Here is a 46948-nt window from a genome sequence, read left to right on the forward strand (position 1 = left end):
AAGGTGTCGGGGTTGGAGGTGAAGTTGAGGCGTTCGCCGCCGGAGTCCATGATCCAGTTGGAGACGAGGCCGTCGGCGCCGAGGACTTGGACGAAGACGGTGACGACCAGGACCCAGGAGAAGAAGTGGGGCAGGTAGACCACTGACTGGAATGTGGATCTGACTTTGAGGGAGATGATCGAGTTCATCGCGAGGGCGAGGATGACCGAGAGCGGGAACATGCACAGCAGGTTGAGTGCGGCGAATTTGAGGGTGTTGAGGAGTGCGGGGGTGAAGTAGGGGTCGTTGAACAGCCGCTCGAACCACGCGAAGCCGACGAACGGGTTCTCCCAGAACGGCCGGTAGGGGCTGTAGTCCATGAACGCGATGATGTTCCACAGCGAAGGCCAGTAGTGGAAGACCATCAAATGCGCCACCACAGGCAGCGCGAGGACCAGCAACGGCCAGTCATGACGCAGCCGCTGCGCGACCGTTCGCTTCCTTCGCACGATCGGACGGACGGCCTCACGGTCCGTCTCGGGCGGGGCTTGAATTGCAGTCATCGAAAATCGGGTCCAGTCGTCGTTCCTGTATGGAGGAAAGAGCCGGGCGGCGGCTTGGGAGGCAGCGTTCCGCCCGGCCCGGTTCTTACTCGCCGTGAACGGCCTTGTACGCGTCGGTGTAGTACTGGCGGGCGGCTTCGCCACCGTTGTCCATGAACGTGGCGATCATGTCGGGGATCGAGGAGAGCTCGGCGCGTCCGTAAGCGATGTCGCTCTGCTGGTCCCACAGGGTCTGCGCGGCGGCCTTGAAGTCGGCCGGGCCCTCGATCCGGATGCCCTCGAACGCGTTCGGCGCCGCGTACTGCTGGATCGAGGCGTTGTACTCGAAGCGGGCGGCGACCATGTCCGGGTCCCCGGTGAGGAACGTCTGGACCTGCCCGCACAGCTGCTTGTAATTGATCGGCGCCTGAATGAGCTTGGATCCCAGCTCGGTGTAGACGGGATTCCCGTCCGGGTCCAGGGTGAAGTGCTCGCCTTCGACGCCGTACTGGAGCAGCTGGTACTCGGTGGTGCCGTACGGGGCGGCGCACCAGTTCGCGACGTCCAGGATCTCCTCGACCTGCTCGCGGCTGAGGTTCTTGTTCAGGAAGGTCCAGCCGTCGACGCTGCTGGCCATGTACACGATCGGCTCGCGTCCCTTCGCGGCCAAGGCGGGCAGCGGGTTGATCTCGCCTTCCGCCTCGCCCTTCTTGACCTTGAGCGCGTACTCGTTCCAGCGGCCGATGTTGTCCTGGGTGAACAGCACCTGCCCGGCCTGCTGCATGGCGCCCGCGTCGAGGGTGCCGGTGGGGGCGTCGGGGTGGATGAGCTTCTCGTCCCACAGGAGGCGGCGGAACTCGATCATTTCGGTGAACTCGGGCCGCTCGACGTTGTGGACCATCTTCTTCTGGTCGGGGTCCCAGTTCCAGCCGTCGGTGCCGCCCAGGCCGAACCATTGCGGGACGAACCAGTCCAGCCCGGCGAACGCCCACTTGCCGTTCGCGTCGTCCGACCAGGCGCGGGAGACCTCGAGGAGCTCTTCGACCGTGGTCGGCATCGCCAGGCCCTCGGCCTCCAGGAGGTCGATCCGCACCATCACGGCGTTGCCCTGACCGCCGGTGAAGTTCATGGGAATGCCGTAGATGGCGGCGGTCGTCTCGTCCGCGGGGTCCTTGGACCACACCGACTGCCCCCACGATGAGGAGGGAAGACCGGCGAGCAGCGGCCAGCGCTCGGCGATGTCGCCTTGGAGGATCTCGGTGAGGTCGTAGAAGTTGTTGACCACCGTCTCGGTGAAGCTGCTGTGGGAGCCCAGCATCCAGCCGAAGAGCTGGATCCCGTCGCCGTACTCGTCGGCCTTGAGCCATTGGACCGAGGTCTCGGCGTAGGTGACGCCGTCGGCGTGGCGCAGGTTGACGGCGGTGCCGCCCCAGGCGTCTGTGACGGTCGCGTAGTACGGGTCGTCGTTGGACGGGGTGTCGCCCCAGACCGGCACGGTCAGTTCGTAGGTGCCGCTGCCGGAAGGAAGGTCGGTCACCGCCTGGACCGGCTCGGGGTAGGAGGTGAAGGCGGAAGGGTGGTTCGGGGGCTCGCCGACGAGGTCCGGCTGGACCGGGAGCGGCCATTCCTCGTAGGTGGGCAGGAAGTCGAAGCCTTCGGTGACCTGGGCGGAGCCGCTGCCGGCCTCGATGTCGCCGCAGGAGGCGATGAGCGGCAGTCCGGCGGCGCCGGCCGCGCTGATGCCGGCCGCCTTGAACAGGGACCGTCGCTGGAGGGATGAGGGTCGAGGGGAAGCCACGATGCTCCTTTCGGTCGGTGCGCGGCGCGTGGGAACGCGACGCGGGACACCAATAAATTTGTATATATGTACAAATTAATGTAGCGGAGGAGTGGGTCCGGCCGCAAGAGAAAACGCCCCCAGATGTTTGATGATTTCACGAGTCGCAGCGGCTGCCAAGTGGCCCGCAGGGCCTCATCTGCATTGAGGAGGCCGATTTTTCTCTATAAAACGGTCAAACATCTCAGGTTCCAGAGGGCAATACATCAGTCCTTTGGCTGGTGGGAGGGTGTCCCCGATCTTGCAGGCGAAACGCGACCACAGGCATACTTGCTGCATGTCCCGCTCCGACGGTGTCGTCAACGGCATCAAACGCATGATCATCGACGGCGAGCTCAGTCCGGGTGAACGGCTCCCGCCGGAGAAGCGGATGTGCGAGCTGCTCGATGTCTCGCGGAGCACGCTCCGGGAAGGGATCCGGGCGTTGTCCTCCATGGGGATCCTGCAGACCCGGCAGGGCGACGGCACGTATGTCACCGCCTTGGACGTCACTGATCTTCTAGCGCCGCTGGGCTTCGTCGTCGATCTGCATCGGGAGGGGCGCGACGACCATGTGCACCTCGTCAGGCGGCTGCTCGAGAGCGAGGCGGCGCGGCTCGCCGCGTCGCGCATCTCCGCCGAATCACTCGTTGAGATGAAGGACGTGCTCAACGAGACCGAGCGAGTGCTGGAGAGCGAGCCGGAATCCCTCGACCGGCTGGTCGAGCTCGATATCGCCTTCCATCGGACGATCGCCGTCGGTTCGGGCAATCCGGTGCTCGCCGGCATCGCCGAGGCGCTCGTGAGCCGGAGTGTGCGAGACGAGATCTGGCGCGGCCTCCGTGAGGCGGGCGTCGCCCAGCGAACCCACCAGGAGCACAAGGCGATCTGGCTGGCGCTCGAAGCCCGGGACACCGAGATCGCACGCGTCCGAATGGCCAACCATCTGGCCGGCGAAGAAGAGGCGCTGCGGAGCGTGCGCTCTGCCCCCGACGCCGCCTGACCCGCTACCGGGCTCTTGCCCCCATGGTCGATCGGCGATACCGTGAACCTTCACGAATAGAGGGAGCGCGCCATGCGTCACGGGTCGAAAGTCGGCCATGAGAGCACGATCGTGCTGGATCGACCTGCGGAGATGTTTCAAGAGGCGTTCGTGCTGGGGAACGGGTCGCTCGGCGCGTCCGTGTACGGCGCGGCGGGGGTCGAGACGTTCGACCTGAATCTCGACACCGTATGGTCCGGTGGCCCCCGCCCCGAAGCCGACGTGTCAGAGGCGCCCGGGGTGCTGCTCGCGGAGCTTCGGTCGGCGATCGCCGCGAGCGATCACGACCGGGCCGACCGACTCGCGCGGGCGATCCAGGGCAAGGGCTGGACCGAGTCCTACCAGCCGCTCGGGCGGCTTCGATGGCGCTGGGGCACAAGCGAAGCCGCCGATCAATACCAGAGAAGCCTCGATCTCGCCCACGCCGTCGCACGGGTGGAGACCGCCGCGGGAGCCATGGAGGCATATGCGAGCGCCCCTCACGGCGTCCTCGTGGCCGAGGCCGCGGGGACCGGTGACGTGCCGACCGAACTCGGCTTCGAGTCGCCGCACCCGGGCGTCGAGGCGAGGTCCTGGGAGGAGGACGGCATCACCTGGCTCCTCGCCACGGGGCGGGCGCCGAGCAAGGCGCTGCCGAACTACGTCGAGGCCGAGAACCCCGTCGAATACGACCGGGACGCCCCCGGAGCCGACGGCACGGTCGCGGCCGGAATGGGCTGGGCGGTGGCCGCCGCCCTGGCGGGGAGGCGGCTGATCGTCTCCGCCTCCAGCGGATTCCGCGGCTGCGGCGAACGGCCGAGCGCCGACTTCCCGACCCTGGCGGCGGAGGCGACGGCGCCCGTCCGCGCCGCCCTCGCGGAGAGCTCCGTCGAGCTGCGTCGGCGGCACGTCCAGGACCACCGCGAGCTCTTCGACCGTGTGCGGCTCGACCTCGCTCCGTCCGCCGACCCGCGCGCGACGGCCGCGCAGCGGTACTTCGACTTCGGCCGCTACCTGCTGATCGCCAGCAGCCGAACCGGGACCCAGGCGGCGAACCTCCAGGGCATCTGGAACGTCGACGTCCGGCCGGGTTGGAGCGCCAACTACACCACCAACATCAATGTCGAGATGAACTACTGGGGCGCGGAGGCCGCGGGCCTGCCCGAACTGCACGAGCCGCTGTTCGACCTGGCGCGCGATCTGGCCGAAGCCGGGCGCGCCACCGCGGCGAACGTCTACGGGGCCGCGGGCGCGGCGGTCCACCACAACACCGATCTGTGGCGGTTCACCGAAGCGGTCCACGGCGATCCTCAATGGGCGAACTGGCAGACCGGCCTCGCCTGGATCGCGACGCACCTCGGCGACCATCTCGACCACCGCTGGGACGAGGACTTCGCGAGATCGACAGCGGCACCCGTCGTCCGAGCCGCCGCCGAGTTCCTGCTCGACCAGCTCGACGAGGACCGCGACGGCCATCTCGTCATCAGCCCCTCGACATCTCCGGAGCACCGTTTCCGGGACGGCGAGGGCCTCGGCACCGTCACCGCCGGGGCGACCATCGACCAGGAGCTGACAGCGCAGACCTTCGACCGACTCGTCGCGCTCGCCGACCGACTCGGCGATGATGCAGGCGACCTTCCCGAGCGGTGCCGCGAGGCGCGAGCGCGCCTGCGCCCGCCCGCGATCGACGATTCCGGCCGGCTCTGCGAATGGGCGCCTTCGCTGCAACCCAGCGAACTCGACCACCGCCACCTCTCCCACCTCTACGGGGCCTTCCCCGGATCCAGGATCACGGAGACCGCCACGCCCGCCGAATTCGAGGCGGTCAAGCGGGCTCTGGCGCACCGGCTCGAACACGGCAGCGGCTACACCGGCTGGAGCCAGGCCTGGGTACTGTGCCTGGCCGCCCGGCTTCGCGACGCCGCGCTGGTCGAGCGCTCCATCGGGACCCTCGTCGGCGGGCTCAGCTCGGACTCGCTGCTCGACCTCCATCCTCTTGAAGGCTGGCCGGGCGACGCGATCTTCCAGATCGACGGGAATCTCGGCGCGATCGCGGGGGTGGCGGAGGCGCTGGTCCAGAGTCATGACGGTGCACTGTCGCTGCTCCCGGCGCTGCCTCCATCATGGAGCGCCGGATCGGTCTCGGGTCTTCGCGCCCGAGGCGAACGCACCGTCGACCTCGCATGGAGCGCGGGCGTCCTCGAGCGCGCCCGCATCCGAACAGCGGTGGGTGGCGAGCTCGTGGTCGAATTGGACAAGGGTCTATCGTTCACTGTCGCCGGCGCCTCCGGCGAGCCCGTAGAACCGCGTCGAATGCCGATCGCGCCGCTCGGCCGCGAGCGCCATCGCTGGCCGGTCGAAGCCGGAGAGACGTACGAGATCCGGGTGCAACCCCTCGTGCGCCGGTCGAGAGCATGAGTTCCATCAACGGAAAGGCGGCGCAGTGGCCAAACAGGTGACGATCCTCGACGTGGCGGCGGAGGCGGGCGTGTCACGGCAGACGGTGACGCGCGCGATGAACGACATGGCCGGCATCAGGGAGGACACGCGGCAGAAGGTGCTCGCCGCCGCCGAACGGCTCGGCTACCGCCCCAGCCGGTTCGCCCGCAACCTCGTGACGCGGCACAAGACCCACGCCGTCGGACTCGTCGTGGCCTCGTTCCGCAACCCCTACTACACGGACATCGCCGCAGACATGCTCCAAGCCTTCGGTGAGCGCGGCTGGCAGATCATGATCGCCGCGTCGCAGGGCGAGGCGAGCGATGACCTGGACCTCCTGTCGACGCAAGTCGACGTGGTCATCGGCCACTTCGACGGGAGCGACGCCGACCTGCTGGAAGCCTCACGTGGCCTGCCCGTGATCCGCCTGGAGTCCCGGAGCGACACCCCGGGCGTCCATTCGGTCGAGATCGACATCGAATCCGGGATCATCGAGGCGATCGACGCGCTGCGAGCCCGCGGCGCGAGGCGTTTGGGCATGGTGGACTCCTCGTACTCGGCGCGCCACGGCGGCGCCTACGAGCCGTCGCCTCGACGGGGATGGTTCGAGGAGCACGTCGGCGAACAGCTCAGCGGCGTGGTGGTCGGCGAAGAGTCGATCTCCGGGGGCGGTCGCGCGTTCGCCGAGCTGATGGAGCGGCACCCGGATACCGACGCGGTGCTGATGTTCAACGACCTCATGGCACTCGGGGCGGTCCAGAACGCGCACGCGATCGGCATCGACATTCCCGGCGAAGTCCGCATCGTCGGCGTCGACGGACTGGCGCTCGGCGAAGCGGTCGACCCGCCTCTCACCAGCATCGCGCTCGACCGGGAAGGGTTGGCGGCGAGCGCAATGGACATCGTCGAGGAGCTGGCGAAGACGAACTTCGCCAGGATCGAGCCGATGCACCGCAGCGTGCGATCGAAGATGCTGTGGCGGGCCTCGGCCTGACCTGAGTAAATCCACCGGAGGATCTTGACAGGATCGAGGTCCATCATTATCGTGAACCTTCACGAGAGTTTTCGTGAACCTTCACGAAACCTGTTCGTGAAGGTTCACATTGTTGGGTCGCGAAGGAGCGAGCGTGAGCATCTTGAACGGGGAGTGCCGCCACGCGGTACACCGGACGAAGGGGCGGGAGCGGTGACCGCGTCGCTGGACGCGGGGACCGCCGCCACGCTCCGCGACCGCCGGCGGAGGACCCGCCGACGGAATCTGCGCCGCCACTGGCAGCTCTATGCGCTGCTGGTCCTGCCGGTCGCCTACTTCGTGATCTTCCAGTACATCCCGATGGCGAACAACGTGATCGCGTTCAAGGACTACAACGTGGTCCAGGGGATCTGGGGTTCGCCGTGGGTGGGGCTCGAGCACTTCGAGCGGTTCTTCGCCAACCCGGTCGCGTTCGATCTGATCCGCAACACGCTCATGCTGAGCCTCTACGGCTTCCTGGCGGGGTTCCCGATCCCGATCATCTTGGCCCTGGCCTTGAACGAAGTGCGGATGCGGTTCTTCAAGCGCACCGTCCAGCTGGTCACGTACGCGCCGCACTTCATCTCGACGGTCATCGTGATCTCGATGCTCATTCTGATCTTCTCGCCCCGCATCGGATTCATGGCAGACGTCCTGGGCTTCTTCGGCATGAGCGAGAACCTGCTGGCCGATCCCGACGCCTTCCGGAGCGTCTACGTCTGGAGCGACGTGTGGCAGACCGCGGGCTACTCGGCGATCATCTACATGGCCGCGCTGGCGGGCATCGACCCGAGCCTGTACGAGGCGGCGCGCCTCGACGGAGCCAGCCGGCTCCAGAAGATCTGGCACGTCGACCTGCCGGGGATCGCCCCCACGGTGGTCGTGGTGATGGTCCTGAGCGTCGGGTCCGTCATGGCGATCGGGTTCGAGAAGGCGTTCCTGCTGCAGAACCCGCTCAACCTCTCCACTTCGGAGATCATCGCCACCTACACGTACAAGATCGGCCTGCTCAACGCTGACTTCAGTATGGCGACGGCGGTCGGGCTGTTCAATTCCGTCGTCAATCTCATCCTGCTGCTGGCCGTGAACACCGTCTCCAAGCGCGTGACCGGCAACGGCCTGTGGTGAAGGAGGAAGCCATGACTCGAACCGACCAGACGGCGCCCCCCATCGAGGCCGCGCCGCCGATCGAATCGGAGGCGACGGTCCGCCGGCGCAAGCGCCGACGCCCCAGCCAGGTCCAAGACACCCCGGTCGACCGGCTCTTCATGGCCGGCGTCTACCTCCTCTTGACCACGTTCCTGCTCATCGTCCTCGTGCCGCTGGTCAACATCGTCGCCAGCTCGTTCTCCAGCCCCGCGGCGGTCTCGGGCGGCCGGGTGTTCCTGTGGCCGGTCGACTTCACGCTCATCGGCTACGAGGCGGTGCTGAGCAACGAGGACATCCTCACCGGGTTCGGCAACTCGCTGTTCTACGCCGTGGCGGGGACACTGGTGAGCATCACCCTGACGGTGATGATCGCCTACCCGCTCTCGCGGTCAGAGCTCGTGGGGCGCAAGGCGCTCATCGGGGGCGTCCTGTTCACGATGCTGTTCTCCGGCGGCCTGATCCCGACCTACATGGTCGTGCGGGCCCTCGGGCTCCTGGACACGCGCTGGGCGATGATCATCCCCGCCGCGATCGGCGCGTGGCAGGTGCTCATCGCGATGACGTTCTTCCGCTCCTCGATCCCGGGGGAGTTGTACGAGGCCGCGCAGCTCGACGGCGCCTCGGACCTGCGGTTCCTGTGGTCGGTCGTGCTGCCGCTGTCGAAGCCGCTGCTGGCGGTCATCGCGCTCATGTACGGCATCGGGCAGTGGAACTCCTACTTCTCCGCCCTCATCTACCTGCGCAGCGAGGACCTGTATCCGCTGCAGCTGGTGCTGCGGAACATCTTGGTGCTGAACAACAACAGCGGTGGAACGGATCTGGCGAACCAGATGGAGGCCAAGCAGATCGCCGATCTCATGAAGTTCTCCCTCATCGTCGTGTCCACAGTGCCGGTCATGCTCGTCTACCCGTTCGTGGCCCGGCACTTCACCAAGGGCGTGATGCTCGGCTCCGTGAAGGGCTAGCGCACCGCCTCTCTGATGTCGCCGTGACCGGCTGACGGCGTCCCCCCTCGAACCCATCAACTCCTCAACGAAAGGCAGTCAACGATGACCAGCAGATTCACCCGGGCGGCAGCGGCCGGAGCGGCGCTCGCCGTCTCCGCCGGCGCGTTCGCCGCGTGCTCCTCGGAACCGGAGACCACTCCGGACGACGTGATCACGATCTTCGCGCCCCAGAACCCTGAGATGGACCTCGACGCGAACGCGTTCACCAAGGTGATCGAGGAGAAGTTCGACGTCGACCTCCAGTTCGAGACGACCACCTACGACGGCACGGCGGCCGCCGAGAAGCGGCAGATCTCCCTCGCCAGCGGCGACTACCCCGACGCCTACATGCTCATCCCGTGGGTCGACCAGTTCAACAACGACGAGCTGGTGAAGCTCGGCGGCCAAGGCGTCATCGTCCCGCTCGACGACTTGATCGGCGAGGACACGCCCAACATCACCGCCGCCTTCGAGGACGAGCCCGACTACCAGAGCGCGGCCACGGCGACCGACGGGAAGATCTGGGGCCTGCCCCAGTGGAACGAGTGCTTCCACTGCTCGTACGGCACCAAGCTTTGGATGAACTCCGACTGGCTCGAAGCGCTGGACCTGCAGCAGCCGACCACGCCGGAAGAGCTGCGGAAGGTCCTCGAGGCATTCAAGACGCAGGATCCCAACGGGAACGGGAGGGCCGACGAGGTACCCCTCGCCGGGGCCGTCGGCAACTCGATCCTCCCCTACCTGATGAACCCGTTCGTGTATACGGCGGGCGTCAACGCCGAAGGCACGACTCCGGCATCGCTCGCGGCGGTCGGCGATCAGGTCGTGCTCCAGCCGACCCGCGACGAGTGGCGGACCGCCATCGCGTACGTCAACTCCCTCTACGAGGACGGTCTCATCGACGAGGGCGCGTTCACCCAGAACGGTGAAGCGCTCTGGGGGGAGGGCAACAGCGCCGAAGGTGTGATCCTCGGATCGGTGACCGCGCTGCACCCCGGGGTCTTCGTCGACATCGCCGCCGCCGACGGCCGCGGGACGCAGTACGACGCGGTCCCGCCGCTGACCGGGCCGAACGGAAGCGACACCTCCTGGGCCGGCCCCGCCGGCGCCGGCGGGGCGACGTTCGTGATCACCAACCGCGCCAGCGAGGCCAAGCAGCGCAAGCTCATGCAGATCATGGACTTCATCTACTCGTACGAGGGCCACATCATCGGCGAGTTCGGTGTCGAAGGCGTCAACTGGGCTTCGCCGAAGGAGGGCGACGTGCCGCTCGACGAGACGGTCGAACCGCTCTACGAGCTGCTGCAGGCGCCTGAAGGCGAGGGCATGAACAACGCCTGGGGCGCGATGACGCAGTACTTCAGCGACGAGACGTTCCGCGGCGGCCAGATCGTCGGCACCGACATCTACGACCCGAGCGGCTACGAGCGCCGCCTGTTCGAGGCCACGAAGCTGTACGAGGGCCACGAGTCGGATGACGCGTTCCCCTACTGGGAGGTCTCGGTCACCGGTGACACCGCGTCGGAACTGGCGACCGTCCAGACCAATGTGGAGAGCTTCGTCGTCCAGGCGAGCGCGGAGTTCGTGACCGGCACCCGCGACATCGGCAGCGACGAGGACTGGGACGAGTTCCAGCAGAACCTCACCGACCTCGGCGCCGAACGGTACCTCGAGATCTACCAGCAGGCCTGGGACGAGTCCCAGTAGACCGCCGCATTCCGGGGCGGGCCGTGCTGCGAGGACGGCCCGCCCGTCGACACCCAATGTGCTGAGAGGTTCCGACCGCATGATCCGCGAGCAGCGCTTCATCAACGACGACTGGACGTTCGCCTTCGGCGAGCATCCCGGGGCGGAGGGCGAACCCCCGAGCCCGGACTGGTTCGACATCGGCCTGCCCCACTCCTTCGACCTGCCGGACTTCCGCGAGCAGCGGTTCTACGTCGGCCACGGGTGCTACCGCCGCACGATCGAAGTCCGCCCGGAATGGCTCGGGCAGTGGATGGCCCTGGAGTTCCTCGGGGTCTTCCAGATCGCCGAGGTGTTCGTCAACGGCCGCCTCGTCGGCCGCCACGAAGGCGGTTACACGCCCTTCACCGTCGACATCTCCGACGTGGCGCGCGCCGGTGCGAACGAGGTGTTCGTGCGGGTCGACAACCTCTGGAACCCGCGGCTCGCCCCCCGGGCGGGGGACTACAGCTTCGCGGGCGGCATCTACCGGGATGTCAGCCTCATCGTCGCCGACCGGGTCCGCATCGACTGGTACGGCATCGATGTGACCACGCCCGAGGTGAGCCGCGAGCGAGCGACGGTGGCGGCCGCCGTCGAGGTGGTCAACGACGAACCGCGCCCGGTCGAGGTGTCGGTGGCGGCCGTGGTCGCCGATCCCGCTCGAACGGTCGCCGCGCTCGCGCCGGTGCGGCGGACCATCCCCGCCCGATCGCGCGCGGTGATCGATCTCGAAGGGGCCGTTGACCGGCCGCTGCTGTGGCATCCCGACCATCCTCACCGGTACAAGCTGACGGCCTCGGTGTCGGTGGAGGGGACCGCGCGGGACTCGCAGCGGGCCGAGTTCGGCTTCCGCTGGTTCGAATTCACTGCGGACCAGGGTTTCTTCCTCAACGGCGAGCATCTCGATCTGCACGGCGCCAACGTGCACCAGAACCGCGGCGGCTGGGGCGACGCCGGGACCCGCTCCTCCATTCGCCGCGACATCGCGATGATCAAGGACCTGGGGATGAACATCATCCGCGGCTCCCACTACCCCCACCACCCGTACTTCGCCGAGGAGTGCGACCGGCAGGGGATGCTGTTCTGGTCCGAACTGCACTTCTGGGGCATCGGTGGCGAGGACGTCGAAGGCTACTGGTTCGCCAGCGCCTACCCCGTGGATCCGGCCGATGAGCCGGAGTTCGAGGAGAGCCTGCGTCGGGCGCTGCGGGAGATGATCCGCGTGCACCGCAATCATCCGAGCATCGTCACCTGGAGCATCGGCAACGAGGCGTTCTTCAGCGATGACAGGGTCATCGACAAGGCCAAGGCGCTCACCGCCGAGCTGGTGGCACTCTCGCACGAGCTGGATCCCACGAGGCCCGCGGCGGTGGGCGGGGCGCAGCGGAAGGGCTTCGACGTGCTCGGCGACATCGCCGGGTACAACGGCGACGGCGCGGAGCTCTTCCACGACCCCGGCATGCCCAGCGTCGTCTCCGAATACCACGGTGTTCGCGGGCAGGGGCCGGGGGAGTACGAGGTCGAGTGGGAGCACGGGGTCGAGGTCGACTACCCCTGGCGCTCAGGGAAGATCTTCTGGTGCGCGTTCCACTACAAGTCGATCGCGGACGGCGCCGGCCTCCAGGGCCTGGCCGATTACTGGCGCATGCCCCGCAAGCCCTACTACTGGTACCGCGAGAAGCTGCGCGGCATCGCGCCGCCGGACTTCCCCGAGCCGGGCACGGCGGTCGCGCTGCGGCTGACCGCCGATACCGACACGATGCCGACCGACGGCACCGGAGACGCGCGGCTGACGGTCGAACTCCTCGACGAACACGGTGCGCGGGTGGTCGACGACCGGCCCGTGGTCTTGACGGTGGTCGAAGGCGAGGGCCTGTTCCCTTCGGGACGGAGCATCACGCTCGATCCGGGGAACCACAGTCTGTGGGGCGGCGCGGGGGCGATTGAACTGCGGTCGTATACCCCTGGGCCGCAACGGGTTCGCGCATCGGCGGAAGGCCTTGCCGCTGCCGAGCTCCTGCTGTCCGCGACCGGACCGGCGAAACCGGCGCGAGGCCTGGCGCGGCGGCTCGCGCCGCCCGCGCCGTATGCGACCGAGCCGCCCGCCGGGCGGCGGAGGGCTTCCTTGGCCGCTTATCGGCCGGTGCAGGTGAGCAGTGCTGAGCCGCGGCATGAGGGCGGGAACGCCACGATCTCGGGAAGCGGCACGTTCTGGCGTGCGGCCCGCCGCGATCCGGGCGAATGGATCACCGCCGACCTCGAGTTCCCCTACGAGATCAGCCGGGTCGAGATCGTCTTCGCGGAGACCCCCGCGCATCCCTGGGCGGTCGAGACGAGTGTCGACGGGCGCGCGTTCGAGCCCCTGCACCGCGGCGACCCGGGCGCTGAGGCGCTGTCGGCGTACCTGGAGTTCCCGGCGAGGACCGCCCGTCGGGTGCGGCTGTCCTTCCCGGAGAAGCCGATCGACGTCGAGGAGCTCCGCGTGTACTGAGTTCCCAGCGACCCCGGCCAGGGGCAGGGCGGTCTCGGTCCCTGCCTCTGGCCGGCATGTCCGAAAAAGTTTGACTCTGAAACTTAATATTGAAACATTCGCATTCTTCGTGCTACGTTCAAGCGGAACGCAACACGATACACCGTGAACGTTCACCAGATCGCGGTGGCTTTCCCCCGGCATCGCTCACCGCATGGCGCAAAGGAGCACCATGAGCAACGAACCGCAACACGAACCGCGCCCCCGCGCGAACCTCAACCGACGGCACGTCCTCAAAGGAGCCATCGTCGCGGGCGGCCTCGCCGCCGCCGGAGCCGCAGGTCTCGGCACCGCCTACGCCCAGAACGGCACCCACCCCGGCCTCCTGCACACGCAGGCCGACTTCGACCGCATGCGGCAGCGGGTCTACGCCGCGCAGGACCCCTGGAACTCGGGCTGGAAGAAGCTCATCGAGAACCGCCACTCCTGGCCCGACTGGCAGCCCAACCCGCAGACCGGCATCTACCGGGGGAGCGGCTGGCCCGAGAACTACCACCTCTTCTACAACGACATCCACGCCGCCTACCAGAACGCCGTGCGCTGGCGGATCACCGGCACCACCACCCACCGCGACTGCGCGGTGCGGATCCTCAACGCCTGGTCGGGGACGCTCCGGGAGATCAACGGCTCGGCCGACCGCTGGCTCGCCTCGGGCATCTACGGCTACCAGGCCGCCAACGCCGCCGAGCTCGTCCGCGACGCGCCCGGCTTCGACCGGCCCCGCTTCCAGGCGATGCTGGCGAACATCTTCTACCCGATGTGCGACCACTTCCTCCGCGTCCACAACGGCGCCTGCATCACGAACTACTGGGCGAACTGGGATCTGTGCAACATGGCCGCCATCATGGCGATCGGCGTCTTCAACGACGACAGCGCCAAGTTCGACCAGGCCGTCGACTACTTCTGGAACGGCGGGGGCAACGGCTCGATCACCAACGCCATCCCGTTCATCCACTCCGGCCAGTACGCCCAGTGGCAGGAGTCCGGCCGCGACCAGGCCCACGCCATGATGGGCATCGGACTCATGGGCACGGTCATGGAGATGGCCTGGAATCAAGGCGTCGACCTCTACTCGGCCCGCGACAGCGCCTTCGCGAAGGCCGCCGAGTACGTCGCGCGCTACAACCTCGGCCACGACGACCTGCCGTTCACCAAGTACACGTGGGGCTCGGGCGTCAACTGCAGCTACAACGAGCACACCGTGATGGGCGCGGGCGGCCGCGGCCAGACCCGCCCGGTCTGGGAGCGGGTCTACCACCACTACTCGTCCCGGCGCGGCCGTTCGATGCCCAACGTGCTCGCCATGGCCCAGCGCCAGAGCCCCGAAGGCGGTGGCGGCGACTACGGCACCACCTCCGGCGGCTTCGACGAACTCGGATTCGGCACGCTCACCTACGTGCGCTGAACCCTTCCAAAGCGGCGCTGCCGCGACCGTCAGCGGGGCCGGACCGAACCCGGCCCTGCCTCCCTCCCCTTGCGAACGAATGAGGAACCATGATCGACAACCCTTCCCACTCCAGCCTCTCCCGCAGAACCGTCCTCCAGGCGAGCGGCGCCGCCGTCGTCGCCGGCTACCTGGCGACCGCCGCGGGCCCTGCCTCGGCCCAGGAAGCGCCGGCGAACGCGATCGCCACCTACCCCGTCCCGGACGGCGTCGCGCAGAACGGCAGCTTCGAGGTGCACGTCCGCAACGGCCAAAGCGAATGGCAGCGACTCGGCGTCTACAACACCACGCTCAAGCAGATCAACGCCGAAACCGGCGGCGACCAGCGATTCAACTCCTCAGTGGCCTACTTCGACTTCTCCGGCGAAGTCGAAGTGAAGGTGCGGTACACCAAGGGCGCCATCCAGAAAGCGCGGATCAGGCCGCTCTCCTACGACATCGAGCCGGTCGTGGAGGAGGACACCGTCGAGTTCACGCTCACCGAGCCGCGCAAGATCGTCGTCGAGGTCAACGACGACCTGTACGACTGCCTCCACCTTCTGGCGCACCCGATCGAAGCCGACGCGCCGGACCCCGAGGACCCTGACGTCATCTACTTCGGACCCGGCGTGCACACCGGCGCCGCCGTCGCGGTCGCGAGCGGCCAGACGGTCTACCTCGCCGGCGGCGCGGTCGTCAAGCGCAACATCACCTTCGACAACGTGGAGAACGCGACCCTGCGCGGCCACGGCATGATCTACGGCGTCCAGTGGGGCGCCGCCCCGGTCCGGAACTCGAAGAACATCCTGATCGACGGCGTCACCATCATGAACAACCCCACCGGCAACGCGCTCGACATCGGCGAGTCCGAGCAGGTGACGGTCCGCAACCTCACCTACTTCAGCTCCGGCAAGTGGGGCGACGGCATCAACATCTTCTGCAGCAGCGACGTGCTCCTCGAGCGGCTCTTCATGCGCAGCTCGGACGACTGCGTCACGCTCTACGGCCACCGCAACCAGTACTACGGCGACGTCCGCAACATCACGCTGAGGGACTCGTCGCTCTGGGCCGACGTGGCGCACCCGATCAACATCGGCACGCACGGCAACACCGACGACCCCGAGACGATCGAGAACGTCGTCTTCTCCAACATCGACATCCTCGACCACCGCGAACCGCAGCTCAACTACCAGGGCTGCATCGCCATCAACCCCGGCGACTCGAACCTCGTCCGCAACGTGCGCGTCCAGGACGTGCGCGTCGAGGACTTCCGGTGGGGCCAGATCATCCATATGCGCGTCGCCTACAACAAGTCCTACAACACCTCGGTGGGGCGCGGCATCGAGCAGGTCTTCGTGAAGAACCTCAGCTACGACGGCGGCAACGCCGAGCTCGGGCTCCTGCTGGGCTACGACGCCGAGCACGCCATCAAGGACGTCGTCTTCCAGAACTTCACGGTCAACGGCAAGCTCATCGCCGACAACATGCGCAAGCCCGGCTGGTTCAAGACCACCGACATGGTGCCGATGCACGCCAACGAGCACGTCACCGGGCTGCGCTTCCTGAACGCGGCCACCGCCCCGTCCACGACCGCACCCGCACTGCTCGCCGCCGACACCCTTGCGACCAAGGCCGGCGCGCCCACGGTCTACACGATCAGCGCGACCGGGTTCCCCGAGACGTTCGCCGCCTCGGGCCTGCCCGAGGGCCTCGCCGTCGACACGGCCACCGGTGTCGTCTTCGGCGCGCCCGCGGCCGCGGGCACCTACGAAGCCACCGTCAGCGCCGCCAACGCGAACGGCACCGCCGACCAGACCGTCACGATCACGGTGCAGTGATGAGCCGACTCCACACCACCCGCCGCACCCTCCTTCGGGGCGCGGCGGGCACCCTCATCGCGGTGACCGCCGCGAACGCCCTCCCCGCGAGCGCGGGCCACGCGGCGCCCCCGAACACCGACGCGGCGTTCGCGCACCCTGGCCTGCTGCACAGCGCCGCCGACCTCGAGCGCATGCGCAAGGCCGTCGCCGCCCAGGAAACGCCTGTCTACCAGGGGTTCACGGCGATGGCATCCCACTACCGGTCGTCGTTCGACTACAAGGTCCGCAATACCGGCCAGGTCGCCTCGTGGGGCCGCGGCCCGAACGACCACACCAACGAAGCGGCCGAGGACGCGGGCGCCGCCTACCAGAACGCGCTCATGTGGACGATCACCGGCGACAGGCGGCACGCGGACAAGGCCCGGGACATCCTGAACGCGTGGTCGGCGAGTCTCGGCATGATCACCGGCGCGGACGGCCAGCTCGGTGCCGGACTCCAGGGCTTCAAGCTCGCCAACGCGGCGGAGATCCTGCGGCACAGCGGATACGACGGCTGGACCGACGCGGACATCGCCCGCTGCGAGCAGTCCTTCAAGGACGTCTGGTACCCGTCGGTCTCCGGGTACGCGCTGTTCGCCAACGGGAACTGGGACCTCGCCGCGCTCCAGACGGTCATCGCGATCGCCGTCTTCTGCGACGACCGCGTCATGTTCGAGGACGCCGTGCGATACGCGGTGGCCGGCGCCGGCAACGGCTCGATCACCGGCATCGTCGTCGACGAATCCGGCCAAGGGCAGGAGAGCGGGCGCAGTCAGTCCTACGCCCAGCTCGCGCTCGGCCTGCTCGCCGACGTCGCCGAAGTCGCCTGGAACCAAGGGGTGGACCTGTACGGCCATGCGGGCAACCGCATCCTCGCCGGGTTCGAGTACACCTCGCGGTACAACCTGGGCGGCGAAGTGCCCTTCATCCCCGACTTCGACCGGACCGGCAAGTACCTCAAGACCGCCGTCTCGAGCGGCAACCGCGGGCAGTGGCGCCCGATCTTCGAGATGGCTTTCGGGCACTACGCGGGCCGCCTCGGACTCGCCGCACCCGAAACCGAGCGAGTGGTCTTCCGCCAGACCGGCGGAGGCCGCTTCATCGAGGGGCACAACGACGACCACCCGTCCTGGGGCACGCTCTCCTTCGCTCGTCCCCGGGCCGAGGCGGCGCCGCCGCAGTCCCCGCCTCCCGCCCCGGCCGGACTCACCGCCCACGGCACCGAGGAAGCGGTCGCCGTCGAGTGGGTCGCCTCGGTCGAACCCGCCAGCAGCGCCCCGGCCACCGGTTACACGGTCAAGCGCGCCGCCCTCGACGACGACGAGTTCACGGTCGTGGCCAGGGGCGTCACCTCCCTTTCGTACCGCGACGAGGACATCGAGCCGGGACGGACCTACGTCTACGCCGTCGCCGCTTCGAACGCGGTGGGAACCGGCCCGGACTCGCTCGGCATCGCCGTGACCGCAGGTCTGCCCGCCGCATGGGAATCCGCGGACGTCGGCGAGGCCGCGCCCGCCGGCACCGCCGATTTCGACGGGCAGGCGTTCCGCGTCGAAGCCGGCGGCGAGGACATCGTCGGCGCGCACGACTCGTTCCGTTTCACGTATCTGCCGATGACCGGCGACGGCACGATCACCGCGCGCGTCGCCTACCCCGTCAGCTCGCAATACGCCAAGGTCGGCGTGATGATGCGCGAGTCCCTGGAGCCGGACGCCGCACACGCGTCGATGCTCATCCAGGGACTGCCGCTCCACACCTGGAGCGGCGTGTGGACGACTCGCGCCGAGACCGGAGGCGACACCTCCGGCACCGGCGGCGCACTCGTCCCGCCGACCCAGCGGACCGAGATCACCGCGAACGCCGGGTTCCCCATCTCCGAACTCGGATCGCTCCCCGTCTCCGCGACCCCGCTGCCCGCGCCTTATGCCGAAGGCGCGAGCGACGGCTACCGCTGGCGCCGGCCATACTGGGTGCGGTTGCGGCGCAAGGGATCCAAATTCAGCGGCTGGATATCGCCCGACGGCGGGGCCTGGGAGAAGGTCGGCTCCGCCGAACTGGACCTCGAACAGGACCTGTTCGTCGGCCTCGCCGTCTGCTCATCGCTCGGCGTCGACGCGGACTACGCCGAACGCACCTCGGCGGCCTTCGACAACGTCACCGCTCCCGGATGGTCGGTCGGGGCCCCTGCGGTCGCGGTGGGGGACCTGCACGCCCGGGCGGGCGCGAGTGCCGTCGAACTCTCCTGGTCGGGCGCGGACCTCGCCGCCCGCTACACCGTGAAGCGCGCCCCCGCGAGCGGCCGCTTCACGGTCCTCGCCCGCGACATCGCCCCGGTGGGCTTCGGCGTGCGGGCCCGGTACGCGGATGCGACCGGGAATCCCGGAGACGAGTACCGGTACATCGTCTGCGCCTCGAACGCCGATGGCAACGGCCCGCCTTCGACGGAGGCCCGAGCGGTCATGCCGACGCCGCCGGCACCCGTGATGACGGCGACGAGCACGGCATTCGCCAACGCTGGCAGACCGTTCAGGCACCTCATCCGCGCCACGGGCGATCCGACCGGCTTCACCGCGAGCGCACTGCCCGACGGCCTGCGCTTGGACGCGAAGACCGGCGTCGTCTCGGGAACGCCGACCGCCGCAGGCGAGTCCACCGTCCAGGTGACCGCCTCGAACGCGAGCGGCACCGCCAGCGGGGACCTCGTGCTCAAGGTCGGCGCCGCGCCGCCACCGCCTTGGAACTATCGGGACATCGGCGACGTCGTGCCCGACGAGCGGATGCTCGGATCGCGCAGCGTCGTCGCCGTCCGCACGCCGGGCATCACCGGGTACGACGAGGGGACCGGGACTTTCACGCTCCGCGGCGCCGGCACCGACCTCAACGTCATCAACCAGGGCATGACGGTTCACTACGCCTCCGTCATGTTCACAGGCGACGGCGCGATTACCGCGCGCCTCGTCGACTGGCAAGCCGCAGCGGCGAACGGACGCGTCGGCCTGGTGATGGCCAAGTCGCTCAACCCGTTCGACCAGATGGCCGGGACGGTGCTCGGCAAGAACGGCACCGTCCAGTTCTTCCGCCGCCCGCGAGTGGCCTTCCGTCCCACGACGACCGACGGGCCCGTCAGCACCGGAACCCCGATCTGGCTGCGGCTGCGCAGAGAGGGCGACGCCTTCACCGCCGCGACCTCCGCCGACGGCGAGACGTGGCACCCGATCGGCGAACCGCATCCCATACCCGCCTTCGGCACCGCGCCGTACCACATCGGACTCGCCGTCGTCTCGGGCGATCCGGCGGTCTTGAGCACCGCGGTCTTCGACGAGGTGACGCTGAGCGGTTCGAACGCCGGCTGACGTTCCGCGGCCCCCGGCGGGCCGGGGGCCGCGGAACACGGTCGCAGACCGGCCTTGCTCACTCCTCGAGCACGGTCTGCACCAGGCGCTCGCCGGACGCCCGCAGCCGTTCCTTGATGTCGTCGAGGCCCGAGTGAAGGAGGCGATGGTCGCGCTTGCGCCATCGTCCGGCGATCATGACGGCTTCGACGTTCGCGATGTCGGCGTGCAGCGCGGCCGCGACGGGATCGTGCGCCGGCCACAGATTGAGCCCCCGGGCGTCGATCGCGACGAGGTCGGCTTGCATCCCGGCGTCGAGATGGCCGACCCGGTCGTCGAGGCCGAGCGCCTTGGCGCCTGCGACGGTGGCCCATGCCAGCGCCTGCTTCGCCGTGACCGCGTTCATCAAGGCGGGCATGCCGATGTCCAGATGCTTGGCGTGGTCGAGGCCGCGCTGGTGCGCGAGAGCGATACGGGCGGCGGTGAAGAGCGTGCCGGGTGCGACGGAGTCGACGTCGGTGCCGAGCGACGGCGCGCCGCCGTGGCGCAGGAGCGCGTCGATGACGGGCGTCCCGTGTCCTTGCCCCAGTTCGTTCTCCGGGGTCGAAGTGAAGGTCGCGCCGGCGTCGACGAGCGTTCCGACCCACGCGTCGGGCATGTCCGAGCCGTGCACGATGTTGACGAGCGGGCCGAACAGGCCCGCGTCGCGGACCGCCTCCCACCCGCCTTCGGGCTCCCCGCCGCTCTGGTGGAAGGACGCGACGAGCCCGCGTTCGGCCGCGGCCCGGAGGTCGGCCACTGCCGTGTCGGGATAGCAGTACTGCGGCCCTTGCACAGCCATACCGAGCGTGAGGAGGGAGGCCGCCTCGATCGGGCCGTGCAGCAACCGGTCGATCTCGGTGAGGGGGTGGGGTTCCTCGGGGTCTCGGTAGGGGGTGCCGTGGAAGAAGACGGCGCGGATGCCCGATCGGGTGAGTCCCGCGACACCCGCGTCGGCGTGCTCGGGGGTCAGGCTGTTGTGGCACCAGTCGCCGAGTGTCGTTGTGCCGCAGTCGATCTGGTTCAGGGCCCCGGCGAGGGTGGCGATATGGAGGTCGTCGGGACTGAAGCGTTCCGCGCCGCCGCCGTGCATGTGGCCGAGGTATTGCATGAGCGTCCAGTTGGTGCCCACGGCGCGCAGCCCGGTCTGCCAGGTGTGCAGATGGGCGTTGACGAGGCCGGGGATGACAATGCGGCCGGTGAGGTCGACAAGGTCGGCTCCGGCGCTGTCCAGTCGCTCGCCGATCCGGGCGACGCGACCGTCTTCGACGAGGAGGTCGGCGCGTTCGGCGTCGGGGCGGCCGGGGGCCATGGAGACGATCGTCGCCCCGCGGAGCAGTGTGCGGTTCATTCGTCGGCTCCCGGGCGGGTTGCGGGCATGGGGCGGCTCCTCGTTGTCGGCGTCATCGGCTGGATGGCGGTGCGGATGCGGGTGAGGTGCTCGTCGTTCGCGATGTGGCCGATGTAGCCGTCGGGGCGGACGAGCACGAGCGTGTCCTCGCCCAGGCCGTGGACGCGGTTGAGCGTCCTGGCCGGGTCGGCGAGCCTGCCTTCGGCGCCGATCACGAGGCGCCGCAGCGGGGCGCCGGCGTCGGGCCATGCGAGTCGTTCGAGCGCACGGGCCGAATCGCGGCCGTTCGCGATGGCGGTGAAGTGGGGCCCGCGCATCAGGTCGAACAGTCGCACGCGCTCGCCGTTCGCATGGCGCAGTTCGGCGTCGGGCATCCGGTCCCCCGCGCGGAGGGTCTCGGTCCGGTCGCCGTCCACAGCGGCGAGCGGGCCGCCGAAGTAGGTGAGAGCGAGCTGCTGCTCGTCCTTGCCGCGGCGGATGCTCGACGGGTCGAGTCTGGCGATGCCCTCGTACTTCGACACGGACAGTCCCAGGACTCCGGCCGCGATCGGCATCCGCTCGGCCTCATAGGTGTCGAGCAGCGCCGGATCGGCGCCAGAGAGCACCTGGGCGAGTTTCCATCCGAGGTTGTAGGCGTCTTGGACGCCGGTGTTCAGGCCCTGCGCGCCCGCCGGCGGGTGCACGTGTGCGGCGTCGCCGGCGATGAGGACGCGGCCGGTGCCGTAGCTCTCGGCGAGGCGGATGTTGGGCCTGAACACCGATGTCCACCGGATGTCCGTCAGCGTGATGCGGCGATCGCCGGTCGCCGAGCGGATCCGCTCGTTGAGCCGCGCTTCGTCGAGCACGGGCTCCTCGTCGGGCGCGAGCCGCACCATCCATTGGAACAGGTCGCTGTCGGGCAAGGGGCAGGCCCCGGTGAACTGTCCGCCCCGCCGGGGCCACAGGTGCCACCGGTTCCGCGGCAGGCCCTGGGTCACGGCGTCGACGATGACGATCCGGTCCTCCTCGCGGGTGGATCCGGTGAAATCGATGCCCAGTCGCTTGCGGACCAGGCTCGACCCGCCGTCGGCGCCGACCAGGTAGCGCGCGGTGACGGACTCGGCCCCGGCCGGACCGGCGACGTTGGCGGTGACGTGGCCGGAGTCCTGGGTGAAGTCGATGAGCGCCGTTCCGAACTCGACGCGGCCGCCGAGCTTCTCGAGGCAGCCGTGCAGCGCGCGGTCGGTCCGCGACTGCGGTATCAGCCAGGTGTTCGGATAGGGGACCTCCGGAGTCGGCCTGCTGCGCCTCATCATTCGCCATGGAACGGTGAGCGGACCGAGATGGATGCCCGCCAGCGGATACGTGCTGCCGCCGTCGAGGACGGCCTCGAGCGCCCCCAGATCTTCGAGCACTTCCAAGGTGCGCGGTTGCAGGCCCTTGGCCCGGGAGCCGTCGAAGGCGCGGTCGCCTTTGTCGATGACGCGGACGGAGTGGCCGCGCCGCGTCAGGTCGATGGCGAGCGTGGTGCCGGCAGGACCCGCGCCGACGATCAGGACGTCGAGGATCGGTCGGTTCATGACGCCTCCTTCTGCGCGCGGTCGGCGGTGAACGCGCTGATGCGTTCGGCGACCTCGCCGGGCCGCTCCAGCGGCGCCATGTGGCCGCAGTCCGGTATGACGTGGCATTGCTCGGGCCGCAGCAGCGAGCGGGCGCGGTCGAGCTGATCGATCGGGGTGACCTGATCGTCGGCCCCCCACAACAGGAGCGCGGGGATACCGAGATCGCCGGTGCGGCGGAACCGGTCGGCGCGCCCGGACAGCGGGACGTGCTGGAGGGTGTCGAAGAACGCGAACAGCGATCCCTCGTACCGGTAGGCGTCGAGCACCATCGCGGTCAATCGGGCGGCGAGCTCCGGATCGCGCACGTTGTGGCCGAGATGGGACTCCAGCAGGCGCCGTCCGAAGCGCCGGGCGACGAACCCGGCCAAACGGTCGTTGGCGAGCACTCGGTGCGGCGGGAGGTGCTGCCGGATGAGTCCGGCGGGTCCGGCCAGCGTCAGTGTGGCGACGGTGTCGGGGTGCTCCGCCGCATACGCCATCGCGACGAGTGCGCCCATCGAGGTGCCGACGAGATGCACCGCGCCGTCGATGCCGAGTTCGCTGCGCAACTCGGCGAGTTGCCGGACGAAGAGCGCCTCGTCGTAGCGCGAGCGGACGCGGTCGGAATAGCCGCGCCCGTAGGCGCTGCACGCCAGGGTCCGCACGCCTCGGGTGTGCAGCTGCTCGGCGAGGCCGTCCCAGTAGGCGAGGGGGACGGTCAAGCCGCCCGCGAGCACGGCCACCGGCCCGCCGTCGGGGCCGGACAGTTCGTAGTGGGTGACGCCGTCCGAGAGCCGGACGAACTCGCCGCGCAGGTGCCGCCGTGATGCGGGGTCGAGTCGCCGGTCCTCTTCCGCTGCTGCGAAGTACTTCACGCTCGGTCTCCTCGGTGCTGATCGCCGCGCCCGGCCAGCGGCCGCACGAATGCCGCGATGGCCGCTGCGACCCATTTCGGGTCTTCCTCGGGCAGCAGATGGCCGCCGTCGGGGTGGATCGATTCGATGGCGCCCGGGATGTCCCTGGCGAAGTGCTGGCCGTCGATCGCCGCGCTGCGCAAGACCAGGGTCGGCGCCGACACCCGGGCGAGATCGCCGCTGCGGTCGGGCTGGTCGGTGTTGACGAAGTCGACGAAGGTCGAGCGGTTGCCCGCGCGGTTCATGAGCTGGTGCGACCGTTCCACCATGGCCGCGTCGACGATGTCGGAACGCGGACCCGCGGCCGAGCGCAGATGGCGTTCGATCGCGCGACGCGGCATCAAGCGGCGCAGGACCGGGCGCAGCAGCGGGTTCCGAGCGAGTCGCAGCGCGGGAGGGACGGTCTTCTCCGGATAGCCGGTGGCGTTCACGAGCACCAGCCCGGCGACGCGCTCGGGGTAGTCCAGCGCCAGGTTCCAGGCGATGTTGCCGCCCAGCGAGTTCCCGACCGCGAAGCAGCGGCTCACGCCGACCGCGTCCAGAAAGCGGGCGACGGTGGCCGCATAGGTCGGAACCCGGTAGTCGCGGTCGGCGCGCGCGCCGGTGAGCCCCCAGCCGGGAAGGTCGGGGCGGATGACATCGAGACCATTCGACAGCAGGGTTGCGACCTGCTCGAAGTGATGCAGCGACGAAGCGCTGCCGTGCAGCAGCAGGACGGCGGGGCCGTCGCCCGCCCGCTTGTAGTGGAGGCGCAGGCCGTCGACGGTGGCGAACTGCGAATCGGCTTGCGGTTCAGACCATGCGATCATAATGGATACAGTGTAGCCGATATTATGGCCCGGTCAACCCGATCTGTCCGATCGCGCAGTGAGGAGGGGCGCTGAGCAGGCGGTTCGCCCGTTGAAGCCCCGGTTGTCAGCGCGTCTCGCGCGATTCCCGAAGGCCCGCGAGCAGCAGGTCGAGCCCGAAGGCGAACTCGTCCTCGAGCGGCGTGGGCAGGGACGATGCGACGAGGGCGGTAGCGGGGAAGGAGGCCGGGTCGACCTTGCCGAACACCGCAGCCGCCGTGTCCTCGCCCCGCCCGGGATCGTCATCGAGCTGGACCGCGAAACCCAGGACGTAGCGAGCGAGCGTGGCGTAGGCGCGGGCCGCGGTACGGGGCGAGAATCCGTTGCCGAGCAGCACCGCGAGGCATTGCTCGCGCAGTGCCATCGCATGCGGGCCCAGTGGAACCTGTTCCATGAGCAGGCGCGCGACCCGGCGATGCCGGCTCAGGGTGTCGAACATCGTGCGGGCGATCGCGCGGCAGGCCGGCTCCCATCCCGATGCGGCCAGATCCTTCGGTATCGGGTCGACGCCCGCGAACATCTGGTCCACGACATGCGCGACGAGCGCCGCTCGGCCGCCGAAGTGCCGGTACAGCGTCGCCGTGCCCGAACCCAGGCGCTGCGCCAGCGAGCGCATCGAGAGCGCCTCGGCGCCCTCCTCCTCCACGATCTGCACGGCGACCGCGATGATCCGCTCCAGCGGGAGGGGCGGACGCCCCGCGCCTCGGCTGGTGCTCGGCTCGACCTTTCCGCCGGGTCCGGGATTCTTCGTCACCGGAGAAGTATGCCCTGGCGAGGCCCGGGCCCGCTCCCCGCCGAGATCCGAGGGTCGCGGCAGGGCCGCGCGAGGAACCCGGCCTCGGCGTGTTCGAGTTCGCCACCGTCGTCCCGAAAGCCTCGAAGCATGGTCGGTTTCGTGCTAGTCCACGTTGCTCGCGGCCTAGGTGCGGGCCGCTCGCCCGCCTAGCGTCGGTACCACCGACCGAAGGAGAGGGCTCCCTTGACCAACCGCTACGCAGGCCTGCGCACCCGCGACGACTCGGGATCGATCGCGACGGGCGAGGCCCGCCCGCTCCTGTCCTGGCACTCGACGGGGGCAGGGGCCTACACGGTCGAGTCTGCCGCCGACGCCGCGTTCTCGGAGGTCATCGCCTCCGAGTCGACCGACCGCACATTCGACGTCCCCTTGCCGGGGCCCGCGCTCGCCAGCCGCGAGGTCCGCTGGTGGCGGGTCCGCGCCGAACCGGGCGAGGACTGGAGCGAGCCGTGCCGGATCGAGGCGGCGCTGCTCGACGCCGGCGACTGGACCGCGCGGCCGGCAAGCGTTCCCTCCGAGCCCGGATCGGTGCCGCTTCTGCGCCGCGAGTTCACACTGCCGCAAGGGATTCGAGCCGCGCGGCTGTATGTCACCGCGCTCGGTCTCCACCAGACCTGGATCAACGGCGCCCTTGTCGGCGAAGACCTGCTCGAGCCGGGCTGGACCGAGTATCGCGACCGCCTCCTGTACGCGACCTACGACGTCACGGAGCTGCTCGCAGCAGGCCCGAACGCGATCGGCGCCATGATCGGGGACGGCTGGTACCGGGGCCGGCTCGGCTGGTTCGGCCGCTCGGCCTGGTACGGCGATCAGGTCGCGCTGCTCGCGCAGCTCGAGGTCGAGACCGATGCGGGCCGCATCGTCATTGCGACCGATGGCGCCTGGCGCGGCGGGAGCGGCGCGGTCACCGCCGCGGGGCTCTACGAAGGCTGCACGATCGACCTCCGGAAGGAACCGCGCGGCTGGAAGGAGCCGGGTTTCGACGACCGCGACTGGACCGCCGCGACCGTCCTCGATTTGCCCGCGGGCCTTGAACACCGGGCGATGCCCGGGGTCCGGGCCGTCCGCGCCTGGCCGGTCGAGGCGGTAGCGGACGGCGAGCGCCTGCGCCTCGACACCGGGCAGAACCTCTCGGGGCACCTTCGCATCGCCGCGAGCGGACCGGCCGGGGCCGCGGTCATCGTGCGCCACGCCGAAGTCCTCGACGACCATGGCGGCCTGCACACCGCGCCGCTGCGCGCCGCCACCTCCATCGACCGGTACCTCCTCGACGGTGAACCCGCCGTCCTCGAGCCGATCTTCACCTTCCACGGCTTCCGGTACGCGGAGATCACCACCGACCCCGAAGTCCGCATCGAAGCGGTCGAGGCGGTCGCGATCAGCTCCGACCTGCGACGGACCGGTCGCTTCTCCTGCTCCGACGACCGCGTGAACCGCTTGTACGACAACGTGGTCTGGTCCCAGATGGACAACTTCGTCAGCATCCCGACGGACTGCCCGCAGCGGGACGAACGACTGGGGTGGACCGGGGACATCCAGGTCTTCGCCCCGACCGCCTGCCGCAACTTCGACGCCCGCTCGTTCCTGCGCAACTGGCTGCGCGACCTCGCCATCGCCCAGTACGCGGACGGGAAGATGCCGCACGTCGTGCCCGACATCCTCGCCGACCTGGGCGACTGGGGCTCGGGCTCGACCGGTTGGGGCGATGCGGCGGTGGGCGTCCCCTGGGCGCTGTACGAGGCCTACGGCGACCTGGAGACCCTGCGCGACCAGTACGCGTCGATGCGGGCCTGGGTCGATTGGGGTGCGAAACGCCTCGACGCCGACCGCGTGTGGTCGGAGGGGTTCCACTTCGGGGACTGGCTCGACCCGGGCGCCCCCGCCGGCGATCCGGCGCGGGCCTCCGTGCCGACCCCGTTCACGGCCACTTCCTACCTCTCGCACAGCGCCCGGCTCTTGGCCCGCGTAGCGGCGCTGCTCGACCGGGCAGAGGACGCCCGCCATTACGGGGCCCTGGGCGACACGATCGCCGACGCCGCCTGGCGGCACTTGGGGCGCACGGCGATCGAGACGCAGACGGGCTGCGCGATGGCGCTCCGGTTCCGGATCGCCCCCGACGTCGAGCGGGAGGCGGTGGGGGAGCGGCTCGCCGCGCTCGTGCGCGCGAACGGCGGCCGCATCGGCACCGGCTTCCTCGGCACCCCGCTCGTCCTCCATGCCCTCACCGACACCGGCCATCATGAGGAGGCGTACCTGCTGCTCATGAACGACCGCTGCCCCGGCTGGCTCCACCAGATCCGGAAGGGCGCCACGACAGTGTGGGAACGCTGGGATGCGATCGGCGAAGACGGCCGCGTCCACGGCGGCGACATGGACGGGGGCGGGTCGATGCTGTCGTTCAACCACTACGCCTACGGCGCGGTCGCCGACTGGCTCTACGCCACCGTCGCAGGGCTTTCGCCGGCCGCGCCCGGTTGGAGCGCGATCGCGTTCGCGCCCGTGCCCGGCGGCGGACTGTCCTGGGCCTCGGCCGAGATGGACACGCCGCACGGGAGGGCCGCCATCCGTTGGGAGACCGGCGACGGCTCGTTCAGCGCTGAGGTCGAAGTCTCCCCGGGGGCCACGGCGGCCTTCACGCTTCCGCCGGGGGACTGGTCGAGGCTCCGGCTCGACGGCCGGACCGTGCCGACGGCACCAGTGCTGGACCTCGGTCCGGGCGTTCACCGCATCGCGTTGTCGTCATCGCCGTCGTGACCTGCGAACCGCTTCCGGTACGCGGTCGGGCTCATCCCGGCGTGCTCCCGGAAACGGCGCGCGAACAGGTTCTGGTCGGCGACACCGACTCGCCGGGCTATCTGCCCGACCGGCAGGTCGGTGCCCAGCAGTAGGCCCGCGGCCGTTTCGACGCGGTGCCGGGCGAGATATGCCATCGGCGGCAATCCCATGGCCGCCTTGAAGATCCGCGCGAGATAGCCCGGCGAGAGGTGCAGTTCGGAACCGAGGTCCTCCAGTGTCCAAGTCTCGTCGAACCGTGCCTCGAGCAGCCGCGCCGCGGCGTTGACCCCGGGATGCACCCCGGGTCCCTCCGCGGACCGTTCGATCAGCGCGCGTGCGGCGAAGCCGAGCACCAACGTCAACCGCCCCACGGCGTCCGCTCGCCGCGACTGGGCGTCCAGCGCGCCGAGCGCGTCGAGGTGGCCGATGCACTCCTCCAGCGCCTCGCCCTCGAGCCGCCCGTCGGACTGCCCGCTCCCGCCGCCCGCCCACAACAGCCGCCCCAGCATCGGGTCCTCCCGCATCCACGACAGTTCCCCCTGCAGCAGTTCGGAATTGAAACAGCAGTTCAGGAGTTCGAGGCCCTCGCACTGCTCGTACGAATGCCAAAGCCCCGGCCGCAGCAGCACCACGTCGCCGGCCGCGACGGGGCGCCGCCCGGCGGCGGAGCAGTGCACGCCCGAACCCGCGGCCACCACGACCAGCTCGATGAAGCCGTGCGAGTGCGCGTGCATCGTGCCTTCGTGCAGGTATCGACCGCTATGCACCCGCAGGCCGGGCGTCAGCGACATCGATCCCCGCCACTCGCGGAGCACGAACGAACCCATGACACAGGTATATCCCGCCGAACCGCGAGTTCGAAGGCACGTCCGGTTCGGCGTCGTTCCATGGGGGCCGAGCACTCGCTGCAGGCGGCGGCGAAGGCTCGAGGTCACGATTTCGATCCTGTCCGTCAGCCTCTTGCTTCCGCTGATCAGAGCCGGTACGTTGTTCAGCGAACCGGTTCGCTGTAGTGACGCTTCTCGAAGTGTCGTGAGCGGCGGACTTCTCAGTGTCGAGAGTGAGGCGAAAATGGACGTACGAACACGGCGAGCCGCGCGAATATGCAGTGCCATCGCGGCGGCCGCGATCATCCCCTTGGCCGCGGTGCCCGCCGCAGGTCAGGAAGCGGATGTCATCAGGGTCGATCTCGGCAAGACCACCGGAGACTTCCTCGGAGGGGCGTCGGGCACACTGTACGGCCTCTACGACGAGGGACTCCCTTCCGAGAACCTCATCGACGGCATCGATCTGACCACGGTCGCCACCAAGGCGCAGGACGGCCCGCAGCACCCGGGCGCGGACGCGCTCGAAGTCCTCGGCCCGGTGGTGGAGGCCTCGAACGGCGACGTCTACATCTACATGACCGACATCCACCGAGGCTTCCCCTACCAGTGGCCCGGCGCCACCCCGGAGGAGAAGCTCGACCTCTACATGGCGAAGATCCGGCTCCAGGTCGAGCAGGTGGCCGCCCTCCCGGCGGAGCAGCAGGACAACGTCGTGTTCATGCCGTACAACGAGCCTGAGGGCAACATGTTCGGCACCGGCACCTGGAGCTACAACCGTGTCAGTTGGCTGAACGACCCGCAGTACTTCTTCGCGGCCTGGGACCGCGCCTACGCGGAGATCCGCTCGATCCTGCCCGAGGCGCGCATCGGCGGCCCGAACACCAGCACCCTCTACAACCAGGTCGAGGGCTTCATGGCGCACACCGTCCAGGCCGGGACGGTGCCGGACGCGGTGGTGTGGCACGAGCTGTCGGCTCCCGCCATCATCAGATCCAACGTGGACAAGTACCGGGGCTGGGAGGCCAAGCACTTCGCAGGCACGCCATACGAAGGCACCCGACTGCCGATCAACATCACCGAGTACGCGTACAACTACCACACCTCCGTCCCTGGCCAGATGATCCAGTGGATCTCCGCTTTGGAGGACAAGAAGGTCTACGGCGACATCGCCTACTGGAACATCGACGGCAACCTCTCCGACTCGGCCGTGCAGGCCAACCGCGCCAACGGCCAGTGGTGGCTCCTGCACGCCTACAGCCAGATGCACGGTGCGCAGACGGTCGCGGTCACGCCGCCGCGGCCGGGCGTCAGCTACACCTTGCAAGGCGTCGCGGCCCTGGACACCGACAAGCGGCAGGCCCGCGTCCTGCTCGGCGGCGCGAGCGGGGCGTACACGCTCGCCCTCGACAACGTCCCCGCCGGGACCTTCGGCCAGAACGTGCACGCGGTCGTGCGCGAGATCGGCTGGAGCGGCCAGCTCGGCGACTCGGCCCAACCCTCCACAGTGGCAGAAGTCGATGTGGCGGTCTCAGGCGGCACCGCCGAACTCGACTTCGGCTCCGGCGGACTGCCGGCGCTCAGCGCCGAATCCGCGTACGAGGTCATCGTGACACCGAGCGTCTCCCCCGGCGACGCGGCCGTCCCGCGGACGGCATGGGAATCGACGTACGAGGCCGAGAACGCCACCTTCACCGGCACGGGCCTGCAGCGCAACGGCCCTGAAGGCTCCCCTTCCGCCGTCGCGAAGTTCTACACCTCCGGCGGTTACAACGTCGGCGGGATGCGGACCGGCGCGGACAACGCGCTCGCGTTCAACGTCAGCGTCCCCCAGGACGGCGTCTACGATCTCAGCGTCTTCGCCAGCTCCCTCAACACCGATCCCGAAGTGCAGGCCCAGGGGCCGACGAACATGTTCCTGCGGGTCGACGGCGACGCCGCCACCGAGCAGGAGCTCTTCTTGAGCTTGGGCTACAAGTGGGTGGTGTGGGACCACACCGACACCAAGGTCGAACTCACCGCGGGGGACCACGTGATCACCCTGGCCACCCGCAGCCTCGACGGAACCGGCGCCATCACCGGCGACGTCATCCTCGACAAGATCGACCTCTCACTGCCCCGCCCGGGTCCCGCCGGCGAGGTGTACGAGGCCGAGTTCGCCGAGCTCGACGGCGGCGCGGCCCCCACCTACGCGAGCACGCACCGCGGCTCCGGCCCGGGCGCCGCCGCCGTGCCGGCCGGCGGCGAGGCGACGTTCTGGGTGTACTCCCCGGACGACGCGTCCGCGCTGCTCGACGTCGCCTCGCGCGGCGACCGCAAGGTCGAGCTCGAGGTCAACGGCCAGAGCGTGAGCACCGGCCAGGGCGGCATCGTCAACGCCTTCCTGCTCGGCGGCGTCAACCAGGTCACCGTCAAAGGCGCGCAAGGGCTCGAGGTCGACCGACTCGCCGTGACGCCCTCCGGTGAGACCACCGGGGCCGTCTACGAAGCGGAGGACGGCACGATCGCCGGAACCGCTGCGGCGGCCGGCCTGTCCCTCGCCTCCGGCGGGACCGCGGTGACCGGCATCGGCGGCGAACCCGGCAACGGGAACTCCCTGACGTTCGACGACGTCGCGGTGACGAAGGCCGGCAAGTACGCCCTCACCTTCCGGTACTCCAACGAGGAGCAATCGCCTTCGACGCATTACAACCCGGACCCGGTCGCACGGTACGCGCTCGTGTCGGTCAACGGCGCCGCCCCCGTCCGCGTGGTCTTCCCCCACTCGTTCCACGAGAACAACTTCTGGGAGCTGACCGTGCCGGTAGACCTCAAAGCCGGGGTCAACTCGATCGTCGTGCGCGGCGAGGAGAAGCCGCAGTGGGACGGAACCAGCTACGCCTCCGACACCTGGCCCGGCGTCCCGCTGCGATCGCAGTACGCGCCGAACCTCGACCGGATAGCGGTCACCCCGCTGTTCGAGGACGTCGCCTGGCGCGAACTGCAGTCCTTCAACTACCCGGACCGCGTCGTCCGGCACGTGAACGGGAACGTCCGCCTCGAGCGGAACCCCGACCCTGAAGCCGACGCGCAGTTCCGGATGGTGCCCGGCCTCGCAGACGGCTCGGCCGAGTACGTGTCGTTCGAGTCGGTGAACAACCCGGGCCACTACCTGCGGCACTCGAACTTCGAACTCGTGCTCGCCCGCGACGACGGCACGGCGCTGTTCGACAGGGACGCCACGTTCAAGATGACCGAGGGCCTGGCCGATGAGTGGTGCACGTCGTTCCAGTCGTACAACTACCCCGCCCAGCACCTGCGCCACTCGGGCTTCGAGCTGCAACTCGACCCGATCGCGTCGGAGATCGACCGCGCCGACGCCACCTTCTGCGTCACGGTCTGATCATCCCTTGTGGCGGCGGCCGGCCCAGCCGGCCGCCGCCGCTCGGTCGGGGGAAGACCTCCAGCGAACCGGTACACTGAACCGGGTTCGAGCGAGGAGCGGAAGGAGCAGCGTGGCCACGATCGGCGATGTAGCACGTGAGGCCGGAGTGTCGCGCAGCACCGTCTCCTCGGTCCTGACCGGGCGCAAATACGTCAGCCCCGAGACGCGGGCCAAGGTCGACGCCGCGGTCGCCAAACTCCGGTTCTCGGTCAACGCCGGAGCCAGGGCGCTGGCGACCTCGCGGACCATGGCGCTGGGAGTCGTCGTCGGCTTCCACGAGGCCGAGTTCAGCCCGGCGCTGGCGGCCTACCTCATCGCCCTGTCCGACGCGGCCCGCGAGCAGGGCTACTCGGTCGTGCTGCTGACCGAGCCCGACGGCGTCGAGGCGGTGCGGCGGGCGATCTCGGGCCGCCAGGTCGACGGCCTCATCCTGCTCAACGTGGTCGACGACGATCCGCGTCTGGAACCGATCAACGACGCGCGCTATCCGGCCGTCCTGCTCGGGATGCCCCAGGACACCCGCGGGGTCGACGCGGTGGACCTCGACTTCGCCGCCGGGGCCGCGGCGCTGGTCGATCACCTCGCCGACGCGGGCCACCGCGAAGCGGTGTTCGTCCAATGGCCCGAGGAGTTGTACGCCTCGGGCAGCACTTATGCGAACCGGTTCGCCAGTGCGGCTCGCGAACGCGCCGAACGGCGCGGCCTGCGCCTCGTGCCGGTCCCTGTGCCGGTGGGGCCCGAGCAGGTGCGCGAGACCCTGCGCGCCGTGCTCCAGAACCCCGAGAACCCGCACGCCCTCCTGATCCACAACGACGCCGCCGTCGCGATGCTGCCCTTCGCGCTTCACGACCTCGGGCTGGAAGTGCCCGCCGACCGCAGCGTCGTCTCGCTGCACGCGGCCGAGCTGGCGCGCCTCTACGTCTTGTCGTTCACCTCGGTCGAGTCCGAGCCGGTGGTCGTCTGCCAGGCCGCTGTCGAAATGCTCGCCAAGCGGATCGCCTCGCCCGGCAGCCCCGCTCAGAAGCGGCTCATCGTGCCGCACCTGGAATCGAAGGGCAGCGTCGAAACGGCCTCCTAGCTCCGCGACGGCAGTCCGTACCCGGTGTGGTCGTCGATCTCGAGGGCCGGCCTTTCGGAACCGTGCCTGACCCAGGGCACGAACACGTGGAAGCAGGCCGAACCATCAAGGTCACCAGACGGGCTTTGCGCCCGCACCCGCAGCCCCGGGGCCAGGCTGCTCCGTCCCTCACGAACCCGGCCGGCTCTTAGAGGTCGAGCGGCCACCCTTCCGGGCCGCTCGCGCGAAGCTGTACGACCTCGTCGCCCGCCATGACCGCGCCACCGATGACAAGCTCTTCCGGGCCTATCTCGACCTCGGTGTCCCCGTGGATGAACGTCAAGGTCATCCCGCCGTCGTTGATGGTGGCCGCTTGCTCTTGCGTGAGGGGCTCGGTGTGGAATTCGGCGCCCTGATAATTCGGGGCGCCGAGGCGGAAACGCACTCGTCCGTCGACCGGGTGTTCGCCGTCAACATGCAGCGTGCCGACGTCAAGGTGCGCGTAGTCGCTGAGCATGGTGCTGATCGTATGGCGCGGCGAGCGGCGGCGAAGCGAAACGGCCGATGACGACCAGCTGCCGGGCGAGGGCTGTCGACGACGGCCGTTCCTTCGATCGGCGTTGCACTGCACGGGTGGCGGTCGGCCGCCCCGCGTCCGAACCTCGCCGGCCGCGAGTGCGCCGCGGCGCCGCAGGAGCGCACCAGACGGGGATCCAGGGTCACGCCGCGTCGCGTTCGGGGAACTGCGCGAAGGGGAGAGCGGTTGCTGCGAACAAAGACTCACTATGTATTGACATGTAACAAAGTCGAGGGTCACGATGTAGGCTCCGGCCGTTCAGGAGATCCCTGCCGGCGGCACGGCCCGTGTTCCCCTCGCAACGACGGGGGACCTGACCGGTTTTGTTCCGCAAGTATGTTGCGTGACAAAACTAAGTTTCGAGCACATAGGAGCGTAAGTGCGACGACGCACCCTCGCAGCATCACTCGGCGCGGCCGCGGCAGCGGCCGCCGCCTTCCCCGTCTACACCTCCCTGGCGGCCGGCAAGCCGCGCCAGCAGCAGTCCTACACCTGGCGCAATGTCGTCGTCAACGGCGGTGGATTCGTACCCGGCATCGTATTCAACGACACTGAAGCGGGACTCATCTACGCCCGCACCGACATCGGCGGCCTCTACCGCTGGCGGGAGGACTCCCAGACATGGAAGCCGCTCACTGACTGGATCGGAGCGGACCATTACGGCTACACCGGGATCGCCTCGGTCGCGACCGACCCCGTCGAGCCCAACCGCGTCTACGCCGCGGTCGGGACCTACACCAACGACTGGGACCCCAACAACGGCGCGATCCTCTACTCCGACGATTACGGCGACACCTGGGGCGTGGCCGAGCTGCCGTTCAAGCTCGGCGGCAACATGCCCGGCCGCGGCATGGGCGAGCGCCTCGCCGTCGACCCCACCGACAACAAGACCCTGTACCTCGGCGCGCCCAACGGCAACGGCCTCCAGCGGTCCACCGACTACGGCCGGACCTGGAGCAAGGTCGAGTCCTTCCCCAACCCGGGGAACTTCGTGGTCACCCCCGGCGACCCGTACAACGGCGACAACCAGGGTGTCCTGTGGGCCGAGTTCGACCCCACCGGCGGCAAGATCTTCGTCGGCGTCGCCGACCCCGACGACCCGCTCTACGTCTCCTCGGACGGCGGCTCGACCTGGCAGCCCGTCGCGGGTGCGGCCGAAGCGATCGGCCGCGCGGGCGAGAACCGCACCATCCCCAAGCAGGCCGCCGCCGACCACGCGAGCGGGCACCTGTTCATCGCCACCGGCAATGACCCGGGGCCGTTCACCTCGGCACCGTCCTCGGGTCGCGGCGGCGAAGTCCAGCGGCTCGACATCGGCACCGGCGAATGGACCGACGTCACGCCCGCCTACAACCCGGCCGACCGGACGCCCGCCTTCGGCGGCATCACCGTCGACCGGCAGAAGCCCGGAACGATCATGGTCGCCACCCTCAACAACTGGCAGCCCGACGAGATCCTGTACCGCTCCACCGACTCCGGCCAGACCTGGGGGACGAGCTGGGACAAGGTCGCCAAGCCCGACGGCTCGCAGGGGCGCACCGACCGCTTCGACCTCGACCACAGCGCCAGCCCGTGGCTGACCTTCGGCAACACCGGCGACGGCTGGAACCTCGAAGTCAAGCACGGCTGGATGATCGAGGCGCTCGCGATCGACCCGCACGACTCCGACAGGATCATGTGGGGCACCGGCGCGACCATCTGGGGCACTGAGAGCCTGACGCAGTGGGACGCCCAGGGCGACCTGGTGGGCGAAGACGGTGGTGCGCTGCCGATCGAGCGGTTCACCGTGGCCGTCCGCGCCCAAGGGCTCGAAGAGTGCTCGTTCCAAGACGTCGCGGCGCTCGGCGGCACGCTGCTCAGCGGCGTCGGGGACCTCGGCGGGTTCGTCCACACGGACCTCACCAAGGCGGTCATGATGATCCGCAAGCCCAACTGGACCACGGGGACCAGTGTGGACTTCGCGGAACTGAACCCGGACGTCCTCGTCGGCACCGGCAACGTGACCAGCGAGCACGGCCACGTCGCCGTCTCGACGGACCGGGGTGCCACCTGGCGGCCCACGACCAGAGTCGCGGGCGTTCCGGGCGACGGTCACGGCGGCATCGTCGCGGTGACCGCCGACGGCTCCGCGATCCTGTGGACCCCCGGTGACAGCACGGTGGCCCCGGTCCGCTCGATCGACCTCGGCCAGACCTGGACCGCCGTCGCGGGCCTGCCGGCCGGCGCGAAGATCCGCGCCGACCGCGCCAACGCCGGCACGGTCTACGCATACGCCGAAGGGGCCTTCTACCGCAGCACCGACGGCGGCGCGAGCTTCAGCGGCACCGGCGCGAGCGGACTCCCCGGCGGCAACGGCGTGGACTTCCGCGCCGTCTTCGGACGCGAAGGCCACCTCTGGCTCGCGGGCGGCGACGGCGCGGGCGGCATGTGGCGCTCCCAGGACGGCGGCTCGACCTGGACCAAGGTCGCGGGCCTCGACCAGGCCCAAGTCGTGGGCTTCGGCAAAGCCGCGGCCGGCCGGGACTACCCGGCGCTCTACGCATCCGCGAGGGTCGGCGGCACGCAGGGCATCTACCGCTCCGACGACGCCGGCGGCACCTGGACCCGCATCAACGACGACGCCCACCAGTGGGCCTTCACCAACACGCGGGTGACCGGTGATCCCGAGGTCTACGGCCGCGTCTACATCGCCACCAACGGCCGCGGACTCATCTACGGCGACATCGGCTGACGCGGAACGCCGCCCCGCTCAAGCGGGGCGGCGTCCCGAAGCCTCCCATGACGCTGACCCCATGCCGCGTCGATTCGTCCGAATGCGAGTCGCCCAGGATCCTCCTGGCTGCGCAAGGTCGCAAAATGCCCTGCGGTGCAATGGTTCGACTCCAAGGCTTGTCGCGCCTGACATCGGCCAGGCATGAGGCCAGGACGTACTGGCGGAGGGGCTTTTTTCGATGACCGAACCGATCAGTCCGCAGGATCAGGTGGTGCTAGGGCGAGTCGGGCGGGCGTGCAACACGGGCAGTCCGGGCCAGGCTCCGCGATCGCCAGCAACCGGCCGATGAGCCCTGACCGGCGGTCTGACGACATGTCAGACCGCCGGTGGCCGCCCCACAGGGGGATCAGGTGGCGTAGGACCGCGCCTGGAGCCGCCAGAGCTCGGCGTAGGCGCCGTCCGCCGCGACGAGGTCGCGGTGTGGGCCGAGTTCGATGAGGCTGCCCGCTTCCAGCACGGCGATCGCGTCGGCGTGGACCACGCCTTGGAGCCGGTGGGAGATCAGCACGGTCGACGCCGTCCCCGCGCGGGCGCGCAGCGTGTCGAAGAGCTGCGCCTCGGCTCTGGCGTCGAGCGCGGCCGAGGGCTCGTCCGCGACGAGCAGCCCGCCGTGGTCGCGGTAGAGCCCTCGCGCCGAGGAGAGCCGCTGCCATTGCCCGCCGCTCAAGTCGGTGCCTCCGCGGAACTCGGTGTCCAGCAACTGGTTCCAGCCGTGCTCGAACCCCTCGATCATGTCGAGCGCGCCCGCGTCCCGGGCCGCCGTGACCAGCCGCTCCCGGTCGACCGGCTCGCTCGACCGCCCGAGCCGCACCGAAAGCTCCGCGGTGAACGGCCAGCGTTGGATCTGCTGGGCGATCACCGCCACATGGCAGCGCCATCGCGCCGGATCGACGCGTGAGATGTCGACGCCGTCCCACAGGATCTGCCCCTTCGTGGGCGTGTACAACCCGCACAGCAGCTTCGCCACGGTGGTCTTGCCCGAGCCGTTCTCGCCCACGAGCGCCAGCGTCTTCCCCCGCTCGATCACGAGGCTCACGCCGGCGACCGCGTCGGTGTCCTTGCCGGGGTACCGGAACGAGACGTCGACCAGTTCGATCAGCTCGGGTGGCGGGAGCGGTCCGGCGCCGGCCTCGACCGGCGCCGGATCGGCGAGGTGGGGCTGCGCCGCGATGCGCTCGGCGGCGATCGCGTCGAACTCGTGCCGGTCGGCCGCGTACAGGCCGTCCTCGTAGACCGTGTTGACGGCGACGAGCAAATTCTCCATGCCCGCCCTCCCCTGCCCGATCGCGATGACCGCGGCGGCGGCGACCGCGAGCGGCACCGTTCCGGCCGCGAGCATCCACAGGAGCGCGCCGTAGACGGCCGCGACCGCGATCCCGGCGACGATCTGGCCGAGCGCGCGCGTGAGCGTCTGCGAGCGGATCACGTCGAAGTCGGCGCGCGTCTCCTGGTCGACCATGACCTGGTGCTGGCCGCGCAGCCACGCGCCAGCCTCGTGGTAGCGCTGGTCGTCGGCGGTCCAGCGGTTGTCCATGAGCCACTCGACCATCCACAGCCGACGCCGCCGCGAGACCCGGGACCGGTTGGAGACGTACATGAGCCGCGCCGACCGGACCGCGGCCCAGCCCGTCGGCAGCGCCGCGGCGAACAGCAGCGGAATGAGCACCGGCTCGATGACCGCGAGCGCGGCGGCCACGGCCGCGACCGTGACGGCCGCCGTCACCAGGTCGACCACATCGCCCACAAGGTCCACGACGGCTCTTGACCCCCGGTCCTTCGCGGCTTTGAGGCGGTCGGCGAACGTGTCGTCGTCGAACGCGGAGCGCGGTACCTCGGTGATGAGCCGGTAGAACTCCCCTTCAGTTCGGTTCAGCACCAAGGGGTTCAACCGCTGCTGCGCGTACCCGGCGACGATGCCCAGGCCCGCGCGGGCTGCCGTCGCGCCCGCGAGCAGCGCCAGCGCCGGACCTGCGGCGAGCACGCGATCCCAGGTCGGCGCCGCTGCGAACAGGGTCGCGGTCGCATCCGAGACGGCCAGGAGCGCCGTCGTCGTCGCGACGCCGGCGACCACGCTGAGCCCGACCGCCGCGACCGTCCAACCCTTCGAAGCGGTCCAGGCGGTCTGCAGCGCCTGCCGCACCAGGCCCGGCAGCCGACGGGCCATGCGCCAGAACGAGGCCGTCTCGGCGTCCTCCGCATGCCGGTACCAGGCGATGTCCTCGAGTTCGGGCAGTGCCGGGGTATCAGCCGTCGTTTGACTGCCCGTTCGCCGCTGTCGCGGTAGCAACCGCGCCAACCATCTTGTCCTGCTTCGCATCCGGCCTCCGTTGCACACTCGCCCAAGCTCGCGCGTCTCATCATCCCGGCCGCCACCGACAATCGGGGTCCCGCAGCCGCTTGCGAAAAGGTCGGGTTCACGACAGCGCCGGGCGCTGGTTCCAGGTCCAGAGGGGCACGTCGAGATGCGCTTCGGTGAAATTGCTGTAGGGGCCGATGTACTCGAATGCGACGGTCAGGGCCAACCCGGGCCCTGCTCTGGCGGGACCGGTCCCGATTGAACCCGCTTACCCTTCGCGCATGGACTCACCTCGAACCTGCGACATGGCCCTCGTCGTCACCGCGCTTGCGACTGCCGCAGCAGTGAGCGCCTGCGCGGAGAGCGAGCCGCCCGCTGAGGAACCGACCACTGCAGCGACTTCGGGCGAGCCTTCGCCGACGGAGATGTCCGGCGAGGAGGCCGCCGAGGCGCTCTGCGCCGAGTTGTCGTCCCTGCTGACCTCGACCGCGATGCTGGAGTTGGGGTTCACGAACGCGGTCCTCGACCACGGGCCGGGCGCGACCGAGGACATGGTTCCCGATCCGTCCACACCCACTGCCGCCTTCAGTATCGCCATGGACGGCCTGACGACGGCGGCGCTCGCGCCTGACGACATCAAGGCGCATGTCCTCACGCTTTCGGACGCGGGAGCGGCCATCAACGAAGTGCTGGCCGACAATGCCTCGCTGGCCGACGTCACCGACATCTGGTACGCCCCCGAGGTGAAGGAGGCCGAGGAGGCGGTGGCGGCGCACTACGAATCCACCTGCTAGCCGCGAGCGCGCACGCAGTTCGAGTCGGTGCCCGCCCGGAAGGACCGACGGTCGAAAAGCGGGACCGATCCTGCGGTCCGCCCTCGCTGACCTGCCGGATGAACGAGCATCCCTGCGGTTCGCGCCGGAAGCGCGCGTGATGAAATCTCATCTTTCACACGCGACCCGTCGTTCTCAATGTCATCCTGAGTCCGTGAGGTCGATTCTGAACACGACGATCCAGGTCGGCATGGTCCGGGTGCCGGTCAAGGTCTACTCGGCCGTCAGCAGCCACGACCGGCCCATGAACCAGTTCCACGCCCCTGACGGCGGCCGCATCCGCTACGAGAAGGTCTGCGAGCTGGAGGACGAGCCGGTCGAGGCCGATCAGATCCGCAAGGGCTTCGAGACCGACGACGGCGACATCGTCCTGCTCGAGGACGAGGACTTCGCGAGCCTGCCCGCGCCCTCGTCGAAGGTCATCGAGGTGATCGGGTTCCCCACCCCGGACCTGATCGACCCGATCCACTACGAGCGCAGCTACTACCTCGGGCCCGGCGACCGCGGCGCCGCTTCCTTCACGGTCCTGCGCGACGCCATGACCGAGCAGCAGCGCGTCGCGCTCGCATCGTTCACGCTGCGCCAACGCGAAACGATGGCCGTCATCCGGCCGTACGAGCAGGTCCTGATCCTCGACACCCTGCTGTGGGCCGACGAGATCCGCATCCCCGAAGTCGAAGGCACCGGCGGCGACGTCGACCCGAAGGAGATGGAGCTGGCGCGCCTGCTCATCGACGCCCGCACTACCGACGACTGGGAGCCGGAGCAGTACCAGGACGACTACCAGCGGGCACTCGACGAGCTCATCGAGGCGAAAAGCCAAGGCCGCGCCGCACCCAAGGCCCCGAAGGAGAAGAAGGCCGAGGTCATCGACATCATGGACGCGCTGCGGAAGTCCGTCGAGCAGGCGGCCCCCGGCAGGCTGCCGCCTGCGACCGCGCGGAAGGCGACCGCGAAGAAGGCGACGAAGAAGGCCGCGCGCAAGACCCCCGCGAAGAAGGCCGCCGCGAAGGCCGCCCGCAAACGGTCCAACTCCTGACAAGGGACCGGATCGCGGCCCGCGTCGATGGACCGGGGCTCCCGGTCCGAGCCGGCCAGGTGCTGCCGCGCTTGCCGCCCGCACGGTGGCGGAACCGAAGTCAGCGGTTTCCTTCCCTTGCGCTGCAAGGGAGACCATGACGATTTGGGATGTCGCGGTGCTATGGTTTCTTGTTCTGCCGTTCCAACGACACCCACGGAGGTTCTGCCAATGAGCAACGCTTCGCACATGGAGATCACCGACGAGTTCATCAGCCGCCTCATCGGCTCCGGGGACGCGACGCCTGCCGCCGCGTTTTCGAACCAGACTCACGCGACCCTCGCCTCCGACGGCACGATCGGTGAGGTCGCCGCGTACTCGAACCAGACTCACGCGACGCTCGCGTCGGACGGTGCGATCGGTGAGGTCGCCGCGTATTCGAACCAGACTCACGCGACCCTCGCGTCGGACGGTGCGCTGGGCGAGGTCCCCGCCTACAACTAGGTTTTCGGCCTGAGGGCCGCATCGCCGCGCCCGCGGAGCGATGCCTCCGCGGGCGCCTCCCCGACCGACCGGACTGGAGACATGCCTGTGCCCTTCATGATGACGTTCCCGGGCACCCGGAGGACCCGCGATCCCGAGGACACGATGGAGCGCATCGGTCCGCGCCTCGCCGAATACGGGATCACCCGCCTCGCCGACGTCACCGGACTCGACGTCATCGGCATCCCGGTCGTCATGTCGGTGCGGCCTCTGGCCACCACGCTCTCGGTCTCCCAGGGCAAAGGGGTCACCCTCACGCACGCCCGGGTCTCGGCCGCCATGGAAGCCATCGAACTGTGGCACGCCGAGCAGGCGGTCCCGAAACCGAGCCTCGAAGCCGCCGCCGCTGCAGAGGTGGACCTCCCTTACGACGTCCGCGGCCTGGAACAGGCCGAAGGCAGCCTCCTCACCAGCCGGACCAGACTCGATTGGATCGGCGCCGAAATCCTCACCGGCGGGCGGACCCTGGTCCCGGCCTCCTCGGTGCGGTTGGGCATGACCGACCGCTCCTGGCGCGGGCACCACCTCAACGCGAGCTCCAACGGGCTGGCCTCGGGCAACACCCTCGCCGAGGCCACCGTCCACGCCCTCTACGAACAGATCGAGCGCGACTGCACGAGCGCGCTGGCGCGCAAGCCGGTCCGCGACCGGATCATCGTGGACCCCGGGTCAGTGGACGACGCGCACTGCGCCGAACTCATCGACCGAATCCGCTCCGTCGGCGGCTGGATCGAAATCGCCGACGCCACCACCGAGCGGTGGCGGCCGGTCACCTGCTTCACCTGCAACCTGTGGCTGCCCGACATGGGCGCCATGGTCGGCGGATCAGGGGCGCACGCCGATCCCGCGATCGCGCTCTCGCGCGCGATCACCGAAGCGGTGCAGTCCCGCCTGACGTTCATCGTCGGCACCCGCGACGACATCAACCCGCGCGTCTACAACAACGAACTGGTGCGCCCGCCGGCGGCGGTCCATGCGATGGTCCCGTGGGCCGAAGTCTCGGCCGGCGCGGAGGCACCCCCCGCGACCGACGTCGAGGAGCTGAAGCGGTTGTCGTCCATGGTCGCCGCGGTCACCGGGACCGCACCGATGCGCGTGGACCTGACCTTGCCCGGCGAGGCCGAGGACTTCGCGGTCGTCAAGACCCTGAGCCCCGGGCTGCACTTCCTTTCCCGCCACGACCTGCCGCGACCGGAGTAGCAGTGACGACCCACCTCTTCTGCGGCCCGACCGTCAGCGCGGCCGAAGCGCGGACCGTGCTGCCCGAAGCAGTGATCCACCCGCCGGTGCGCCACGGCGACCTCCTTCGCCTCAGCGCAGGACCAGGAGACGTGGTCCTGATCATCGACGGCGTGTTCCACCAGTCGGCATCGGTGCGTCACAAGGAGATCCTGGCGCTCCTGGCGGACGGCGCCACCGTCGCCGGATGCTCCAGCATGGGCGCCCTGCGGGCCGCCGAACTCGACGTCTTCGGGATGGTCGGCATAGGCGAGGTCTACCGGATGTACAAGGACGGCGCCACCGACGCCGACGCCGACGTGGCCGTGACCCACACCGAGGGCGGCAGGATCGCACAGCTCTCGATGGCCATGGTGGACCTGGAGTCGCAGTTGCGCGACGCCCGCCACGCCGGCGTGATCGACGAAGCGGAGCGAGCCCGCCTCGCCGCCGTGATGCGCGGCGTCCACTACACCGAGCGGACCCCGCGACGGCTGGCGCTCCTGGAGGCCCCGGGGATCGACGCGTTCCGGTCCTGGCTGGACACCCACGCCGACGACGGCGTGAAACGCCGCGACGCGCTGGCGGCGCTCGACCTCGTCGCCCGCCGCGAGATCGGCCCCTCGGCGCCGGGCGCATGGGCGGCGGGGGAGTGGCGAACCGAGTACCTCAACGGATGGACCGACCGCCACACCGGTGTCGTCCATGACGGACGAATGGTTTCGAGACTGGCGTGCTCCCAGTATGAGCAGGTCTTCAACCCCTGCCATCCCGAACGTTGGAGCCGCAGGGTGCTGGCATGGATCGCCGGCATCGCCTCCCCCGGTTCCTATACCGTTGCGGCCCTTGCCGAATCGGCAGTGCTCGCCGCGGCTGAGACCGGCCTGCACCCCGAGGACCTCACCGCGGAGCAACGGCGGCAATGGCTGACCGCCGCCGAGGACACCGCGCTCGCCCCGAAGGACCGACTCATCCGCATCCTGGTGCGCAGCATCGGCTTCGGCGCGGCCGCACCCGGGCCCGACGGTGATCCCGAGGAGGGCACAGTCAAGGCGGTCGCCCGGGCCTATGCGGTGAACGACCGGGCCGCCGCGTACGGGGTCACAGTGGACGGGCTCGACGCAGGAGCGGTCCGGCAGTTCCTGCGGCGGCTGTGGGAGCTGGGCGACGCGTCGGAGGAAGTGTGCACCGCGGCGGCTCGCGACCGGGGCTTCCGGAGCTTCGACGGCGCGGTCGGCGTCTGTCGCCAGTTCATTCTCGCCGAGATGGGTGAGGGGCTGTGGCGTTCCCTCGGCATCCCGGCTGACTGACCAACCGGTCCGGGGCCGGAAGGTTCCCACGCACGGCCGGGGCACGGCTGCCTCCGAAACGGAACGCGGTGGCGAATCATGTTGTCGGGCAAGCGGTTAGTATGCAGCCCAACGCCACCGACTGAAGGATCCCTACCTTGCTTCCCGAATATCTCCGGGACGCCGCCGGAATCGCGGCCGTCTTCGGCTTCTTCGCCATGTCCTGGTTCGGCTGGGCTCAGGAGAAACCACCAGCCTCCTGGACTTGGCCATTGCGCGCCGGTTCGATCCTCGCCGGTCTGGTCGCTGTCTGCGGGGGCCTCCTCGTATGGCGGCATTGGCATGACGGCTCGGCCATCGACGACCGCACCGGACCGCTCTTCGGCATCGTGGTCGGTATCGAGTTCGCAGCCGCCGGTCTCGGCTCCGCCGTCTTGGCGATACGCGAGCGCGCGGACCTCATCTCGGCTTGGATCGCCTTCGTCGTGGGCGTGCACCTGTTCCCGGTCGCGGTCGTTCTCGACATCCCCGCACTGCACATTCCAGCCGCCTTGATCACCGTCGCGTCTGTCGCGGCGGCCTGGATCGCCCGATCGACCTCGACTGCAACCAGCGCCGTCGTCGGGGCGGCGACCGGCCCGATCCTGCTCGTCTCGGCGGCCCTGGCGCTCATCGACGCGCTCAATCGCTAGAGGGACTCGGACGCCTCTCGACCACAGGGTGGTCCGCCGCACCTCGCAGGGTGCACGCCCTGCCCGCGCGGCAGGCGCAGTGGCTCGCGCAGCCCGGCGACAGGCGAGGATGCATCGGCGGCGGGTCTGGCATTGCCCGTCTTGAAATATTTCAGTGCTGCCGTTTCGCTGCGCATCTGAGAATACCCAGGCAAAGCCTATTGACCGAGGTACGTATGATCGATAGCCTGCTCTGAGTTCAAGAACTGTTTGAAACAGTTTCGAAGCGTGACGATTGAGTGAAGTGAGAGCATGGCGAACCTTCCCCGACCCGTGATCAGCATCGACGGGCACCCCGGCGAGGACGCGCCGCTGGTGCACGTGTGGAGCGAGTGCGCCGGGGCCGGGCGGGCGAACGAGGCGCTGCGGGCGGACTGGCAGCGGCAGTTCGCTGAGGCCGTGGACGTCCTCGGATTCAAGTACGTGCGGTTCCACGGCCTGTTCCACGACGACATGTTCGTCTACCGGGAGAGCTACGGCGGCGGGTTCGGGCCGAACACGCCCTTGGAGGCGCCGGTCCACACGTTCAGCTACGTGGACAAGGTCTTCGACTTCATCCTCGACAGCGGCGCGCGGCCGTTCGTGGAGCTCGGGTTCATGCCGAGCGAACTCGCGACGCAGACCGGGACGGTGTTCTGGTGGGGCGCGCACTGCAGCCCGCCGAAGAACATGGCGCGGTGGGTCGAGCTGGTCACGGCGACGGTGGAGCACTGGATCGGCCGGTACGGGATCGACGAGGTGCGGCAGTGGCCCTTCGAGGTGTGGAACGAGCCGAACCTGGTGCCGCACTTCTGGACGGGGACCAGGACGCAGTACTTCGAGCTGTACGAGGCGACCGTCAAGGCACTCAAGGGAATCGACGCCGGGCTGCGCGTCGGCGGTCCCTCGTCGAGCGTCTTCGTGCCCGACGACCGGTACAAGGGCGAGGTCGAGGACCGCTCGAAGGAGCACGCGACCGCCGCGGCGGCCGACGTCGACGCCCTCGACTGGCGTCCGGTGTGGATCGAGGAGTTCCTGACCTGGTGCGCGGAGCGGCAGGTCCCGGTCGACTTCGTCTCCACCCACACCTATCCGACCGACTACGCGTTCGACTCCAACGGCGTGGGCGTGCCGCTCTCGCGGTACATCGACGCCACCCGAGACGACCTCACCTTGCTGCGCGGCCTCATCGCCGAAAGCGCGTACCCCGACGCGGAGGTCCACATCACCGAGTGGTCGACGTCCCCGTCCTCGCGGGACCGCATGCACGACACCGTGTTCGCGGCCGCGTCGATCACCCGCTCCTACCTCCAGTGCGCGGCCCTCGCCGAATCGATCTCCTACTGGACCTTCACCGACGTCTTCGAAGAGGGCGGCGCGGGCCTCGGACCGTTCCACGGCGGCTTCGGCCTGGTGAACGAGCAGGGGATCCACAAGCCGACGTTCCACGCGTTCAGGATGCTGGGCCACCTCGGCGACCGGCTGCTCGCCTCCATGCCGCACGGCGCCGTGACCCGCGACAGCCGCACTTCGGCCGTCTCGGCCGTGTTCTTCAACTACCCCGACGACATGGGCGGGAAGTCCATCGGCTCGGCCGACTCCTACGAGGCGACGCGCCACCTCCGCGAAAAGGGTCCGAACAGGAGGGTCCGGCACTCGATCGCCGGTCTCGCACCGGGGACCGCGTTCCTCGTCGAGGTGCTCGACTGGGAGCACGGGAACGTCGCCGAGGCCTGGTACCAGCTGGGGAGCCCGGTCAACCTCTCCCGGGAGGAGGCCCGGCACCTGGGCGCCGTCGCGGACGCGCTGCTGCGGCACACCCTGACCGTCCCCGATACCGGCGTGCTCGAACTCGACCTCGACCTGCCGCCCTGGGCCGTCGCGTCCGTGCGGCAGTCGGACTGAGGACGCCGGGGCGGTTCGCTCGCCCGGCGCTCAGGGTCCCTGGACCGGGCGCCGTCCCGGGCCGCTGCGACAGCGGTCACAGAGACCGCTCCCGGGGTGCGGGACCAAATCCGGTCCCGGAGGCGTTGTGCCCAGTGACGAGACCACCAGCGCGAAGGAGCAACCGTCATGACCAGCGGCATCACCGACACCGGCGCGATCACCAGCAACCCCGGCACCGAGACGGCCGTCCTCGCCGGCGGCTGCTTCTGGGGCATGGAGGACCTGATCCGGCGCCAGCCGGGCGTGCTCGCGACCCGCGTCGGCTACACCGGCGGCACGAACGACCACGCGACCTACCGCAACCACCCCGGCCACGCCGA

Annotated in this window: 31 protein-coding genes and 1 pseudogene; 22 read left to right on the top strand and 10 right to left on the bottom strand. The window is 69.4% G+C overall.

Annotated features, from left to right (window positions below; translation table 11 throughout):
* Positions 1-488, bottom strand: a pseudogene (locus AB0K52_RS24260) (sugar ABC transporter permease); the annotation flags it as partial.
* A gap of 139 nt (positions 489-627) precedes the next feature.
* Positions 628-2319 (bottom strand): hypothetical protein, encoded by a 1692-nt coding sequence (locus tag AB0K52_RS24265; RefSeq protein ID WP_363536629.1) that lies wholly within the window; start codon positions 2317-2319, stop codon positions 628-630.
* 316 nt (positions 2320-2635) lie between these two features.
* Between AB0K52_RS24265 and AB0K52_RS24270 the strand changes: the two genes are divergently transcribed.
* The 10 genes from AB0K52_RS24270 (at position 2636) to AB0K52_RS24315 (ending at position 19837) form a co-directional block, all read left to right on the top strand.
* Positions 2636-3340 carry a FadR/GntR family transcriptional regulator gene (locus AB0K52_RS24270; protein ID WP_363536632.1) on the top strand — a complete coding sequence of 235 codons (705 nt, stop codon included), beginning with the start codon at positions 2636-2638 and terminating at the stop codon, positions 3338-3340.
* 111 nt (positions 3341-3451) lie between these two features.
* Positions 3452-5776 carry a glycoside hydrolase N-terminal domain-containing protein gene (locus AB0K52_RS24275; protein ID WP_363536635.1) on the top strand — a complete coding sequence of 775 codons (2325 nt, stop codon included), beginning with the start codon at positions 3452-3454 and terminating at the stop codon, positions 5774-5776.
* Positions 5777-5801: 25 nt separating this feature from the next.
* Positions 5802-6791 (top strand): LacI family DNA-binding transcriptional regulator, encoded by a 990-nt coding sequence (locus AB0K52_RS24280; protein WP_363536638.1) that lies wholly within the window; start codon positions 5802-5804, stop codon positions 6789-6791.
* A 204-nt stretch (positions 6792-6995) separates the two neighbouring features.
* Entirely contained in the window at positions 6996-7937 is a 942-nt protein-coding gene (locus AB0K52_RS24285; protein ID WP_363536712.1) for an ABC transporter permease subunit, read from the top strand.
* A 140-nt stretch (positions 7938-8077) separates the two neighbouring features.
* On the top strand, positions 8078-8923 hold the full coding sequence (locus AB0K52_RS24290; protein WP_363536715.1) for a carbohydrate ABC transporter permease: 846 nt from the start codon (positions 8078-8080) through the stop codon (positions 8921-8923).
* An 84-nt stretch (positions 8924-9007) separates the two neighbouring features.
* Positions 9008-10651, top strand: coding sequence for an ABC transporter substrate-binding protein (locus tag AB0K52_RS24295; protein ID WP_363536641.1), 1644 nt, complete (start codon positions 9008-9010; stop codon positions 10649-10651).
* 79 nt (positions 10652-10730) lie between these two features.
* Complete coding sequence (locus AB0K52_RS24300; RefSeq protein ID WP_363536644.1) at positions 10731-13163, top strand: glycoside hydrolase family 2 TIM barrel-domain containing protein; 2433 nt, start codon at positions 10731-10733, stop codon at positions 13161-13163.
* Positions 13164-13374: 211 nt separating this feature from the next.
* On the top strand, positions 13375-14607 hold the full coding sequence (locus tag AB0K52_RS24305; protein WP_363536647.1) for an alginate lyase family protein: 1233 nt from the start codon (positions 13375-13377) through the stop codon (positions 14605-14607).
* A gap of 89 nt (positions 14608-14696) precedes the next feature.
* On the top strand, positions 14697-16463 hold the full coding sequence (locus tag AB0K52_RS24310) for a putative Ig domain-containing protein (protein ID WP_363536650.1): 1767 nt from the start codon (positions 14697-14699) through the stop codon (positions 16461-16463).
* A complete protein-coding gene (locus AB0K52_RS24315) occupies positions 16463-19837 on the top strand; it encodes an alginate lyase family protein (protein WP_363536653.1) in 3375 nt (1124 codons plus the stop codon). The genes AB0K52_RS24310 and AB0K52_RS24315 overlap by 1 nt, the downstream gene beginning before the upstream one ends.
* 58 nt (positions 19838-19895) lie before the next feature.
* On the opposite strand, the gene AB0K52_RS24320 is transcribed toward AB0K52_RS24315, so the two are convergent.
* The 5 genes from AB0K52_RS24320 to AB0K52_RS24340 all read right to left on the bottom strand — a co-directional run bounded on the left by AB0K52_RS24320 (position 19896) and on the right by AB0K52_RS24340 (position 25227).
* Entirely contained in the window at positions 19896-21206 is a 1311-nt protein-coding gene (locus AB0K52_RS24320; protein WP_363536656.1) for an amidohydrolase family protein, read from the bottom strand.
* Positions 21203-22765, bottom strand: a complete 1563-nt coding sequence (locus AB0K52_RS24325) for an FAD-dependent oxidoreductase (protein WP_363536659.1) — start codon at positions 22763-22765, stop codon at positions 21203-21205. The genes AB0K52_RS24320 and AB0K52_RS24325 overlap by 4 nt, the downstream gene beginning before the upstream one ends.
* Positions 22762-23661 carry an alpha/beta fold hydrolase gene (locus tag AB0K52_RS24330; protein ID WP_363536661.1) on the bottom strand — a complete coding sequence of 300 codons (900 nt, stop codon included), beginning with the start codon at positions 23659-23661 and terminating at the stop codon, positions 22762-22764. The genes AB0K52_RS24325 and AB0K52_RS24330 overlap by 4 nt, the downstream gene beginning before the upstream one ends.
* A complete protein-coding gene (locus AB0K52_RS24335) occupies positions 23658-24509 on the bottom strand; it encodes an alpha/beta hydrolase (protein WP_363536664.1) in 852 nt (283 codons plus the stop codon). The genes AB0K52_RS24330 and AB0K52_RS24335 overlap by 4 nt, the downstream gene beginning before the upstream one ends.
* Positions 24510-24615: 106 nt before the next feature.
* Positions 24616-25227, bottom strand: a complete 612-nt coding sequence (locus AB0K52_RS24340; protein WP_363536718.1) for a TetR/AcrR family transcriptional regulator — start codon at positions 25225-25227, stop codon at positions 24616-24618.
* Positions 25228-25527: 300 nt separating this feature from the next.
* Between AB0K52_RS24340 and AB0K52_RS24345 the strand changes: the two genes are divergently transcribed.
* Entirely contained in the window at positions 25528-28098 is a 2571-nt protein-coding gene (locus tag AB0K52_RS24345; protein WP_363536667.1) for a family 78 glycoside hydrolase catalytic domain, read from the top strand.
* Here AB0K52_RS24345 and AB0K52_RS24350 read toward each other — a convergent pair.
* Positions 28065-28946, bottom strand: a complete 882-nt coding sequence (locus tag AB0K52_RS24350) for an AraC family transcriptional regulator (RefSeq protein ID WP_363536670.1) — start codon at positions 28944-28946, stop codon at positions 28065-28067. The two genes, AB0K52_RS24345 and AB0K52_RS24350, sit on opposite strands and share 34 nt — an antisense overlap.
* 244 nt (positions 28947-29190) lie before the next feature.
* On the opposite strand from AB0K52_RS24350, the gene AB0K52_RS24355 reads away from it, so the two are divergent.
* The gene (locus tag AB0K52_RS24355) at positions 29191-32325 is read left to right on the top strand and encodes an AbfB domain-containing protein (RefSeq protein WP_363536673.1); all 3135 of its coding nucleotides are present in this window, start codon (positions 29191-29193) and stop codon (positions 32323-32325) included.
* Between the two features lie 112 nt (positions 32326-32437).
* Positions 32438-33445: a LacI family DNA-binding transcriptional regulator gene (locus tag AB0K52_RS24360; protein ID WP_363536676.1), complete on the top strand. Its 1008-nt coding sequence runs from the start codon at positions 32438-32440 to the stop codon at positions 33443-33445.
* Between the two features lie 187 nt (positions 33446-33632).
* Here the strand turns inward: AB0K52_RS24360 and AB0K52_RS24365 are convergent, their stop codons facing one another.
* A complete protein-coding gene (locus AB0K52_RS24365) occupies positions 33633-33941 on the bottom strand; it encodes a hypothetical protein (RefSeq protein WP_363536679.1) in 309 nt (102 codons plus the stop codon).
* Between the two features lie 439 nt (positions 33942-34380).
* On the opposite strand from AB0K52_RS24365, the gene AB0K52_RS24370 reads away from it, so the two are divergent.
* On the top strand, positions 34381-36732 hold the full coding sequence (locus tag AB0K52_RS24370; RefSeq protein ID WP_363536682.1) for a xyloglucanase: 2352 nt from the start codon (positions 34381-34383) through the stop codon (positions 36730-36732).
* Positions 36733-37120: 388 nt separating this feature from the next.
* On the opposite strand, the gene AB0K52_RS24375 is transcribed toward AB0K52_RS24370, so the two are convergent.
* Positions 37121-39061 carry an ABC transporter ATP-binding protein gene (locus AB0K52_RS24375; protein ID WP_363536685.1) on the bottom strand — a complete coding sequence of 647 codons (1941 nt, stop codon included), beginning with the start codon at positions 39059-39061 and terminating at the stop codon, positions 37121-37123.
* A 290-nt stretch (positions 39062-39351) separates the two neighbouring features.
* Between AB0K52_RS24375 and AB0K52_RS24380 the strand changes: the two genes are divergently transcribed.
* The 8 genes from AB0K52_RS24380 to AB0K52_RS24415 all read left to right on the top strand — a co-directional run.
* Positions 39352-39864 carry a hypothetical protein gene (locus tag AB0K52_RS24380; protein ID WP_363536688.1) on the top strand — a complete coding sequence of 171 codons (513 nt, stop codon included), beginning with the start codon at positions 39352-39354 and terminating at the stop codon, positions 39862-39864.
* Positions 39865-40057: 193 nt separating this feature from the next.
* Positions 40058-40942: a Ku protein gene (locus AB0K52_RS24385; RefSeq protein ID WP_363536691.1), complete on the top strand. Its 885-nt coding sequence runs from the start codon at positions 40058-40060 to the stop codon at positions 40940-40942.
* Positions 40943-41152: 210 nt separating this feature from the next.
* Positions 41153-41425 carry a hypothetical protein gene (locus AB0K52_RS24390; protein ID WP_363536694.1) on the top strand — a complete coding sequence of 91 codons (273 nt, stop codon included), beginning with the start codon at positions 41153-41155 and terminating at the stop codon, positions 41423-41425.
* Positions 41426-41506: 81 nt separating this feature from the next.
* Complete coding sequence (locus AB0K52_RS24395) at positions 41507-42664, top strand: YcaO-like family protein (RefSeq protein ID WP_363536697.1); 1158 nt, start codon at positions 41507-41509, stop codon at positions 42662-42664.
* 2 nt (positions 42665-42666) lie between these two features.
* Positions 42667-43992: a TfuA-like protein gene (locus AB0K52_RS24400; protein WP_363536700.1), complete on the top strand. Its 1326-nt coding sequence runs from the start codon at positions 42667-42669 to the stop codon at positions 43990-43992.
* 137 nt (positions 43993-44129) lie between these two features.
* Positions 44130-44663, top strand: coding sequence for a hypothetical protein (locus tag AB0K52_RS24405; RefSeq protein ID WP_363536703.1), 534 nt, complete (start codon positions 44130-44132; stop codon positions 44661-44663).
* A gap of 291 nt (positions 44664-44954) precedes the next feature.
* Positions 44955-46586, top strand: a complete 1632-nt coding sequence (locus AB0K52_RS24410) for a beta-xylosidase (RefSeq protein WP_363536706.1) — start codon at positions 44955-44957, stop codon at positions 46584-46586.
* 168 nt (positions 46587-46754) lie between these two features.
* The coding region (locus AB0K52_RS24415; RefSeq protein ID WP_363536709.1) for a peptide-methionine (S)-S-oxide reductase at positions 46755-46948 on the top strand (194 nt) is incomplete at its 3' end.

It is taken from the genome of Glycomyces sp. NPDC049804 (assembly GCF_040674615.1).
GTDB lineage: Bacteria > Actinomycetota > Actinomycetes > Mycobacteriales > Micromonosporaceae > Glycomyces > Glycomyces niveus.

What these genes read in the sequence shown, in the direction of transcription:
- AB0K52_RS24310 (WP_363536650.1), top strand. Translation starts at nt 14,697, where the DNA reads ATGATCGACAACCCTTCCCACTCCAGCCTCTCCCGCAGAACCGTCCTC.
- AB0K52_RS24335 (WP_363536664.1), bottom strand. Translation starts at nt 24,509, where the DNA reads ATGATCGCATGGTCTGAACCGCAAGCCGATTCGCAGTTCGCCACCGTC.
- AB0K52_RS24320 (WP_363536656.1), bottom strand. Translation starts at nt 21,206, where the DNA reads ATGAACCGCACACTGCTCCGCGGGGCGACGATCGTCTCCATGGCCCCC.
- AB0K52_RS24355 (WP_363536673.1), top strand. Translation starts at nt 29,191, where the DNA reads ATGGACGTACGAACACGGCGAGCCGCGCGAATATGCAGTGCCATCGCG.
- AB0K52_RS24350 (WP_363536670.1), bottom strand. Translation starts at nt 28,946, where the DNA reads ATGGGTTCGTTCGTGCTCCGCGAGTGGCGGGGATCGATGTCGCTGACG.
- AB0K52_RS24315 (WP_363536653.1), top strand. Translation starts at nt 16,463, where the DNA reads ATGAGCCGACTCCACACCACCCGCCGCACCCTCCTTCGGGGCGCGGCG.
- AB0K52_RS24410 (WP_363536706.1), top strand. Translation starts at nt 44,955, where the DNA reads ATGGCGAACCTTCCCCGACCCGTGATCAGCATCGACGGGCACCCCGGC.
- AB0K52_RS24270 (WP_363536632.1), top strand. Translation starts at nt 2,636, where the DNA reads ATGTCCCGCTCCGACGGTGTCGTCAACGGCATCAAACGCATGATCATC.
- AB0K52_RS24300 (WP_363536644.1), top strand. Translation starts at nt 10,731, where the DNA reads ATGATCCGCGAGCAGCGCTTCATCAACGACGACTGGACGTTCGCCTTC.
- AB0K52_RS24305 (WP_363536647.1), top strand. Translation starts at nt 13,375, where the DNA reads ATGAGCAACGAACCGCAACACGAACCGCGCCCCCGCGCGAACCTCAAC.
- AB0K52_RS24380 (WP_363536688.1), top strand. Translation starts at nt 39,352, where the DNA reads ATGGACTCACCTCGAACCTGCGACATGGCCCTCGTCGTCACCGCGCTT.
- AB0K52_RS24290 (WP_363536715.1), top strand. Translation starts at nt 8,078, where the DNA reads ATGGCCGGCGTCTACCTCCTCTTGACCACGTTCCTGCTCATCGTCCTC.
- AB0K52_RS24390 (WP_363536694.1), top strand. Translation starts at nt 41,153, where the DNA reads ATGAGCAACGCTTCGCACATGGAGATCACCGACGAGTTCATCAGCCGC.
- AB0K52_RS24365 (WP_363536679.1), bottom strand. Translation starts at nt 33,941, where the DNA reads ATGCTCAGCGACTACGCGCACCTTGACGTCGGCACGCTGCATGTTGAC.
- AB0K52_RS24295 (WP_363536641.1), top strand. Translation starts at nt 9,008, where the DNA reads ATGACCAGCAGATTCACCCGGGCGGCAGCGGCCGGAGCGGCGCTCGCC.
- AB0K52_RS24395 (WP_363536697.1), top strand. Translation starts at nt 41,507, where the DNA reads ATGCCTGTGCCCTTCATGATGACGTTCCCGGGCACCCGGAGGACCCGC.
- AB0K52_RS24325 (WP_363536659.1), bottom strand. Translation starts at nt 22,765, where the DNA reads ATGAACCGACCGATCCTCGACGTCCTGATCGTCGGCGCGGGTCCTGCC.